Origin of the sequence: Streptomyces sp. NPDC048484 (assembly GCF_040651415.1) — a bacterium.
In the GTDB taxonomy this organism is placed as follows: domain Bacteria; phylum Actinomycetota; class Actinomycetes; order Streptomycetales; family Streptomycetaceae; genus Streptomyces.
Window position 1 is genome coordinate 224,413 of sequence record NZ_JBEZJY010000003.1, and the last position, 56,276, is coordinate 280,688.

General features: G+C 70.8%; 54 protein-coding genes (2 of these 54 only partly in view). 25 read left to right on the top strand and 29 right to left on the bottom strand.

The window, feature by feature from the left end:
- Positions 1 to 361, bottom strand: the 5' portion of a protein-coding gene (locus tag AB0D14_RS04340; RefSeq protein WP_362774437.1) for a hypothetical protein. The gene continues 107 nt to the left of window position 1, outside the view; 361 of the gene's 468 nt are visible here — the first part of the coding sequence; the start codon lies at positions 359 to 361; its stop codon lies off the left edge, out of view.
- A gap of 280 nt (positions 362 to 641) precedes the next feature.
- On the opposite strand from AB0D14_RS04340, the gene AB0D14_RS04345 reads away from it, so the two are divergent.
- The 7 genes from AB0D14_RS04345 (at position 642) to AB0D14_RS04375 (ending at position 7,229) form a co-directional block, all read left to right on the top strand.
- Positions 642 to 944: an urease subunit gamma gene (locus tag AB0D14_RS04345; protein WP_362774438.1), complete on the top strand. Its 303-nt coding sequence runs from the start codon at positions 642 to 644 to the stop codon at positions 942 to 944.
- Between the two features lie 16 nt (positions 945 to 960).
- Positions 961 to 1,272 (top strand): urease subunit beta, encoded by a 312-nt coding sequence (locus AB0D14_RS04350; protein ID WP_362774441.1) that lies wholly within the window; start codon positions 961 to 963, stop codon positions 1,270 to 1,272.
- On the top strand, positions 1,265 to 2,986 hold the full coding sequence (locus AB0D14_RS04355; protein WP_362774444.1) for an urease subunit alpha: 1,722 nt from the start codon (positions 1,265 to 1,267) through the stop codon (positions 2,984 to 2,986). The genes AB0D14_RS04350 and AB0D14_RS04355 overlap by 8 nt, the downstream gene beginning before the upstream one ends.
- An 82-nt stretch (positions 2,987 to 3,068) precedes the next feature.
- A complete protein-coding gene (locus tag AB0D14_RS04360) occupies positions 3,069 to 3,743 on the top strand; it encodes an urease accessory UreF family protein (RefSeq protein WP_362774447.1) in 675 nt (224 codons plus the stop codon).
- A 209-nt stretch (positions 3,744 to 3,952) separates the two neighbouring features.
- Positions 3,953 to 4,636: an urease accessory protein UreG gene (gene ureG, locus AB0D14_RS04365; protein ID WP_362774449.1), complete on the top strand. Its 684-nt coding sequence runs from the start codon at positions 3,953 to 3,955 to the stop codon at positions 4,634 to 4,636.
- Positions 4,633 to 5,448, top strand: coding sequence for an urease accessory protein UreD (locus AB0D14_RS04370; protein ID WP_362774676.1), 816 nt, complete (start codon positions 4,633 to 4,635; stop codon positions 5,446 to 5,448). Before ureG ends, AB0D14_RS04370 begins: the two co-directional genes overlap by 4 nt.
- A 203-nt stretch (positions 5,449 to 5,651) precedes the next feature.
- A complete protein-coding gene (locus tag AB0D14_RS04375) occupies positions 5,652 to 7,229 on the top strand; it encodes an alpha/beta hydrolase (RefSeq protein WP_362774452.1) in 1,578 nt (525 codons plus the stop codon).
- A 115-nt stretch (positions 7,230 to 7,344) separates the two neighbouring features.
- On the opposite strand, the gene AB0D14_RS04380 is transcribed toward AB0D14_RS04375, so the two are convergent.
- Together AB0D14_RS04380 and AB0D14_RS04385 are read right to left on the bottom strand one after the other, a co-directional pair.
- Complete coding sequence (locus tag AB0D14_RS04380) at positions 7,345 to 8,067, bottom strand: lysophospholipid acyltransferase family protein (protein ID WP_362774455.1); 723 nt, start codon at positions 8,065 to 8,067, stop codon at positions 7,345 to 7,347.
- 218 nt (positions 8,068 to 8,285) lie between these two features.
- Positions 8,286 to 9,407: an FUSC family protein gene (locus tag AB0D14_RS04385; RefSeq protein WP_362774458.1), complete on the bottom strand. Its 1,122-nt coding sequence runs from the start codon at positions 9,405 to 9,407 to the stop codon at positions 8,286 to 8,288.
- A gap of 321 nt (positions 9,408 to 9,728) precedes the next feature.
- On the opposite strand from AB0D14_RS04385, the gene AB0D14_RS04390 reads away from it, so the two are divergent.
- Positions 9,729 to 12,002: a catalase gene (locus tag AB0D14_RS04390; protein ID WP_362774461.1), complete on the top strand. Its 2,274-nt coding sequence runs from the start codon at positions 9,729 to 9,731 to the stop codon at positions 12,000 to 12,002.
- Between the two features lie 75 nt (positions 12,003 to 12,077).
- On the opposite strand, the gene AB0D14_RS04395 is transcribed toward AB0D14_RS04390, so the two are convergent.
- Positions 12,078 to 12,926: a helix-turn-helix transcriptional regulator gene (locus AB0D14_RS04395; RefSeq protein ID WP_362774464.1), complete on the bottom strand. Its 849-nt coding sequence runs from the start codon at positions 12,924 to 12,926 to the stop codon at positions 12,078 to 12,080.
- Positions 12,927 to 13,065: 139 nt separating this feature from the next.
- Here AB0D14_RS04395 and AB0D14_RS04400 point away from each other — a divergent pair, with 139 nt between their 5' ends.
- Together AB0D14_RS04400 and AB0D14_RS04405 are read left to right on the top strand one after the other, a co-directional pair.
- The gene (locus AB0D14_RS04400) at positions 13,066 to 13,350 is read left to right on the top strand and encodes an Atu4866 domain-containing protein (protein ID WP_362774467.1); all 285 of its coding nucleotides are present in this window, start codon (positions 13,066 to 13,068) and stop codon (positions 13,348 to 13,350) included.
- Positions 13,351 to 13,507: 157 nt separating this feature from the next.
- A complete protein-coding gene (locus AB0D14_RS04405; RefSeq protein WP_362774470.1) occupies positions 13,508 to 14,266 on the top strand; it encodes a glucose 1-dehydrogenase in 759 nt (252 codons plus the stop codon).
- A 116-nt stretch (positions 14,267 to 14,382) separates the two neighbouring features.
- Here the strand turns inward: AB0D14_RS04405 and rocD are convergent, their stop codons facing one another.
- The 3 genes from rocD to AB0D14_RS04420 all read right to left on the bottom strand — a co-directional run bounded on the left by rocD (position 14,383) and on the right by AB0D14_RS04420 (position 17,188).
- Entirely contained in the window at positions 14,383 to 15,618 is a 1,236-nt protein-coding gene (gene rocD / locus AB0D14_RS04410) for an ornithine--oxo-acid transaminase (RefSeq protein WP_362774473.1), read from the bottom strand.
- On the bottom strand, positions 15,615 to 16,436 hold the full coding sequence (ddaH, locus tag AB0D14_RS04415) for a dimethylargininase (RefSeq protein ID WP_362774476.1): 822 nt from the start codon (positions 16,434 to 16,436) through the stop codon (positions 15,615 to 15,617). Before ddaH ends, rocD begins: the two co-directional genes overlap by 4 nt.
- A gap of 263 nt (positions 16,437 to 16,699) precedes the next feature.
- A complete protein-coding gene (locus AB0D14_RS04420; protein ID WP_362774479.1) occupies positions 16,700 to 17,188 on the bottom strand; it encodes an Lrp/AsnC family transcriptional regulator in 489 nt (162 codons plus the stop codon).
- 77 nt (positions 17,189 to 17,265) lie between these two features.
- On the opposite strand from AB0D14_RS04420, the gene AB0D14_RS04425 reads away from it, so the two are divergent.
- From AB0D14_RS04425 to AB0D14_RS04440, 4 genes are all read left to right on the top strand, one after another.
- Complete coding sequence (locus tag AB0D14_RS04425; RefSeq protein ID WP_362774482.1) at positions 17,266 to 18,021, top strand: LytTR family DNA-binding domain-containing protein; 756 nt, start codon at positions 17,266 to 17,268, stop codon at positions 18,019 to 18,021.
- A gap of 11 nt (positions 18,022 to 18,032) precedes the next feature.
- Positions 18,033 to 18,389 carry a hypothetical protein gene (locus AB0D14_RS04430; protein WP_362774485.1) on the top strand — a complete coding sequence of 119 codons (357 nt, stop codon included), beginning with the start codon at positions 18,033 to 18,035 and terminating at the stop codon, positions 18,387 to 18,389.
- 91 nt (positions 18,390 to 18,480) lie between these two features.
- On the top strand, positions 18,481 to 20,208 hold the full coding sequence (locus AB0D14_RS04435; RefSeq protein WP_362774488.1) for a cation acetate symporter: 1,728 nt from the start codon (positions 18,481 to 18,483) through the stop codon (positions 20,206 to 20,208).
- Entirely contained in the window at positions 20,205 to 21,419 is a 1,215-nt protein-coding gene (locus AB0D14_RS04440; protein WP_362774491.1) for a histidine kinase, read from the top strand. Before AB0D14_RS04435 ends, AB0D14_RS04440 begins: the two co-directional genes overlap by 4 nt.
- 52 nt (positions 21,420 to 21,471) lie before the next feature.
- Here the strand turns inward: AB0D14_RS04440 and AB0D14_RS04445 are convergent, their stop codons facing one another.
- The 7 genes from AB0D14_RS04445 to AB0D14_RS04475 form a co-directional block, all read right to left on the bottom strand.
- Positions 21,472 to 21,630, bottom strand: coding sequence for a hypothetical protein (locus tag AB0D14_RS04445; protein WP_362774494.1), 159 nt, complete (start codon positions 21,628 to 21,630; stop codon positions 21,472 to 21,474).
- A 13-nt stretch (positions 21,631 to 21,643) separates the two neighbouring features.
- Complete coding sequence (locus AB0D14_RS04450) at positions 21,644 to 23,698, bottom strand: protein kinase (RefSeq protein WP_362774497.1); 2,055 nt, start codon at positions 23,696 to 23,698, stop codon at positions 21,644 to 21,646.
- A 33-nt stretch (positions 23,699 to 23,731) separates the two neighbouring features.
- Positions 23,732 to 25,039: a DUF6777 domain-containing protein gene (locus AB0D14_RS04455; RefSeq protein ID WP_362774500.1), complete on the bottom strand. Its 1,308-nt coding sequence runs from the start codon at positions 25,037 to 25,039 to the stop codon at positions 23,732 to 23,734.
- A gap of 180 nt (positions 25,040 to 25,219) precedes the next feature.
- A complete protein-coding gene (locus AB0D14_RS04460) occupies positions 25,220 to 26,170 on the bottom strand; it encodes a cytochrome c oxidase assembly protein (RefSeq protein WP_362774503.1) in 951 nt (316 codons plus the stop codon).
- Positions 26,171 to 26,346: 176 nt separating this feature from the next.
- Positions 26,347 to 27,372 (bottom strand): 6-phosphofructokinase, encoded by a 1,026-nt coding sequence (locus AB0D14_RS04465; RefSeq protein ID WP_362774506.1) that lies wholly within the window; start codon positions 27,370 to 27,372, stop codon positions 26,347 to 26,349.
- Between the two features lie 165 nt (positions 27,373 to 27,537).
- The gene (locus tag AB0D14_RS04470) at positions 27,538 to 28,266 is read right to left on the bottom strand and encodes a glutamine amidotransferase (protein ID WP_362774509.1); all 729 of its coding nucleotides are present in this window, start codon (positions 28,264 to 28,266) and stop codon (positions 27,538 to 27,540) included.
- A gap of 19 nt (positions 28,267 to 28,285) precedes the next feature.
- Positions 28,286 to 29,524 (bottom strand): MurT ligase domain-containing protein, encoded by a 1,239-nt coding sequence (locus AB0D14_RS04475; protein WP_362774512.1) that lies wholly within the window; start codon positions 29,522 to 29,524, stop codon positions 28,286 to 28,288.
- A 143-nt stretch (positions 29,525 to 29,667) separates the two neighbouring features.
- On the opposite strand from AB0D14_RS04475, the gene def reads away from it, so the two are divergent.
- Complete coding sequence (gene def, locus AB0D14_RS04480; protein ID WP_362774515.1) at positions 29,668 to 30,234, top strand: peptide deformylase; 567 nt, start codon at positions 29,668 to 29,670, stop codon at positions 30,232 to 30,234.
- A 182-nt stretch (positions 30,235 to 30,416) separates the two neighbouring features.
- Here def and AB0D14_RS04485 read toward each other — a convergent pair whose 3' ends face one another.
- Positions 30,417 to 31,061, bottom strand: a complete 645-nt coding sequence (locus AB0D14_RS04485; RefSeq protein ID WP_362774518.1) for a TetR family transcriptional regulator — start codon at positions 31,059 to 31,061, stop codon at positions 30,417 to 30,419.
- 169 nt (positions 31,062 to 31,230) lie between these two features.
- On the opposite strand from AB0D14_RS04485, the gene AB0D14_RS04490 reads away from it, so the two are divergent.
- A complete protein-coding gene (locus AB0D14_RS04490; protein ID WP_362774521.1) occupies positions 31,231 to 32,460 on the top strand; it encodes an acyl-CoA dehydrogenase family protein in 1,230 nt (409 codons plus the stop codon).
- 27 nt (positions 32,461 to 32,487) lie between these two features.
- On the opposite strand, the gene AB0D14_RS04495 is transcribed toward AB0D14_RS04490, so the two are convergent.
- From AB0D14_RS04495 to AB0D14_RS04530, 8 genes are all read right to left on the bottom strand, one after another.
- The gene (locus tag AB0D14_RS04495) at positions 32,488 to 33,018 is read right to left on the bottom strand and encodes a cupin domain-containing protein (RefSeq protein WP_362774524.1); all 531 of its coding nucleotides are present in this window, start codon (positions 33,016 to 33,018) and stop codon (positions 32,488 to 32,490) included.
- The gene (locus tag AB0D14_RS04500) at positions 33,015 to 34,223 is read right to left on the bottom strand and encodes a cytochrome P450 (RefSeq protein ID WP_362774679.1); all 1,209 of its coding nucleotides are present in this window, start codon (positions 34,221 to 34,223) and stop codon (positions 33,015 to 33,017) included. The genes AB0D14_RS04495 and AB0D14_RS04500 overlap by 4 nt, the downstream gene beginning before the upstream one ends.
- A 7-nt stretch (positions 34,224 to 34,230) precedes the next feature.
- Positions 34,231 to 35,511 (bottom strand): type III polyketide synthase, encoded by a 1,281-nt coding sequence (locus tag AB0D14_RS04505; RefSeq protein WP_362774527.1) that lies wholly within the window; start codon positions 35,509 to 35,511, stop codon positions 34,231 to 34,233.
- Entirely contained in the window at positions 35,489 to 35,731 is a 243-nt protein-coding gene (locus AB0D14_RS04510) for a DUF6213 family protein (RefSeq protein ID WP_362774530.1), read from the bottom strand. The genes AB0D14_RS04505 and AB0D14_RS04510 overlap by 23 nt, the downstream gene beginning before the upstream one ends.
- 25 nt (positions 35,732 to 35,756) lie before the next feature.
- Positions 35,757 to 37,142 (bottom strand): NADP-dependent succinic semialdehyde dehydrogenase, encoded by a 1,386-nt coding sequence (locus AB0D14_RS04515; RefSeq protein WP_362774532.1) that lies wholly within the window; start codon positions 37,140 to 37,142, stop codon positions 35,757 to 35,759.
- 54 nt (positions 37,143 to 37,196) lie between these two features.
- Positions 37,197 to 37,673: an NUDIX domain-containing protein gene (locus AB0D14_RS04520; protein ID WP_362774535.1), complete on the bottom strand. Its 477-nt coding sequence runs from the start codon at positions 37,671 to 37,673 to the stop codon at positions 37,197 to 37,199.
- Complete coding sequence (locus tag AB0D14_RS04525; RefSeq protein ID WP_362774537.1) at positions 37,670 to 39,226, bottom strand: ATP-dependent DNA ligase; 1,557 nt, start codon at positions 39,224 to 39,226, stop codon at positions 37,670 to 37,672. The genes AB0D14_RS04520 and AB0D14_RS04525 overlap by 4 nt, the downstream gene beginning before the upstream one ends.
- Positions 39,227 to 39,345: 119 nt before the next feature.
- Complete coding sequence (locus AB0D14_RS04530) at positions 39,346 to 40,281, bottom strand: NAD(P)/FAD-dependent oxidoreductase (RefSeq protein ID WP_362774540.1); 936 nt, start codon at positions 40,279 to 40,281, stop codon at positions 39,346 to 39,348.
- A gap of 77 nt (positions 40,282 to 40,358) precedes the next feature.
- Between AB0D14_RS04530 and AB0D14_RS04535 the strand changes: the two genes are divergently transcribed.
- From AB0D14_RS04535 to AB0D14_RS04560, 6 genes are all read left to right on the top strand, one after another.
- On the top strand, positions 40,359 to 41,006 hold the full coding sequence (locus tag AB0D14_RS04535) for an XRE family transcriptional regulator (RefSeq protein WP_362774543.1): 648 nt from the start codon (positions 40,359 to 40,361) through the stop codon (positions 41,004 to 41,006).
- Between the two features lie 102 nt (positions 41,007 to 41,108).
- A complete protein-coding gene (locus AB0D14_RS04540) occupies positions 41,109 to 42,122 on the top strand; it encodes an NADPH:quinone oxidoreductase family protein (RefSeq protein ID WP_362774545.1) in 1,014 nt (337 codons plus the stop codon).
- Entirely contained in the window at positions 42,119 to 43,351 is a 1,233-nt protein-coding gene (locus AB0D14_RS04545; protein WP_362774548.1) for an acyl-CoA dehydrogenase family protein, read from the top strand. The genes AB0D14_RS04540 and AB0D14_RS04545 overlap by 4 nt, the downstream gene beginning before the upstream one ends.
- Complete coding sequence (locus AB0D14_RS04550; protein ID WP_362774550.1) at positions 43,348 to 44,469, top strand: acyl-CoA dehydrogenase family protein; 1,122 nt, start codon at positions 43,348 to 43,350, stop codon at positions 44,467 to 44,469. The genes AB0D14_RS04545 and AB0D14_RS04550 overlap by 4 nt, the downstream gene beginning before the upstream one ends.
- Before the next feature lie 322 nt (positions 44,470 to 44,791).
- Entirely contained in the window at positions 44,792 to 45,673 is an 882-nt protein-coding gene (locus AB0D14_RS04555; RefSeq protein WP_362774553.1) for a phosphatidylinositol-specific phospholipase C/glycerophosphodiester phosphodiesterase family protein, read from the top strand.
- Positions 45,674 to 45,823: 150 nt separating this feature from the next.
- On the top strand, positions 45,824 to 46,018 hold the full coding sequence (locus AB0D14_RS04560) for a hypothetical protein (protein WP_362774556.1): 195 nt from the start codon (positions 45,824 to 45,826) through the stop codon (positions 46,016 to 46,018).
- Between the two features lie 83 nt (positions 46,019 to 46,101).
- Here AB0D14_RS04560 and AB0D14_RS04565 read toward each other — a convergent pair whose 3' ends face one another.
- The 6 genes from AB0D14_RS04565 to AB0D14_RS04590 all read right to left on the bottom strand — a co-directional run bounded on the left by AB0D14_RS04565 (position 46,102) and on the right by AB0D14_RS04590 (position 53,103).
- On the bottom strand, positions 46,102 to 47,331 hold the full coding sequence (locus AB0D14_RS04565; protein WP_362774558.1) for a phosphodiester glycosidase family protein: 1,230 nt from the start codon (positions 47,329 to 47,331) through the stop codon (positions 46,102 to 46,104).
- A 228-nt stretch (positions 47,332 to 47,559) separates the two neighbouring features.
- Entirely contained in the window at positions 47,560 to 48,609 is a 1,050-nt protein-coding gene (locus AB0D14_RS04570; RefSeq protein ID WP_362774561.1) for an ABC transporter ATP-binding protein, read from the bottom strand.
- Positions 48,602 to 49,615: an ABC transporter ATP-binding protein gene (locus AB0D14_RS04575; RefSeq protein WP_362774564.1), complete on the bottom strand. Its 1,014-nt coding sequence runs from the start codon at positions 49,613 to 49,615 to the stop codon at positions 48,602 to 48,604. Before AB0D14_RS04575 ends, AB0D14_RS04570 begins: the two co-directional genes overlap by 8 nt.
- The gene (locus AB0D14_RS04580) at positions 49,612 to 50,568 is read right to left on the bottom strand and encodes an ABC transporter permease (RefSeq protein ID WP_362774567.1); all 957 of its coding nucleotides are present in this window, start codon (positions 50,566 to 50,568) and stop codon (positions 49,612 to 49,614) included. Before AB0D14_RS04580 ends, AB0D14_RS04575 begins: the two co-directional genes overlap by 4 nt.
- 14 nt (positions 50,569 to 50,582) lie before the next feature.
- Entirely contained in the window at positions 50,583 to 51,512 is a 930-nt protein-coding gene (locus AB0D14_RS04585) for an ABC transporter permease (protein WP_362774569.1), read from the bottom strand.
- Between the two features lies 1 nt (position 51,513).
- Positions 51,514 to 53,103 carry an ABC transporter substrate-binding protein gene (locus AB0D14_RS04590; protein ID WP_362774572.1) on the bottom strand — a complete coding sequence of 530 codons (1,590 nt, stop codon included), beginning with the start codon at positions 53,101 to 53,103 and terminating at the stop codon, positions 51,514 to 51,516.
- 359 nt (positions 53,104 to 53,462) lie between these two features.
- Here AB0D14_RS04590 and AB0D14_RS04595 point away from each other — a divergent pair, with 359 nt between their 5' ends.
- The 3 genes from AB0D14_RS04595 to AB0D14_RS04605 all read left to right on the top strand — a co-directional run.
- The gene (locus tag AB0D14_RS04595; RefSeq protein WP_362774575.1) at positions 53,463 to 54,434 is read left to right on the top strand and encodes a 2-hydroxyacid dehydrogenase; all 972 of its coding nucleotides are present in this window, start codon (positions 53,463 to 53,465) and stop codon (positions 54,432 to 54,434) included.
- Between the two features lie 112 nt (positions 54,435 to 54,546).
- On the top strand, positions 54,547 to 55,821 hold the full coding sequence (locus AB0D14_RS04600; RefSeq protein WP_362774577.1) for a glucarate dehydratase family protein: 1,275 nt from the start codon (positions 54,547 to 54,549) through the stop codon (positions 55,819 to 55,821).
- 16 nt (positions 55,822 to 55,837) lie between these two features.
- Positions 55,838 to 56,276, top strand: partial view of a 2-hydroxyacid dehydrogenase gene (locus tag AB0D14_RS04605; RefSeq protein ID WP_362774580.1) — the beginning only. Its footprint extends 539 nt past the window's final position; only the first 439 of its 978 coding nucleotides appear in the window; its start codon is at positions 55,838 to 55,840; its stop codon lies beyond the right edge, outside the window.

Sequence of the window (56,276 nt, forward strand, 5' to 3'; positions counted from 1 at the left end):
CCTCGGCGGGGTCCAGGAGTTCGGCGACCACCACGCCTCCGCGAGCGACCGCCGTGCGCCCTCCCGCGCGACGACGAAAGAGCGTGAACGCGCCGAACTCCGCCGGGTGGGCCAGTTCCGGCTTCTCCGAGTCGGCCCGGTTCTCGTCCCTGGCGTCACTCGTCGGACAGGCAGTGGGGGCCCAGTGCTCCCAGAGGGCCAGCGTGGCGGCGGGCACCAGCACGGCGAGTTCCGCCTTTTCCCGCCCCTCCCACATGAACGTGACAGTGACGGGCTCGCCGACCGCCTCGGCCAGCCCGAGCACCCTCTCCATCTCATCGTTGACCGGGTAACCCGCCACCACATCTACCTGTATTCCCATGGCGCCTGAGGCTACTGGCCGCTTCTGACATACCGGGCCCACCGCCCGGGATCTCCGATGACGAGATCCGGCCGGATCACCGCGTGGCGGTTAACGTCCCTGAAACCCCGCGCAACTAGCCTGCACCACCACGTCACCAGGGGTTTTCGGGGCTCGGGGCACGCGCAGTCGCGCAGTTCCGGCCGCGTACCGCAGTCGCGTACTGCGTTCGGATCCGTCGTGGTGGCTGCGGCAACCGGACCCCGCACGGTCCGGAGTGACGACTGTGAGGTGGGACGCCGTGCAACTGACGCCGCACGAGCAGGAGAGGCTGCTCATTCATGTGGCCGCCGATGTGGCCGGGAAGCGCCGGGCCCGGGGACTGAAGCTGAACCACCCCGAGTCCGTCGCCCTGATCACCTCGCACATCCTCGAAGGAGCCAGGGACGGCCGCACGGTGGCCGAACTCATGGCCTCCGGACGTCAGGTCCTCACCCGCGAGGACGTCATGGAGGGCATCCCCGAGATGATCCACGACGTGCAGGTCGAGGCCACCTTTCCCGACGGCACCAAGCTCGTCACCGTCCACGACCCGATCGTCTGACGGGGGAGCGGCAGCCATGATTCCCGGAGAGATCCTGTTCGCCGAGGGGCCCGTCGCCTTCAACGAAGGCCTCGCCGTCACCCGGCTCACCGTCCTCAACGCCGCCGACCGGCCCGTCCAGGTCGGTTCGCACTACCATTTCGCCGAGGCCAACCCCGGTCTCGACTTCGACCGCGCAGCCGCCCACGGCAAGCGGCTCAACGTCGCCGCCGGCACCGCCGTGCGCTTCGAGCCCGGGATCCCCGTGGACGTCGAACTCGTTCCGATCACCGGCGCCCGTGTCGTGCCGGGCCTGCGCGGCGAGACCGGAGGAGCCCTCGATGCCTGAGATCTCGCGTGCCGCGTACGCCGACCTGTTCGGTCCCACCACCGGCGACCGTATCCGGCTCGCCGACACCGACCTCCTGATCGAGATCGAGGAGGATCGTTCCGGCGGCCCCGGACGCGCCGGTGACGAGGCCGTGTTCGGCGGCGGCAAGGTCATCCGCGAGTCCATGGGCCAGTCACGCGCCACGCGCGCCGACGGCACTCCGGACACGGTCGTGACAGGCGCGGTGATCGTCGACCACTGGGGAATCGTCAAGGCCGACGTGGGCATCCGCGACGGCCGGATCACCGGCATCGGCAAGGCCGGCAACCCCGACACCATGGACGGGGTGCACCCGGATCTGGTGATCGGCCCGGAGACCGAGATCATCGCGGGCAACGGACGGATCCTGACGGCCGGTGCCATCGACGCCCATGTGCATCTGATCTGCCCGCAGATCGCCGACGAGGCGCTCGCTTCGGGGATCACGACGCTCGTCGGCGGCGGCACCGGTCCGGCCGAGGGTTCCAAGGCGACCACGGTGACACCCGGCCCCTGGCACCTGGCCCGGATGCTGGAGGCGATGGAGGAGTACCCGCTCAACTTCGGGCTGCTCGGCAAGGGCAACACCGTCTCGCAGGAGGCGATGCTGTCGCAGTTGCGCGGCGGCGCGCTCGGCCTCAAGCTCCACGAGGACTGGGGCTCCACGCCCGCCGTCATCGACGCCGCGCTCACCGTCGCGGACCGGACCGGCGCACAGATCGCCATCCACACGGACACGCTCAACGAGGCCGGGTTCGTGGCCGACACGCTCGCCGCCATCGCGGGGCGCACGATCCACGCGTACCACACGGAGGGCGCGGGAGGCGGGCACGCGCCGGACATCATGACCGTCGTCTCCGAGGCGCACGTGCTGCCCAGTTCGACCAATCCGACCCGGCCCTACACCGTCAACACCGCCGAGGAACACCTCGACATGCTGATGGTCTGCCACCACCTGAACGCCGCCGTGCCCGAGGACCTCGCCTTCGCGGAGTCCCGGATCAGGCCCACCACCATCGGGGCCGAGGACATCCTGCACGACCTCGGCGCGATCTCGATCATCTCCTCCGACGCGCAGGCGATGGGGCGCGTCGGCGAGGTCATCATGCGGACCTGGCAGACCGCGCATGTCATGAAGCGGCGCCGGGGAGCGCTGCCGGGGGACGGACGCGCGGACAACCGCCGGGTACGTCGCTATGTCGCCAAATACACGATCAACCCCGCCGTCGCTCAGGGCCTCGCCCGGGAGATCGGCTCCGTCGAGACGGGCAAGCTCGCCGACCTGGTGCTGTGGGAGCCCGCGTTCTTCGGGGTCAAGCCGCATCTCGTCGTCAAGGGCGGGCAGATCGCGTACGCGCAGATGGGCGATGCCAACGCGTCCATTCCCACGCCGCAGCCGATCCTGCCGCGGCCCATGTTCGGGGCGATCGGCCGGGCCCCCGCGTCCAACTCCTTCAACTTCGTGGCACCGATCGCGATCGAGGACGGGCTGCCGGAGCGGCTCGGGCTCGGGAAGCGGTTCGTCCCGATCGAGTCGACGCGCGGGGTGACCAAGGCGGACATGCGGGAGAACGACGCGCGGCCGCTGGTGCGCGTCGATCCCGACAGCTTCGCCGTCACGATCGACGGGGAGCTGGTGGAGGCCACGCCTGCCGCTGAACTGCCCATGGCCCAGCGGTATTTCCTCTTCTGAGGCGTGACGCGTGGCGCCTGGCGCCAGGCGCCAGGCGCCTGACCATTGTCGTTCTGAGGGTTTTGAGGTTCTGAGGTCCACCATGTCGCGTGCTGCGTTGCTTGTGCTGGCCGACGGCCGGTTTCCCGCCGGAGGGCATGCCCACTCCGGCGGGGCCGAGGCGGCGGTCAAGGCCGGCCGGATCACCGGGGCGGCGGACCTGGGGGAGTTCTGCCGGGGCCGGTTGCACACGTCCGGGCTGGTGTCGGCCTCGCTCGCCGCGGCTGCCGCACTCGGTCTCGATCCGGTGGAACTGGACGGCGCCGCGGACGCCCGAACGCCGTCCCCCGCTCTGCGCGTCGCCGCCCGCAAGCTCGGGCGGCAGCTGATGCGGGCCGCTCGGGCGACCTGGCCCTCACTTGAACTCGACGCGCTGGCGGCGGAGTTTCCCAAGGGAGCCCATCAGCCGGTGGTGCTGGGGCTGACGGCCCGGGCCGCGGGTCTCGGGGCGGAGGATGCCGCGTACTGCGCTCTCTACGAGAGCGTGAGTGGGCCGGCGAGCGCGGCGGTGCGGTTGCTGAGCCTCGATCCGTTCGATGCCACCGGGGTACTGGCGCGGCTGGCTCCCGAGCTCGACCGGGTCGCGGAGCAGGCGGTCGGGGCCGCGCGGTGTGCGGTTGAGGGCGGGGTCGGCGCGTTGCCTGCGGCTTCCGCCCCGCTGCTGGAGATCGGGGCGGAGGCGCATGCTGCTTGGGCTGTACGGCTGTTTGCCTCGTAGGGGGGTTTCTTCACCCCCGCCGCCCCTTCCCGTCCCGTCGCTTCTGGGAGCTGCGCCCCCAGACCCCCTCTCCCCCTTTCTGGCTCTCTCCCTTTCCGGGGTTCCGGCTTATCGGCCTGGACGGCCTCGTCCTCGGACGCCGGACGGGCTGAAAAAGGCCGGCGAAGCCGAACTGATGGTGAAGCCGAACCGATATGGAGCACCTCCTGATGCACCTTGATCACAACCACACTCACGATGGCCCCCTGGCCGTCAGCGCCGACGCCCATCGGCCCGACGGGCGTCGCCGGGCCCTGCGTATCGGGCTCGGCGGGCCCGTCGGGTCCGGGAAGACCGCCACCGTGGCCGCGCTGTGCCGGGCGCTGCGCGACGAGTGGTCGCTCGCGGTCGTCACCAATGACATCTACACGCGCGAGGACGCCGAGTTCCTGCTGCGCGAGGCCGTGCTGCCGCCCGAGCGGATCACCGCTGTCGAGACCGGGGCCTGCCCGCACACGGCGATCCGCGACGACATCTCCGCGAACCTCGAAGCGGTCGAGGATCTGGAGGACGAGGTCGGGCCGCTGGATCTGATCCTTGTCGAGTCGGGGGGCGACAATCTGACGGCGACCTTCTCGAAGGGGCTCGTCGACGCGCAGATCTTCGTGATCGACGTGGCGGGCGGGGACGACATCCCCCGCAAGGGCGGGCCCGGGGTCACCACGGCCGACCTGCTCGTGGTCAACAAGACGGACCTGGCCCCTCATGTCGGCTCGGACCTCGGACGGATGGCCACCGACGCGAAGGCACAGCGGGCCGAACTGCCGGTGGTGTTCCAGTCGTTGCGAGCCGAGGACGGTGTCAGGGATGTCGCCGCCTGGGTGCGGGAGCAGCTCGCCGCGTGGGCGGCATGACGGCCGGGGCGGCTGGAGCAGTCGGAGCAGTCGGAGAGGCCGGGGCAGTCGGAGCAGCCGGGGCCGGGGTGCGGGCCACCGCGCGGATCGGTGCCCGTCCGGACGGGCGGGGCGGCACCGCGCTCCCCACCCTGGAGGGCGGGGGCCCGCTTGCCCTGCGCAGGACGCGAGCGAGCGGCGACGAGGCCAGGGTCATGCTGGTCGGTGCGATGAGCGGCCCCCTGGGCGGCGACCGTTTCACCGTTTCGGCCGACGTGGCCGAGGGGGCACGCCTGCACGTCGGATCGGCCGCGGCCACCATCGCGCTGCCCGGACAGGCCAAGGGGGAGGCGCGTTATGACGTACACCTGAAAGTCGGCGCGGACGCCGAGCTGTGCTGGCTGCCCGAGCAGCTGATCTCCGCGAACGGCAGCGAGCTGCACCTCACCACACGCGTCGACCTGGCGGCGGGCGCCCGGCTGACGCTGCGCGAGGAACAGGTCCTCGGGCGGACCGGCGAGGAGCCCGGGCGGCTCACGAGCCGGCTCACCGTCCTGTACGACGGACACCCTCTGCTCGACCAGGAGCTCTCCTCCGGCCCCGGGGCGCCGGGTGGGTGGGACGGGCCCGCCGTGCTCGCCGCGCATCGCGCGCTCGGCCAGCTTCTCGTCGTACGGCCCCAGTACGCGCGGCGGCCGGTCGAGCCGCGGCTGCTGGGGGAGTTCGCCTCGCTCACCCCGCTCGCGGGCCCCGGCGCCCTGGTGACGGTCCTCGCCCCCGACGCGCTCCACCTGCGCCGCACGCTCGACGAGGCCCTGCGCTCACTCGGCTGACGTACCGGCGAAGTACCGCTGACGGACCGGCGAAGTATCGGTGCCGTACGGGGAAACGAGCGTCACCGCTCAACGGGCAGAGGTGTTCCGGTTATCGGATTGGCAAAGAAGACACAGCACCCCTGTTCTCAGGTACCTCACAGCCGAAAGGATCCCCCCGTACTGACCACGACGACAGCAGGGGGAGAACTCTCTTGAGAGGTATGAGAAGGGTGACAGCTTTCGGCTCGGCCGGAGCGCTCGTCACCGCGACGCTCATAGCCGGTGCCGTCGCGGCCCCGGTGGCAAGCGCGGACATCCGCCACGGTCAGGACAGCCAGACACGCGGCGCCGAGATCGCCGCCGCTCGTGCGGCCGAGGCAGGCATCGACTGGAAGGACTGTCCGGCCGACTGGGCCATCGCGAAGCCCGTCCAGTGCGGCTGGGTCACGGTGCCGCTCGACTACGCGAAGCCCAACGGCAAGAAGATCAAGCTCGCCGTGGACCGCATCGGCAACACGGGCACGAAGGCGGAGCGCCAGGGCGCCCTCGTCTACAACCCCGGCGGCCCCGGCGGTTCCGGACTGCGCTTCCCGCTCCGGGTCACCACCAAGAACCCGCTCTGGGTGAACACGTCGAAGGCGTACGACTTCGTGGGCTTCGACCCGCGCGGTGTCGGCCACTCGGCGCCCATCTCCTGCGCCGATCCGCAGGAGTTCGTGAAGGCGCCCAAGATGGACCCGGTGCCGGACTCCGAGGCCGACAAGCGTGTCCAGCGCAAGCTCGCCGGCGAGTACGCGGACGGCTGCGGCGAGCGCAGCGGTGAGATGCTGCCGCAGATGACGACCCCGAACACCGTCCGCGACCTGGACGTGATCCGGGCCGCGCTCGGCGAGAAGAAGCTCAACTTCCTGGGCGTCTCGTACGGCACGTACATCGCCGCCGTCTACGGCACCATGTACCCGACCCACGTCCGCCGCATGATCGCGGACAGCGTCGTCAACCCGTCTCGCGAGAAGATCTGGTACGAGGCCAACCTCGACCAGGACGTCGCCTTCGAGACGCGCTGGAAGGACTGGCAGGACTGGGTCGCCAAGAACGACGCGTCCTTCCACCTGGGCGACACCCGGGCGAAGGTCCAGGACCAGTGGTTGAAGCTGCGCGCCACCGCCAAGAAGAACCCCATCGGTGGCGTCGTCGGTCCGGCCGAGCTCATCGGTTTCTTCCAGAGCGCGCCGTACTACGACTCGTCGTGGGTGCCGGTCGCGACCGTCTTCAGCAAGTACGTCGCCGGTGACACCCAGGCGCTCGTCGACGCGGCGGCGCCCGACCTCTCCGACACCGCGGGCAACATCGCCTCGGAGAACGGAAACGCGGTCTACACGGCCGTCGAGTGCACCGACGCCAAGTGGCCCACCAGCTGGAAGAAGTGGGACCGCGACAACAGCAAGTTGCACAAGAACTACCCGTTCATGACGTGGGCCAACGCCTGGCTGAACCTGCCGTGCGCGACCTGGCCGGCCAAGCAGCAGACCCCGCCGACCGTGAAGACCGGCAAGGGCCTGCCGCCCGTCCTGATCGTGCAGTCCACGCGTGACGCGGCGACGCCGTACGACGGCGCCGTCGAACTGCACAAGCGGTTCAAGGGCTCCCGCCTGATCACCGAGAAGGACGCGGGCTCGCACGGCGTGACCGGGCTGACCAACCCGTGCATCAACGAGCGGGTGGACACCTACCTGCTCACCGGCAAGGTCGGCGCGGCCGACGTGACGTGCGCGCCGCACGCCACGCCCAAGCCGTAGCCGTCACCGGCAGCTGAAAACAGGCACCTGAAAACAGAGGGGGGCGGCCGTCTCAAGGCCGCCCCCCTCTTCGTGTCTCATGCTCCGCGACTCAGGAGCCCCGTCCGGCAGAGCGTCAACGCTGCGGCAGGCGCGGGAACTTGCGCGCCTTCGCTTTCTCGGCGGCCTCCGCCGCCTTCACGTCGGCCGCGTACCGGTCCACGTACTCCTGCTCGGAGAGGGTGAGGATGGCGTACATGATCTCGTCAGTGATCGCGCGCAGGATCGCCTTCTCGTTCTCCATGCCGGCGTAGCGGGAGAAGTCGAGGGGCTCGCCGAAGCGGATCGCCACGGGGTGGACCTTCGGGATCTTCCGGCCCGGGGGCTGGGCCTCGAAGGTGCCGATCATCGCGCACGGGACGACGGGCACCTCGGCCCTCAGCGCCATCACCGCGACGCCGACCTTGCCCTTGTAGAGGCGGCCGTCGTGCGAGCGGGTGCCCTCCGGGTAGATGCCGAGCAACTCGTCCTTGCTCAGCACGCCGAGCCCCTCACGGATCGCCGCCTGGCCCGCCTCCTTGCCGGAGCGGTCCACCGGGATCTGCCCGATGCTGTGGAAGAAGGCCGCCGTCAGCCGGCCCTTGATGCCGGGCCCTGTGAAGTACTCGGCCTTGGCGAGGAACGTGATGCGCCGCTTGAGGATCGCGGGCATCAGGAAGTGGTCCGCGAATGACAGGTGATTGCCCGCGACGATGGCCGCTCCGGTGGCCGGTACGTGGTCCAGGCCCTCGATCCGGGGCCTGAAGACCAGCCGCAAGAGCGGTCCCAAAATCACGTACTTGAGAACGTAATAGAACAACGGGTCGCTCCTCGCTTCGCCGGATCGGCTCAACCGCCGTGTTCTAGCTGGTCAAGAGGTGTGCTGCGGGACGCCAGTGTATGTGCAGGCACCGCGCCCCGTAACCGCCTCTGTTCGGACTCATGCTGGCCCGATGCCATCGTGCGGCACCACCCACCCGCCGCGGCGGGTGGCTCGTTCCCGACGTCCTCCGACGGCCCCCGGAAAGGATCAGGCGCTTACCCGGGGCTCGACTGCCGGTCGCCCCGCGAGGCGTCACCGTCCCACGTGCCGACCACCGTGGACAGGTCGTCCAGCAGCCGCTGGGTGTCCGCCGTCAGGCCACCCAGTGCGGGCGCGGTCTCGCGACCGCTGTCCGCGAGTTCCGAGGCCAGCCGGTGATGGACGGTGGTCGCCGTTTCCATGGCACGGCGGCGTTCGCCGACCGCGTCGCCCCGGGAGGCGAGGATGTCACCGGCCGACCGCAGCAGCGGCGACAGGATGTCCGGTACGTGGTCCGGGAGCGAGACGGCCTCGTACAGCGAGCGGGTGATCGCCCTGATGTGCTCGGTGATCCGGTCCCAGGTGAAGTCCCAGTGGGTGGGCGGCGGTGTGCTCGCGGAACGGCGCAGGACGCGCCCCGGGTTGAAGCGGAAACTCTCGTCCGACCAGCGGCGCGCGGTCCGCAGCTCCGTCATCACGTCGGCCAGCCGCACCGCGCTGTCGTACCAGTCGCGGGCCCGCTCCTTGTCGTACGACGCCTCGATTCCGTCGGCGACCGTGTGCAGCAAGTCGGCGCAGTCCTGCGGCAGTCGGCTGCGCAGGTGGTGGACGTGACGGGAGTGGACCGGCGGGCGGACACCGGCGTTCACGGCGATTCCGATGGCCGCGCCGAGCAGGGTCTCCAGGATCCGGTGCAGGATGTCGAGGCCGCTGGACGAGCCGTAGGCGAGCACGAACAGCGCGGCCGTCGGCGCGTAGAAGCCCTGGGAGCCGAGCCGTGCGTAGTTGCCGAGCAGCGCGGTGAGAGGCAGGGCCAACGCCATCGCGGCCATCGTGTGGTGGGTCAGAGCGAGCGCGCCGGCGGCGAGCAGGGTGCCGGTGACGACCACCACGACCTGCTGCAGGGCGGACAGCAGCGAGCGGTAGACGGTGCTCTGCACCAGGAACAGCGCGGTCCACGGCGCGAGGAGCGCCATCGGCGCGGTCCACCACCAGCCGGCGATCGCCCAGGCCAGCAGTGCGGCGCCCGCTGCCTTGAGGGACTGGATCGCCGTGTCGCGCTCCGACCCGGACTCCGTGACGGACCTGCGAACCGAACGCCCGATGGCGGCGGCCTCCCAGGTGACGGCGTGCCACACGTGATGCTTCCTTTCCTTCGGCCTTCGCGGGCGACCACCAACCCCAGGTGTTCCAGGGACGGGGCGTCCGGCCCGAGTACCCGGAGCCCGAAGACGCACGCGACGGCCGTCGGGCCGGGCCTTCGCCGTCTCCCCGGCACTGCGGAAGGGATGCTTTCCCCGCGCGCGGAGTGTCGGAAACTGCGGAAAGGGGACTCGGGCGCCAAAAGCGGACCACGGTTGGCCGCTCCTTCGGCGGAGGGGGCCGCGATCGGCCCGGAAGCGACGGTTCACCCAGGGAGCCGGGGGTACTCAGCCGTCTCCCCGACGCTTGGAGGCGCGATGAAGGAGAAGAACCCGCTGAAGGCCGTGGCGGAAAAGGCCGCCGACGCCCTGCGCGGGGAGGGCCCCGAGGACGGGGTCCCCGGCAAGCCCGGAGCGAGCACGCCCCCGGTCGTCGAGCCGACCGAGCCGCACGCACCACTGCCGCCCAAGTCCGACCAGGGCGCACCCGGGAACGTCGGCCCCACCGGTCGGCCGACGGGCGCGGACCCGGACGTACGGGCCCAGGGGGACGCCTATCTGACCACGGCCCAGGGAAACCGGCTGTACGAGACCGACCACTCCCTGAAGGCCGGCGCCCGCGGCCCCGTCCTCCTCCAGGACCACCACCTGCGGGAGAAGATCACCCACTTCGACCACGAGCGCATCCCGGAGCGGGTCGTGCACGCCCGGGGCGCCGCCGCGCACGGCATCTTCCAGGGCTACGGCACCGCTGCGAAGGTCACCAAGGCCGCCTTCCTCGCTGACGGGGCCGAGACACCGGTGTTCGTGCGGTTCTCCACGGTGCTCGGCTCGCGCGGCTCGTCGGACACGGTGCGTGACACCCGGGGTTTCGCGACGAAGTTCTACACCGCCGAGGGCACCTTCGACCTGGTCGGCAACAACATCCCGGTCTTCTTCATCCAGGACGCCATCAAGTTCCCGGACATCATCCACGCCGGAAAGCCGCACCCCGACCGTGAGATCCCGCAGGCACAGAGCGCCCACGACACCTTCTGGGACTTCGTGACCCTGCACCCCGAGGCCACCCACCACACGCTCTGGAACATGTCCGACCGGGGCATTCCGCGCTCCTACCGCATGATGGAGGGCTTCGGCGTCCACACCTTCCGGCTGGTGAACGCCGAGGGCTCCACCACGCTCGTGAAGTTCCACTGGAAGCCGAAGCTCGGCGTGCACTCCCTGGTGTGGGAGGAGGCGCAGATCGCGGGCGGCATGGACCCGGACTTCCACCGGCGCGACCTCGCCGACGCCATCGAGGCCGGCGCGTACCCGCAGTGGGAGCTGGGTATCCAGACCTTCCCGGACAACGCCGAGCAGACCTTCGAGGGCATCGACCTGCTCGACCCGACGAACATCGTCCCCGAAGAGCTGGCCCCCGTGCAGCCGATCGGTCTGCTGACGCTCAACGCCAACCCGACCAACTACTTCGCCGAGACCGAGCAGGTCGCCTTCCACCCCGGCCACCTCGTGCCCGGCATCGACGTCACCGACGACCCGCTGCTCGCCGGCCGGCTCTTCTCCTATCTGGACACGCAGATCAGCCGGCTGGGCGGGCCGAACTTCGGGCAGATCCCGGTCAACCGCCCGCACGCCCCCGTCAACGACATGCTGCGGGACGGCATGCACCAGACGGCGGTGCACACCGGCACGGCGCCCTACCGGCCCAACTCGCTCGACGGAGGCTGCCCGTTCCTGGCGGGCGCCGGCACCCGCGCATACATCGAGACGCCGGTGGAGGTGGAGCGGGCGAACAAGGAACGCCAGGCCCCGGCGTCGTTCTCGGACCACTTCAGCCAGCCCCGGCTGTTCTGGCTCAGCATGACGCCGGTGGAGCGCGAACACATCGTCGCCGCGTACACCTTCGAGCTGAACAAGTGCTACGAGCAGGCGGTCAAGGAGCGCGCGCTCAAGGTCCTCGCCAACATCGACCCCGAGCTGTGCGAGCAGGTCGCCACCGGTCTCGGTCTGCCCGCGCCCCGGGCGACCGTGCCGCTCGTGGCGGCCGACCCCAGCCCCGCCCTCTCCCAGATCGGCGGGACCTGGCCGCTGGACGGGCGGATCATCGGCATCGTCACCGACGGGCAGGGCGACATCGACGGCGTCCGCACCGTGCGTGAGGCGGTCCTGGGCGCCGGCATGGTCCCGCTGGTGATCGCGCCCACCGGCGGGAAGCTCGATACGGAGGGCGAGCCCCTCCAGGTGCAGCGCACCTTCGCCACCGCCCGGTCGGTGGAGTTCGACGCCATCCTGGTGGCAGGCGTCCCCGGGCCGGGCAAGGACGCCTTCGGCGTGCGCGACGCCAAGGCGGGCGATGCGGCGGCGTCCGACGGAGTCGCGGATCCGCGGGTGTCGCTGATGCTGACGGAGGCCTTCCGGCACGGGAAGGCCATCGGCGGCTGGGCCGGCGCCGACGCGGTGCTGGCGGCCGCGGGGGTCCCTGCGGGGGCCGCGGGTGTGGTGACCGCGGACAGTGGCTCGGGCGCCCTGGAGCAGATCACCCGGTTCCTGGGTGAGCACCGGGTGTGGGACCGCTTCGGGACGGCGCTCTGACCCGGACCCGGACCTGGTCCCGGACCCGGTCGCGGCCTCGGCCTGGAGGGGCACTCTCCGTGTTCCGTCGGCTGATCAGCGGTGGGATTGAGGGGCGGGCCGGCGGCGGGTGGCGTGGATGGAACCGAGCAGATTGAGGGACTGGGCACTGGGACTGCCTGGTTCGGCGTGGTAGATGACGAGCTGCTGGCCGGGGGCGTCGCGTACGTCGAAAGCCTGGTAGGTGAGGGTGAGGGGGCCGACGTCCGGGTGGAGGAGGTGTTTGGCGTCCCGGGTCTTGCCACGCACGGTGTGGGCGTTCCAGAGCCGGTCGAAGTCCGCGTTGTCCTTGGTGAGGGTGCGGACGAGCTCGCGCAGCCGTGGGTTGTCCGGGTCGAATCCGGTTGCCTCGCGGAGGTTGGCGACGGTGGCCTGTGCTGCCCGGTCCCAGTCCATGTAGAAGTTGCGGCCTGCGGGGTCGAGGAAGGTCATGCGGGCCAGGTTGTCCGCCGGATCGAACGGGGCGTAGAGGGCATCGGCCTGGGCGTTGGCGGCGAGGAGGTCCAGGGTCCGGTTCATGACGAACGCTGGAGTGTTCGGGTAGCCGTCCATCAGCTGTCGCAGCGCTGGGCTCACCCGCTCGGTGGCCTGGGCGGAGGGCCGGTCGTTCGGCGTGGCCCCGGCCAGCCGGTACAAGTGCGCGCGGGCGTCCGTGTCGAGGTGCAGTGCGCGGCTGAGTGCGTCGATCACCTGAGGTGAGGGGTTGCGCTCGCGGCCTTGTTCCAGGCGGGTGTAGTAGTCGGCGTTGACTCCGGCCAGGACGGCGACCTCCTCGCGGCGCAGTCCGGCGACTCTGCGGGGCCCGTGACTCGCCATGCCGACGTCCTCCGGCCGCAGGTCGTCGCGGTGTGCGCGCAGAAAGTCTCCCAGGTGGTTGTCGTCCATGTGTTCAGGCTAGGCGAGGGCTCGGTGCGCTGCCTGGGTGTGCCATGCCCAGGCAGCACGCGTCCTGGTTGATGGCCGGTGACCTGCCCAGACTCGGTGGAGCGGAAAGGACCACATCGTTCGAGGAGAGGAGTCCGCCATGGCCGGGACCGTTGAGGGCGACCACGTCGACCACGTTGACCAGGTCGACGTGGTCGGGGTGTGGGTGACCGCGAATGGTCACATCCGCCAGGAGCTGCTGCCGGACGGCCGGTACGACGAAGCCCGCGGTGAGCGCGCCAGCGCGTACACCGGCCGGTACACGGTGGCCGGCAACCACCTGGACTACGTCGACGACACCGGCTTCACCGCCACGGGCGACATCCGGGACGGAGTGCTCTATCACGAGCACCTCGTGCTCTACCGGGAGCAGAAGCAGCCGTAGAGAGGCCGTAGAGAGGGCCGGGCCCGTGACCGCCCTGGTGTCGGGGGGGGCGACTCCGCCGTCGGCGGACCAGGAAGGCCCGACACAACAGTCACCCGACACAACAGTCACCCGACACAACAGTCAGTCGACAGCAACGAGAATCAGGACCACATCCATGACAGGACAACGACTTGACGGCAAGGTCGCGCTGATCACGGGCGCGACCGGCGGCCTCGGCGCAGCGACCGCCGAGCTCTTCGCCGGCGAAGGCGCCCGGCTGGTGATCACCGATATCGCCGAAGGCCCCCTGCGGGAGCTGTCCCACCGGATCGAGGCACGCGGCGCGGAGGTCGTCGCTGCCCGCCTCGATGTCTCCTCCGCACGGGAGTGGGACGAAGTGATCACCGTCGTACGCGAGCGGTTCGGAACGCTGGACGTGCTCGTGAACGTCGCCGGCATCCTGGACTGGCCGGGTATCGAGGACACGCGGGAAGAGGCGTGGGACCGCGTCATCGACGTGAACCAGAAGGGCACATGGCTCGGCATGAAGGCGGCGATGCCGCTCCTGCGTGCGAGCGGCAACGCGTCGGTGATCAATACGTCGTCAGTACTCGGCCTGGTGGGAAGCGGTGCGGCTGCGGCCTACCAGGCGTCCAAGGGGGCCGTGCGCCTGTTGAGCAAGACCGCCGCGGTCGAGTACGCCCGGCAGGGAGTACGGATCAACTCGGTGCATCCCGGGGTGATCGCCACGCCGATGATCCAGGACCTCCTGGACGACCAGGGCGACCAGCAGCCGGACATCCAGCGCACCCCCATGCTCCGAGCCGGCCGCGCCGACGAGGTCGCCCCCGCGATCCTCTTCCTGGCCTGCGACGACTCCTCGTTCGTCACCGGCTCGGAGCTGGTGGTCGACGGCGGGCTCACCGCGCACTGAACAACCCGGCCGTACGACGTCCACGTGGGCCTGCCGTGAATGCGTCAACGGCGCGGCCCACCCGGTCCGCGCACGTGGAAGCCCGGGGGCGCCCCCGGGGCCGGCCGGTCGATCCCTCAGGACGCCCCTGTCCTCAGGACTGTCTCCAGGGCGCCGAGAGCTGTTCGTAGTTCCTCGTCCGTGATCGTGAGGGGCGGGGCGAGCCGGATCGTCGACCCGTGCGTGTCCTTCACGAGGATCCCCTCGCGCATCAGGGCCTCGCTGATCTCGCGGCCCGTACCGACGGCGGGGTCGATGTCGACGCCCGCCCACAGCCCGCGTGCGCGAAAGGCCTGCACGCCCTTGCCGAGGAGAGCCGTCAGCCCCTTCCGCAGCACCACGCCCGACTCCTCGGCCCTGCGCTGGAACTCACCGGTCTCCAGCAGCTCCACCACGGCCGAACCGACCGCAGCGGCCAGCGGGTTGCCGCCGAACGTCGAGCCGTGCTCGCCCGGCCGCAGCACCTGGAGGACCTCGCGCCGCGCGACCACCGCGGAGACCGGCACGATGCCCCCGCCGAGTGCCTTGCCGAGCAGCAGCACGTCCGGGACCACCTCCTCGTGTTCGACGGCCAGAGTGCGGCCCGTGCGCCCGAGGCCCGACTGGATCTCGTCGGCGATGAAGAGACACCCGGTCCGCCGGGTCAGCTCGCTCACGCCCCGCAGATAGCCGTCGTCCGGGATGACGACCCCGGCCTCGCCCTGGATCGGCTCGATCAGCACGGCCGCGGTCGTCTCGTCGACGGCCGCTTCGAGCGCGGCGAGATCGTTGTACGGGACCACGCGGAAACCCGGCGTGAAGGGCCCGAACCCCGCGCGGGCCGTCTCGTCGGTGGAGAAGCTGACGATGGTCGTCGTACGGCCGTGGAAGTTGTCCGCGGCCACCACGATGGTCGCCCGGTCCGGTGCGACGCCCTTCACGTCGTACGCCCACTTGCGGGCCACCTTGATGGCGCTCTCCACGGCCTCGGCGCCCGTGTTCATCGGCAGCACCATGTCCAGGCCGGTCAACGCGGCCAGGGACTCGGCGAACCCGGCCAGCCGGTCGTTGTGGAAGGCGCGCGAGGTCAGCGTCAGCTGGTCGAGCTGGCGGTGTGCAGCCTCGATCAGGGCCGGATGGCGGTGCCCGAAGTTGAGGGCCGAGTAACCGGCCAGCATGTCGAGGTAACGGCGGCCCTCGACATCCTCGACCCAGGTGCCCTCGGCGCGTGCGACGACCACGGGCAGCGGGTGGTAGTTGTGCGCGAGGACGGGCTCCTCGGCGCGGATCAGATCGGCGGACGAGCGCAGGGAACGGCTGGGCGCGACAGTCATGAGCGGATCTCCTGGGTGCAGCACTTGATGCCGCCGCCGGCCTTCTGGAACTCCGACAGGTCGACGGGGACGGGAACATAGCCGTGGCGGACGAGTTCGCCCGCGAGGGCCTCGGCGCGCGGCGCGATGAAGACGTGGCGGCCGTCCGAGACGGAGTTCAGCCCGAACACCATCGCGTCCTCGTGGGTGGCGATCACCGCGTCCGGGAAGAGCCGGCGGAGCACCTCGCGGCTGCCCGGGGAGAAGGCGTCCGGGTAGTACGCGATGTTCGCCTCGGGTCCGTCGTCGAGCACGAACAGCGCGGTGTCGAGGTGGTAGAAGCGCGGGTCCACCAACTGGAGGCTGACCGTCGGGACGCCGAAGAACTCCTGCACCTCGTGATGAGCGGCCCGTTCCGTACGGAATCCGGTGCCGGCCAGGAGATGGCGTCCGACGAGGACCAGGTCCCCCTCGCCCTCGCACACCGACTCGGGGCGGTAGACGTCGAAGCCCGCGTTCTTGAACCACGTCTCGTAGGCGGTCGACTCCGGGCGGCGCTGCGGTGCGTGGAAGAGCGAGCCGAAGACCCGGCCGGCCACGACCAGCGCCGAGTTCGCGGCGAAGACCATGTCCGGCAGACCGGCGACCGGTTCCACGCTGTCGACGGTGTGGCCGTGGGCGCGATAGGCGCGGATCAGCTCCGCCCATTGGCCCCGGGCCAGATCGACGTCGACCTGTGTGTCCTCATGCATCCAGGGATTGATGGCGTACTGCACGGCGAAGTGTCTGGGTTCGCAGACCAGAAATCGTCTGGGGCGCGGCACACGGCTCACGGGCACAGAGGGGTTCCTCCGCTTTCCTGCGGTGTCGAGTGGAATGCCTCAACGGTAGGAAGCGGGGGAGTGCTGCGACAAGAATCAGGGATTGCGTACGGCCGCAGAAACACTGCGTGTTGGGGCAGTTCGACGCACGTTTGTTGCGTGGTTGGTCCGAATGGGTGGAAGAAGCCCCGGACTCACCGCTCCGGAGTGAGATCCGGCGTCCTCACGCCTCCGGAACGGGATCCGGCGTCCTCACGCCTCCGGAACGGGATCCGACGTCCTCACGCCTCCGGAGCGGGCAGGTTCGCTCCCGCCTCCGGGCTCTCCGGCAGCAGATGCGACAGCACCATGAAGCTGACCGTCTTGCGGATGAACGGCTCCACCCTGATCCGTTCGAGCACCTCCTCGAAGTGCTCCACGTCGCGGGCCCGCACATGCAGCAGCGCGTCCGCGCCACCGGTCACCGTCATCGCGGCCGTGATCTCCGGATGGTTGCGCACCACCTCGGCGAGCCGCCGGGGCGGTGCCGCGCCCTCGCAGTACACCTCCACGTACGCCTCCGTACGCCAGCCCAGCGCGGCCGGTTTCACCGTCGCCGTGAACCCGGTGATCACGCCCGTCTCGCGCAGCCGGTCGGCCCGGCGCTTGACGGCCGTGGCGGACAGTCCGATCGCCGTGCCGATCTCGGCGAAGCTCGTGCGGGCGTTCGCCATCAGAGCCGTCACGATCTTCCGGTCGAGATCGTCGAAGGGCGCGGACGTGGGTCTCATGCGGGCACTGTATCCAGCGCCGACGACCTTGCCCGCCGCATGTGCAGGCGTACGGATTGCTCCTACACTGCGGGTTCATGCTGCGCGCCCTTGCCGTCGACGACGAACCACCCTCCCTCGCGGAGCTGCTCTATCTGCTGGACGCCGATCCACGGGTGAGCAGTATCGAGGGCGCGAGCGACGCCACAGCGGCGCTGCGCCGGATCAACCGTGCCCTGGACAGCGGCCCCGGTGGCGACGAGGGCATCGACGTCGTGTTCCTCGACATCCAGATGCCCGGTCTCGACGGTCTCGACATGGCGCGGCTGCTCGCCGGGTTCGCCAAGCCGCCGCTCGTCGTGTTCGTCACCGCCCACGAGGGGTTCGCGGTCCAGGCCTTCGACCTCAAGGCCGTCGACTACGTCCTGAAGCCGGTACGCAGGGAACGGCTGGCCGAGGCCGTCCGCCGGGCCGTCGAGCAGATGGACGCCGCCCCGCTGATACCCGTGCACGAACCCGACCCGGACCACATATCCGTCGAGCTCGGCGGGGTCACCCGCTTCGTCGCCGTCGAGGACATCACCCACGTCGAGGCCCACGGCGACTACGCGCGGCTGCACACCGCCCAGGGCAGCCACCTCGTGCGCATCCCCCTCTCCACCCTCGAAGAGCGCTGGCGCTCGCGCGGTTTCGTCCGCATCCACCGCCGCCATCTCGTCGCTCTCGGTCACATCAGCGAGCTCCGTCTGGACGCGGGTACGGTGAGCGTCCTGGTCGACTCGGTCGAACTACAGGTCAGCCGCCGTCACGCACGCGAACTGCGGGACCTGCTGATGCGCCGGACCGCGAGCTGAGGAGGCCGGAGTTGCCCCACGACCCCACCGACCGCCGGGTCGTCGTCACCGGGCCGCCGCGCCGAACGCGCCCGCTGAGCCGCTACCGGCCGCGGACCGAGATCGACGAGCAGACCACGCTCGGCCACACCTACGTCCGCTCCCTGATGCGCAGCCAACTGCGGGCCGCGCTCACTGTCTTCGCCGTACTCATCCTCCTCGTGGGTCCGCTGCCCCTGGTGTTCACGGTGATGGGCGACAGTTCGAGCCTCGAATGGATCGTGCTCGGCTTCTGCGTCTACCCGCCGCTGGTGCTGCTCGCCCGCTGGTACGTGCGCCGCGCCGACCGCAACGAGAAGGACTTCGTCCGGCTCGTCGAGGACCGCTGAGCCGTGACCAAGTCCGTGATCGAGTCCGTGACCGAGATCGTGACTGACTCCGAGACCGAGACCGAGACCGAGACCGAGGACCACTGAGCCCGTGAACGAGAACTACGCCGTTCCGGCGGTCGCGCTCGTGGTCGTCGCGACGGTCTTCGTCGGCGCCTTCGGCCTGCGCATCTCACGCACCACCTCCGACTTCTACGTGGCCTCACGCACGGTCGGCCCCCGGCTGAACGCGGCCGCCATCAGCGGCGAGTACCTCTCCGCCGCCTCCTTCCTCGGCATCGCGGGCCTCGTCCTCGTCCAGGGCCCGGACATGCTCTGGTACCCCGTCGGCTACACCGCCGGCTATCTCGTCCTGCTGATCTTCGTCGCGGCCCCGCTGCGCCGCTCCGGCGCGTACACCCTGCCCGACTTCGCCGAGGCACGGCTCGCCTCGCAGGGCATGCGCCGGCTGGCCGGTGTCTTCGTCGTCGGCATCGGCTGGCTGTACCTCCTGCCCCAGCTCCAGGGCGCGGGACTGACGCTGAACGTGCTGACCGGGGCGTCCAAGTCCCTCGGCGGCGTCATCGTCGCGGTCGTCGTGGTGGCGACCGTCGCCGCGGGCGGCATGCGCAGCATCACGTTCGTCCAGGCCTTCCAGTACTGGCTCAAGCTCACCGCCCTGCTTGTCCCCGCGCTCTTCCTCGTCCTCGCCTGGCAGGACGACGGCGCCCCGCGCCACGCCTTCGACGAACCCGCCATGTTCCGCGAGCACCGGGTCGTACGGATCGACACCGGACTCGACCTGAAACTCGACGGGCCGCTGACCGTCACCGCGGACGGCACGGTCGACGGCATCCGGTACGAGGACGAGCGAGTCGAACTGCCCGCGGGCGTCCACCGCATCGAGCGGGGCACCCGGCTGGCCTTCACCAAGGGCGACCCCGTGCCCGCGGCCGACCGCGGCGGCAACGGCGGCATGTCCACCTCGCTCGCCGCCGGCCGCGAGGAACGCCCGCTGTACGCCACGTACGGACTGATCCTCGCCACCTTCCTCGGCACCATGGGGCTGCCGCACGTCGTCGTCCGCTTCTACACCAGCCCGCACGGCGTGGCCGCGCGCCGCACCACCGTCGCCGTGCTCGGCCTGATCGGCGCGTTCTACCTGCTGCCGCCGGTCTACGGCGCGCTGGGCCGCCTGTACGCCCCCGAACTCACCCTGACCGGGGACGCCGACGCCGCCGTGCTGCTGCTGCCCGACCGGGTCATCGGCGGACTGGGCGGCGACGTGCTCGGCGCGCTGGTGGCCGGCGGGGCCTTCGCCGCGTTCCTGTCCACGGCCTCGGGCCTGACCATGGCGGTGGCGGGCGTGCTCACCCAGGACGTCCTGCCCACCCGCGGCGTACGGCACTTCCGCCTCGGCACGGTCCTCTCGATGATCGTGCCGCTCGCGGCGAGCATGCTCGTGGGCGGACTGCCGGTCGCGGACGCCGTGGGGCTCGCCTTCGCGGTGTCCGCCTCGTCGTTCTGCCCGCTGCTCGTCCTCGGCATCTGGTGGCACCGGCTCACTCCGCCGGGCGCGGCCGCCGGGATGCTCGTCGGCGGCGGCTCGGCGCTCCTCGCGGTCGCGGCGACCATGGCCGGCTTCCCGGGCACGGGCTCGCTGCACGCGCTCCTCGCCTGGCCCGCGCTGTGGTCGGTGCCCCTGGGCTTCCTCACGATGGTGCTGGTCTCGCTGGCGACACCCGGGCGGGTACCGGCCGGGACGGCCGCGATCCTCGCCCGGTTCCATCTGCCGGAGGAACTGGCCGGCGGACAGGTACGTACGGAGGCCAAGGCATGATCGGTTTTCTGGCGGGACTCTGTGTGGCGGTTCTCCCGCTGCTGGCGGCCGGCTTCTGGTTCGGCCGGCGCACCGCGCACTCACCGAGCCCCGGCGACCTCGGCACCCCCGTCGAGCACGCCACCTTCGAGACCCTGCACACCGCGTCGCTCGCCGCGCCCCCGCTGCGGGCGGGCCTGACCGGGGAGACGGCCCGCAAGTCCGCGCGACGGCTGCGCACCCTGCTCGGCACCGACGCCCTCTGCCTCACCGACCAGGACACCGTGCTGGCCTGGGAAGGTGTCGGCGAGCACCACCGGGACGAGATCATGGAGCGGATCGGCGGCCCCCTGGAGACCGGCCGCGGGGAGGCCTTCCGCCTCGTCTGCGACGAGCTGTACTGCCCGCTGCGCTGGGCTGTCGTCGCACCGCTCACCGTCGACGACCGGGTGCACGGGGCGCTCGTCGCCTGCGCGCCCCGCGAGTCCGCCGTACTCGTGAGGGCCACCGGAGAGGTCGCCCGCTGGGTCTCGGTCCAGCTGGAACTCGCCGATCTCGACCAGTCCCGCACGCGGCTGATCGAGGCCGAGATCAAGGCGCTGCGGGCCCAGATATCCCCGCACTTCATCTTCAACTCGCTCGCGGTGATCGCCTCGTTCGTGCGCACCGACCCCGAGCGGGCCCGCGAACTCCTGCTGGAGTTCGCCGACTTCACGCGCTACTCGTTCCGCAGGCACGGCGACTTCACCACCCTCGCCGACGAACTGCACGCCATCGACCACTACTTGGCGCTGGTGCGGGCCCGCTTCGGCGACCGCCTCTCGGTCACCCTGCAGATCGCCCCCGAGGTGCTGCCGGTGACCCTGCCCTTCCTCTGCCTGCAGCCGCTCGTCGAGAACGCCGTGAAACACGGACTGGAAGGCGGCTCGGGCAAGGTCGACAAGAGCCGTATCAGCATCACCGCGCAGGACGCGGGGGCCGAGGCGCTCGTCGTCATCGAGGACGACGGCCCGGGCATGGACCCCGGCCGGCTGCGCCGCATCCTGGCCGGCGAGGCCAGCTCCTCGGACGGCATCGGGCTGTCGAACGTCGACGACCGCCTGCGGCAGGTGTACGGCGACGACTACGGCCTCGTCATCGAGACCGCACTGGGCGCGGGCATGAAAATCACCGCCCGGTTGCCGAAATACCAGCCGGGCGTGCACTCGGCAGGACCGCTGCCCCGCGAATGAGTCCCCCGGAAAAGGCCGCGGGGCCTTGCGGGGGACTCGTTCGCGGGGTGCGTCAGGTGGGGCGTGACGCCACCATTGCCAGCGTGATCAGGCCGAGCACCACCCAGCCGAACCACAGCCAGCCGCTGCTGCCGAGCGCCACCGTATAGCCCGTGACCATCACCAGGCTGCCGACGGTGAGCACTCCCATGGTCTTCGTGGAACCGGGCATCGCAACACCCTCCTCATGGTTTGTTCTCATCCATGGTGCCCCCGTCTTGGCGAATTGCAGTGCAGACCACGAGATGTGTGCCGGAGTCCCAGGCGCTCTTGCCCACCCAGGCGGCAGATTCGTACGTGTTCGGATCATGGCCGTAGTTGTTCGGCGGCATGTTGCTCTGACAGGCCTCGGGCGCCTGGTCCTTTGCCTCCTTCAGGTCCGTGTCCCGGCTCATCTGCAGAAAGTCGAGCACGATCTGCTGGTGAGGACCGTTGCACGAGACCAGCTTGGCCCTGTTGTTGGTGACCCTGTCGAGACAGTCGTGCTTCTGCATGGTGGCCGTGTCCTTGAACAGGGTCCCCATCGTGCGGTGGTTACCGAGCGGGCCGAAAAGCGCACCTTCGTCGTTCGAGTCCAGCAGGAGACAGGCGACGCGGTGCTCGGCGGCACCGAGGCCGTTCGTGGTCGGGAGTACGGCGTAGGACTTCACGGCCGCGAGGCTCTCGCGGGTTGTTTCGGTGCGCTGCGCGCACTCGGCAGCTCCACGGGAGCGGGCCTCGTCCGCCGACGACACCTTGAAAACCGCCATCACCTGGCCCTCGGTGCTGTTGCTGCGGCATTCCTCCAGGACCTCAAGCCCCGGCTGCTGGCCGCTGAAGGGGGGTGAGCTCCGCCAGTCGGCCGTGACACAGTCGCCGTCTTTGAGGGGCCGGGAGAGCCCGATGGTGTCTCCGTACGGCTTTCTGCCGCTGTCACCATCACTGGTGTGTCCATCCAGCAGGTTCGCCATGGCGTACCAGCCCCCTCCGCCCGCGAGAGCCAGTCCGAGCGCGGTCCCCAGTACGACAGGCAGGACGCGGTTGCGCTTGCGGCGGCGTCTGCCGGGGGCCGGAGGAATTGAGGGAGGGCCGTAGCCCTGCCCGGTGGACCACGACGGGGCCGGGGCCTGCCCGGAAGGCCGGGCGACGGGGACCCCCTGCGAGGGAGGCCAGGCGGCAGGGCTCTCCTGGCGAGCCGAAACCGGGGACGACTCCTGCCCCGCGGACGGCCCGTACCACTGCGGCGAGCCGCCCCCGTGGCTCTGCGGGGTGCCGGGAGCCGGTGGTGGCGTGCCAGGTGTGCTCGGCGGAGTGCGACGAGAGGCCGTATGGGTGCTCTCGCCCGCCCACGGCGGTTGCGAACCCGGGTCGAGCTGGGTCCGGGGATGCGGCTGGGGCGTCAGGATCGCGGACAGCGTGGCCTCGGTCGCCTCGGCGGTGATCCGGTGGACCGGGTCCTTGGTGAGCATGGCCGACAGGAGCGGTTCCAGCGCTCCCGCGCGCAGCATGGGGCGTGGCTCCTCCAGGACGACGGCGGTGAGGGACGCGAGCCCCGACTCCCGGTCGAAGGGGCCGTATCCCTCGACGGCGTAGTAGAGCGTGCAGCCCAGCGAGAACAGGTCGGCGGCCGCGGTGGGCGGCCCGCCCTGGGCCCGCTCGGGCGCCAGATAGCCGGCGGTGCCCACCAGGGCGGAGGTCAGCGTCCACCGGGTCTCGTCGCCGTCGGGCTGCACGGAGATGCCGTAGTCGGTGAGCAGGACACGGGCGTACGGCGACCCCGCGCGGTCCGGGGCGAGGAGGATGTTGGCGGGCTTCACGTCCCGGTGCATGACGCCGCGCTCGTGACCGGCGGTCAGCGCGTCCAGCACGGCGAGTCCGACGCGGGCGCACTCGGCGGGGGCCACGGACCCGCGCAGGGCGACCAGCGCGCTGAGATCCAGCGCCCCGGCCACGTACTCCATCACGATCCAGGGCAGGCCCTCGTGCTCCAGGACGTCGTGCACGGTCACCACGTGCGGGTGGCCGCGCAGGCCCGCGGCGTGCCGGGCCTCCGCGCGGGCCCGGGCGACCCGGGCCGGGCGGTCGTCGTCCGCCCCGTCCGGGTCGCGGAACACGATCTCCTTGAGCGTGACCTCGCAGGCCAGCCGCTGGTCGTAGGCGAGCCAGACGTGGCCCATACCGCCACTGCCCAGCTGGTTCAGCAGAAGGTACCGGCCGGCGATGACCCGGCCGACGCCCGACTGCGGTGTTCCTGATGCCATCCGGTCACTCCCGGGGTTCCGCTCCGTGTAGGCCTATGCCGGGCTCGTGGCCGCTCCGCCGGTGCCCGAGCCGCCAGTGCTTGATCCGCCGGTGCCCGACTCGCCGGGCGGGGCGGGCCCGCTCGACACCGGCTCGCTGGATACCGGTCCGCTGCTCGTGGGCTCCACCGGAGTGGGGGCGGCGGACGTGGGAGCGGCAGATGTGGGGCCGACGGATGTGGGACCGACCGTGGGCGGCGTACTCGGCACGGTCTGGGCCGGCGGGTCGTCCGGCGTGGGCACCTTCGTGGTGGGCTGGCCTGTCGTCGGGGTGTCCGAAGGCCCACTGGAGCTCGGGGTCTCTGCGGTGGACGTGCCCGATGACGGCTCGCCGGTGGTCGGGTCCTCCGTGGGTGACCCCGTCTCCTCGCCGTCGTCTCCGGCCATGCTCAGCGCCACCGACGCCCCGAACTGCAACGGCGTCCCCTGTTCCGGATCGGAGCCCGTCACCTGTGCGTCAGGCGACGGGAGCTCCTCCGGATACGCCACCGCCAGTCCATGCTCGGACAGCTCCGTGCTCGCCTCGGCGAAGGTCTTCCCCACCACGGGCGGCACATTCTGCTCCTCCGTCGTGTCGAACGTGGCGTCGTCGTCGCCCGTGCTGCCGACCGGACGGTTGATGCCGACGCCGGGATCGTCCACGTCCCGCAGGGCGATCCGCTCCAGCGGTTGGGGCGACGGCTTGACGGTCACCACGTCGGACTTCTCGTAGCCGGACCACTTCTTGTTGCCGTTTTCGAACTTGACCGAGATCTTCTCGGGATCGGGATCCTTGTCGAAGGCCTTCAGCGGATTTCCGCACGAGCACTTCACGGCGGGAAGTCCCTGAGCGTTCACCAGAACCGCGATCCCCGCCTCCAGCAGCGAGTTGTAGGGGACCGCCTTGCCCTTCTTGTAGTCGTGGTTCTTCACGAGGGTGTCGTGACGCAACAGGACCGGTGTGAGGTCGTCGATGTATCCATCGATCCGATCAGGCGTAATGCCCACGATCCGCGCCCATTCCCGGGCTTTCTGCCGGTTCTTGGGATCCGTGAGGAAATCCTTGAGCCGCTCGACGTCACAGACCTTCTGGTCCTGCGTGCCCCCGTACAGACCAGGAGTGTTGCCCTGTTGCAGGCCGCTCTGCGGTTGCTCCGGCTTGACGTCCTTGCGGTCTCTGCCCAGCGATCCGTCCTCTTCGAAAAAAGGTGCGAGTGACGGTATTCCGGCTGCGACGGCCCTCACCGCGACCAGGCGCTGTTGTGGGTTGCATCCACTGAGGATCAACGCCGCGGCCAGTAGAACGGCAAGCCTTCGGACCACGGTTTTTCCGGTCCTCAGTATGCATGCATGAATTGTCATGACCCGCTCCCCCCGGCGGCGGTTCCCCCGACTCCCGCAGAACGGAAGCAGGGCGTCACGCATCATGCTACTGAATAGAAAAGCCTTTCAGTCAAGGGGAATTATCAAAGTGTGCGGAGTGACCAAAAGGAGAAAAGAGGCTCAGCGACCGCGTGCGTTCAGAGTGGCCAGATAGGCGTTGTACGCCTCAAGCTCCTTGTCGCCGTCACGGTCGGCGGCGCGGTCCGAACGCCGTGCCTGTCGCTCCTCGGAGCGGTGCCACTGGAAGAGCAGCGCGAGCAGCACGAGCACGGACGGGATCTCGCTGAAGGCCCAGGCGATGCCGCCCGCCGCGGTCTGGTCGGCGAGGGCGTCGATGCCCAGCGAGGCGGCCGGGTTCTTGTACGTCTCGACCATCGGCTCGGATCCCATCATCAACGCGATGCCGAAGAACGCGTGGAACGGCATCCCGGCGAACAGCTCCAGCATCCGCATCAGATAGCCGGGGCGGTGCGGGCCGGGGTCGACGCCCATGATCGGCCAGAAGAACACCAGGCCGACGGCGAGGAAGTGGCACATCATCGCGATGTGGCCCGCCCTGGAGTCCATCAGGAAGTCGAAGATCGGGGAGAAGTACAGCGCGTACAGGCTGGCGATGAACAGCGGGATGGTGAACGCCGGATGCGTGACGACCCGCATGAGCCTGCTGTGCAGGAACATCAGAAGCAGCTCGCGCGGCCCCTTGCGGTCGCGCCCGGCGGTCGGCAGCGCACGCAGCGCGAGGGTGATCGGCGCGCCGAGCAGGATCAGGATCGGCGACAGCATGCTGATGACCATGTGCTGCACCATGTGCACGCTGAACATGACCATGCCGTAGTCGTTCAGCCCGGTGCAGAGCACCAGCATGACGCTCAGGACGCCGACGACGAATGACACGGTCCGCCCGACCGGCCACGCGTCACCGCGCCGCACCAGCCGCACCACACCCCACCCGTACAGCGCGAGCCCCACCAGGCAGGCGACGAGGAAGAACGGGTCCGGGGACCATTCGAGCCCCCGCCCCAGCGTGAACGGCGGCAGATCCATGGTCGTGCCGTGCCCGCTGTGATCCATCCGCCGGCTCCTGTTTCGTACTGTTTGAGCGCTGTCTGTCCCACCCAGACTAGAACCGCCCCCGGCAGGCCTCGCGGCCGGGGGCAGGTTCTTTCAGGGGCGCGGGGAACTGCGCGATCAGCCACACACGACCCGCGGTCGGCGTCCACCCGCAGGACCGAGCTCTCACCCGTACGTCACAGAACGCACTCCGCCTCGGCGTACCGCTCCTGCGGAACGGTCTTCAGCGTCTCCACGGCCTCCGCCAGGGACACCATCTCGATGTCGGTCCCCCGCAGCGCGGTCATCTTGCCGAACTCACCCCGATGTACCGCCTCCACCGCGTGCCACCCGAACCGGGTCGCGAGAACACGGTCGTACGCGGTCGGCGTCCCTCCGCGCTGGACGTGCCCGAGAATCACCGGACGGGCCTCCTTGCCGAGGCGCTCCTCCAGCTCGATGGAGAGCTGCCGGGCGATGCCCGCGAAGCGCTCGTGGCCGTACATGTCCTTGCGGCCCTCGTCGTAACTCATCGTGCCCTCGCGGGGCTTCGCGCCCTCCGCGACGACGACGATGGCGAACCTCTTGCCCGCGGAGAAGCGTGTCCCGACCTTGGCGGCCAACTCCGCGATGTCGAAAGGCCGTTCCGGTACGACGATCGCGTGGGCGCCCGCGGCCATACCGGAGTGCAGCGCGATCCAGCCGGTGTTGCGGCCCATGACCTCGACGATCAGGACGCGCTGGTGGGACTCGGCGGTGGTCTTCAGCCGGTCGAGGGCCTCGGTGGCGACACCCACGGCCGTGTCGAAGCCGAAGGTGACATCCGTGACCGCGATGTCGTTGTCGATGGTCTTCGGCACGCCGACGATCGGCAGACCGCTGTCCGACAGGAGACGGGCCGCCTTGAGCGTGCCCTCGCCGCCGATCGGGATGATCGCGTCGAGCCCGAGTTCCTCAAGATGGCCCCTGGCCCGCTCCACACCGTCCCGCAGATGCGCGGGCTGGACCCGGGAGGAACCGAGCATCGTGCCGCCGCGAGCCAGGATGCCGCTCACCGCGTCGAGGTCGAGCTTGAGGTAGTCGCCTTCCAGAAGGCCTTTCCAGCCGTCCCGGAAGCCGATGACCTCGTCGCCGTGGTCGACGACGGCGCGGTGTACGACGGACCGGATGACGGCGTTCAGACCGGGGCAGTCGCCGCCGGACGTGAGGACACCAATGCGCATAGCCCGAAATACCTTCTCAACGTGGGCCGGGAACCGGACCACGCTGTCCGGCTGGACGCCGCCACCCTACCGGCGGCAGGGGGCGGCTCCGCAGGGTGCGTCCGCCTGCTGGACGTGCCCGCACAAGTGAGCGGACACGCCGCCGGATGGGCTGTCCCGGTGGGGTCAGGCCGGCTGCTGAGCGGCCGCGATGCGCTCGGAGCGGAGCGCCTCGTACCACCGGTCGTCGATCGGCGGCAGCGCGTTGACGTCGAGTGCCAGCTTGAGCAGCAGATCCGCGATCAGCGGGTTCCGGGCGAGCACCGGCCCGTGCATGTACGTACCGAAGACCGTGTCGTTGTACGCGCCCTCCGTGCCGTCGCCCGTTCCGTTGCCCTTGCCGAGGCGCACGTTCGCGAACGGGCGGGAGCCGGGGCCGAGGTGCGTGACGCCCTGGTGGTTCTCGAAGCCGGTCAGCGGAGGCAGACCGAGGCGTGCGTCGATCTCGCCGAACACGTCACCGACGCACCGCTCGCCCTCGCCGCGCGTGGAGGTCACGTCGAGCAGCCCGAGGCCCGGCTCCCGCTGCCCCAGGTCGTTGATGAACTCGTGGCCGAGGATCTGGTAGCCGGCGCACACCGAGAAGACGATCGCGCCGTTGCCGACCGCGCGCTCCAGGCCGCCGTCGCGGCGCAGCCGCTCGGCCGCCAGCCGCTGCGGCCGGTCCTCGCCCCCGCCGATGAGGTAGATGTCGCCGGAGGTGGGGATCGGCTGGTCGCTGCGTACGTCGAGACGGGCCACGTCCAGACCGCGCTGGCGGGCCCGGCGCTCGACGACGAGCGCGTTGCCCTGGTCGCCGTACGTGCTCAGCAGGTCCGGATAGATCCACACCAGCCGCAGGCTGTTGTCACTCATTCTCTTCGTCCTCCGGGGTTCAGTTGCCGACACGACGCCGCAGGTCCTGGAAAGCGGTGTAGTTCGCGATGACCTCGATCCGGCCGGGCGGTGCGAACTGCACCGCCTGGTCGAGGTTCTCGCACACCTGGAACGACTGGTTCGCGACCTCCAGACGCACGGCCAGGTCGAGCTTCCGGTCGCCGAGCACGAAGATCGGGTGGCCGGTGAGCCGGGTGTAGTCGACGTCCCACAGCCAGGAGGTGTCGGTGCCGTCGGCGCCGCGCGCGTTCACCGACAGGATCACCGGGGTCGGCGCCGGATCGATCAGGGAGAACGTCTCCAGCCAGCCCGCCGGGTTCTTGGCGAGCAGCAGACGCAGGTCGCGCTGCAGGAACTGCACCACGTCGTAGCGTCCGGCCACGGCCTGTACCTGGTACATGCGTTCCAGGGCGACCTGCGGCGGTACGCCGAAGACGGCGGCCACGGCGGCCGACGAGGCGGCGTTGGCCTTGTTGGCGCGGCCCGGCAGCTGGAGGTGGATCGGCCAGGCCGAACCGTGCGGGTCGAGGACGTGGTCCCCGGAGAGCGCCCAGCTCGGCGTGGGGCGGCGGAAACCGCACTCGCCGCAGAACCAGTCGTCGCCGGGGCGCTGCATCACACCGCCGCAGGACGGGCAGGACCAGGCGTCGTCCTTCCACATCTGGCCGGCGGCCACCCACACCACGTTCGGTGAGGAGGACGCGGCCCAGACGACCAGCGGATCGTCGGCGTTGGCCACCACGACGGCCTTGGACCCGGCCAGGCCCTCGCGCCAGTGCTCGGCCATCATGCGGGTCTCGGCGGCGCGGTCGAGCTGGTCGCGCGAGAGGTTGAGCAGGGCGATGCACTTGGGATCCGTGTCCCGCGCCACCCCGGAAAGGTACTTCTCGTCGACCTCGATGACGGCGAACCGTGATTCCGAGCCGCCGGCCAGCGCCGAGGTGATGCCGGCGGGCATGTTGGCGCCCAGCGCGTTCGACACGACGGGCCCCGCGGCCTGCAGCGCCTCGGCGATCAGCCGTGTGGTGGTGGTCTTGCCGTTCGTGGCCGACACCAGGATGACATCCAGGTGCTGGGCGAGCCTGGCCAGCAGATCGGGGTCGAGTTTGAGCGCCACCCGGCCGCCGATCACCGACCCGCTGCCGCGGCCCGCGGCACGTGACGCCGCCGCGACCGCTTTGCCCGCTGTCACGGCGAGCTTGGCCCGCGGTGACAGCGGGTCCGAGTTGCCTGCCATCAGTTCCCGATCCTCCTTGCGTACGGCGCCGCGCACTGCCCCCGGCAACGTGTGACCCTCAGCCTACCGAGATCCACTCGCAGGCCCGAACCGCGGCACCACTCCGGCGCCCGCGCGACATGGAGGACCGTACCCTTGCGGCCATGCGACACGGCTCGATCCCAGGCGCCCGAGGGCGCGTCCTTCCCCTGTCCCTGCTCGGCGACCCCGTGTTGCACGCAGGGTGTGAAGAAGTCACGGAGTTCGGTCCTCAACTGGCGGGACTGGTCGAGAACATGTTCGCGACGATGTACGCGGCGGAGGGGGTCGGCCTGGCCGCGAACCAGGTCGGTGAGTCGCTGCGGGTCTTCGTATACGACTGCCCCGATGACGACGACCGGCGGCATGTGGGGCACGTGGTGAACCCGCGGCTGGTCGAGGTGGACGGGGTGGTGCTGCGCGGGCCCGAGGGGTGTCTGTCGCTGCCGGGTCTTGAGGCGGGCACCGAGCGGTACGACCATGCCGTGGTGGAGGGGGTCACCGTGGACGGGGGGCCTGTGCGGGTGCACGGCAGCGGGTGGTTCGCCCGGTGCCTGCAGCATGAGTGCGATCACCTTGACGGTGGGTTGTACGTGGATCGGGTTCGGGGGTGGCGGCGACGGCGCGTCATGTGGCAGGCGGGACGCGCGCCTTGGGGGAGCGGGGCGAGGGACGGCGGGCTGACGGGGTGAGGGGCGCGGTCGGTGGTCGCCCGCGGGTTCGCTGTGGCCGGTCGTGCCCCGCGGCGGAGCCGCATATGTCGATGCGGAGCCGTATGGATCGCTACGGCCCCGCGTCCCCGAGGACACGTGCCCCCGAAGGCGAGAGGTCGAGATTGCGCCGTTCCCCGCGCCCCGAGGTTCCGCACGGTGGGTCAGAAGCCGGGGCCGCCCGCCTTGTCGCCCGCCGCTGCCAGGCGGCCCCAGAGGAGGTCGGCCAGCGCGCGGACCAATTCGGCACGGCCGCAGGGGCGTTCGCCCAGCCACCAGTCGCCGGCGGCGTGCATCATGCCGACGATGCCGTGTCCCCAGACGCGGGCCAACTGCTGGCTGTTCGGGCCGAGATCGACGCGCTCCTCTATGACATCGGCGAGTTCCTCGCCCATGCGGCGCAGCAGCGGGAAGGAGTACGCCCCCACGCCGAAGCCCTGGTCGCTCTGCGGGCCGCCCTCCGACGGATGCATCAGGAAGCGGTACACCTGCGGGCGGGCCTCGATCGCCGCGAGGTAGGTGTCGAGTGTGGCCTCCACGCGTTCCCGGCGCTCGGCGGGCGCGTCCAGCGCGGCGCGCAGTGCTCCGAGGAGGGCGTCGGTGTGGCGCTTGGCGAGGGCGGCGTAGAGTCCGCTCTTGTCGCCGAAGTGGCGGTAGAGGATCGGCTTGGTGATGCCCGCCTCCGCCGCGATGGCGTTCATCGAAGCGCCCGGGCCGTCGCGGAGCACCACCCGGTCGGCGGCCTCCAGCAGCTCGCGCCGTCGGCGGTCGGCGGACCTCTGCTGATCGGTCCGCTGCGTGGTGTCCATGTGCTCTCCCCACCCGTGCTGATTCGGTAACGCCTGCGCAACGTAACACCATGCGCCGGTGGTGCCTCGAACGGGCTGCCGACCTTGAACAGGGAGTTGACTTTTACTACCGACGAGTAACAGGCTACCGTTACCGCAAGTAACACGTGAGTGCAGCGCTGGAGGGGACATGGCCGAGTTCACCATGGAGCTCAACGACGATCAGAAGGAGGTCCGGGACTGGATCCACGGCTTCGCCGCCGACGTCATCCGCCCCGCGGCCGCCGAATGGGACGAGCGGGAAGAGACTCCCTGGCCGGTCATCCAGGAGGCCGCGAAGGTCGGCATCTACTCCCTGGACTTCTACGCCCAGCAGTACTTCGACCCCACCGGCCTGGGCATCCCCATGGCCATGGAGGAGCTGTTCTGGGGCGACGCGGGCATCGCCCTGTCCATCGTCGGCACCGGCCTCGCCGCCGTGGGCGTCCTCGCCAACGGCACCGAGGAGCAGATCGGTACCTGGATCCCCCAGATGTACGGCGACGCCAACGACGTCAAGGTCGCCGCCTTCTGCTCCTCCGAGCCCGACGCCGGCTCCGACGTCGCCTCGATGCGTACACGTGCGGTGTACGACGAGGCCAAGGACGAGTGGGTCCTCGACGGTACGAAGACGTGGGCGACCAACGGCGGTATAGCCAACGTGCACGTCGTGGTCGCGGTCGTGGACTCCGAGCTGGGCTCCAAGGGCCACGCGTCCTTCATCGTCCCGCGGGGTACGCCCGGTCTGTCGCAGGGGCAGAAGTTCAAGAAGCACGGCATCCGTGCCTCGCACACCGCCGAAGTGGTCCTGGAGAACGTCCGGATCCCCGGCTCCTGCCTCCTCGGCGGCAAGGAGAAGCTCGACGAACGGCTCGCGCGCGCCCGTGAGCGGGCCAAGGAGGGCAACGGCGAGCGGTTCAAGAACGCGGCCATGGCCACGTTCGAGGCGTCCCGCCCGGCCGTCGGCGCCATGGCGGTCGGCACCGCGCGGGCCGCGTACGAGGTGGCCCTCGACTACGCGAGGACGCGTGAGCAGTTCGGGCGGCCGATCATCGACAACCAGGGCGTGGCCTTCCAGCTCGCCGACATGCGTACGTCGATCGACGCGGCCCGGCTGCTGGTGTGGCGCGCCTCCTGGATGGCGGTGAGCGGCAAGCAGTTCACCTCCGCCGAGGGCTCCATGTCGAAGCTGTTCGCCAGCGAGACCGCCAAGAAGGTCACCGGGCAGGCGATCCAGATCCTGGGCGGGAACGGGTACACGCGGGAGTACCCGGTGGAGCGGATGCACCGGGACGCCGCCATCTACACCATTTTCGAGGGTACGAGTGAGATCCAGCGGCTGGTGATCGCCCGGACCCTGTCGGGGATGCCGATCCGGTAGGGGAACCTTCGACGGGGGCGGCCCCCGTCAGAGGGTTTTCAGGGGCGTGAGCTGCTCGATGTCGTACCGTGCCCGCAGCTCCTCGATCGCCTCGTCGTCCGGTGGACCCCCCGAGTCCAGGATCTTCAGCAACTCCTCGAAATAGCGTTCGTGGTCGGGCGGCGGGGACGCCTGGAAGAACATCCTGGCCGGGTCGCCCGTGGGGTTGGCGAAGGCGTGCGGGCAGCCGGGCGGTACGAGGATCACCGTGCCCGGTGTCGCCCGGATCACCCGGTTGCCCGAACTCGACTGCCAGCGCTGCCAGTTGTCGGGCGTCCGGACGAGGGGCTCGAAGGCGAGCATGTCCAACTCGCCTTCGAGGACGTAGAACAGTTCCTCGCTGCGCGTGTGGACGTGCGCGCCGACGTCGAAGCCGGGCGGCACGACCACCTCGAAACTGGACGACGCCCGGGAGTGCGCGCCCGTCACCTTGAAGGTCACGTGCTGGGCCGCGGCCCGGACCGTACGGCCGTGCCCCGGTGGCACCACCAGACCCTCGGACGGCGTGAGCGCGGTCACCAGGTGACGGGCAGGGCCTCGGGCCCGCGGATCAGCGCGCCGCGCCGCCACGGCACCTCGTCCGCCGAGACCGACAGGCGCAGTGTCGGGATCCGGTCGAGCAGCGTGTTCACCATCAGCTCCGACTCCAGACGGGCGAGCATGCTGCCCACGCAGTAGTGCGGACCGTGCCCGAACGCCACATGCGGGTTGGGGGCGCGCTCGAAGTCGATCCGGTCGGGGTCGGGGAAGACGTCCGGGTCCCGGTTGGCGGCCAGGTAGGACACGTAGATCGGGTCGCCCTTCCTGATCCGTACCCCTCTGAGGACGACGTCCTGCATGGCGATCCGGGACAGACCGACGGCGTTGCGGTGCGGGATGTACCGCAGCAGTTCGTCGAGGGCCCGGGGGCGCAGCTCCGGCTCGGCGCGCAGCCGGTCGAACAGCGCGGGCCTGGTCAGGAGGATGTAGAGCATCTGCCCGGTGTTGTTGGTGACGGCCTCGCCGCCGATCTGGATCGGACCCGCGAGCGCCATCGCCTCCTCCTCGGTGATGTCACCCCGGCCCACCGCCGCGCCGAGCAGCGAGGTCACGTCCTCGCCCGTGGCGCCGTGCCGCTCCGCGATCAGCTTGGCGAAGTACACCTCCATGTCCCGCTTGGCCCGTTCACTGGCCTCGGCGCCCTGCGAGGAGGAGAGGATCGCCTGCGTCCAGGTGTGCAGGGTGTGCCGGTCGTCGGCGGGGACACCCATCAGTTCGCAGATGACGGCCATCGGGAAGGGACACAGGACCCGGTCGATCAGATCGGCCGGCGGGCCGTCCCGGAGCATCCCGTCGACCAGCGCGTCGAGGGTCCGCTGGGCGTTCGCGCGCAGCCGCTCGACGCCTCGCGTGCTGAACGCGGCGTTCACCGCCCTGCGCAGCCGGGCGTGGTCGGGCTTGTCGACGAAGCTCATCGCACCCGGCGCCGGGATGAAGTGCGGCGCCAGCCGGGTGACCTGGCGGCCGAGCACCGCCGCGCGGCTGAACCGGAGGTCGTTCGTCACCAGCCGTACGTCCTCGTAGCGCGTGACCAGCCAGGCCCAGCCCTCGCCGTTGGGCAGCTGGATCCGGTTGATGGGGCCCTCGCGCATCAGCTCGGACAGGACGGGGTCGAAGTCGACCCCCGTCAGGTCCAGGGCCGGCCAGTGCCGTACCGGGGGTGCTGCCATCGTCTCTTCGTTCATGGTCATGTCAGAGGTCATGTCGCGCCGTCTCCTCGCTCGTACGGTGCCAGCGGCCCAGCGCCATCTCGGCTGTTATCCCCGGCCCGAAGCCGGCGAGCAGTCCGCGCGCCCTGTGATGTGAGCCCCCCTCGTCGAACAGCCGGCGCAACGCGTCCAGGACGACGGCGCTGGCGATGTTCCCGTACTCGGTGAGCGTCGCCCGGCTGAACCGGAAGGCCTCCGGTGCCACTTGGAGGAACTCGCCGAGGTCGTCGAGGATCCGCGGACCCCCGGCGTGGACGATGTAGAAGTCCAGGTCGGAGGCGTCCCAGCCGTGCAGGCCCGCGAGGGTCTGGAGGGCGGGAGCGAGCGGTTTCATGGTGGCCGGCACCCGCTTGTCCAGCAGGAAGTGGAAGCCGGTTGCCCGTACGTCGTACATGATCCAGTCCTCGGTCTTGGGGATCAGGTACGAGCCGTTGCGCTCCAGGCGGATGCCCTCGCCGCCCTCTCCGCGGACCACCGCCGCGGCGATCCCGTCGCCGAACAGGCCGTTGCACAGCAGCGAGCCGACACCGAGGTCGGTCGGCTGGTAGCACAGCGAGCAGAACTCGCAGGCCACTATGAGTGCGTTGGCCCCGGGGTAGGCCGTGCAGAAGTCGTGCGCCCGGTTGATCGCGGCGCCCCCGGCGGCGCAGCCGAGCTGCGCTATGGGTATCTGGCGGGTGTCGCTGGAGAACCCCATCGAGTTGATCAGCCAGGCCGTCAGCGAGGGCATCATGAAGCCCGTGCACGAGACATAGATGATCACGTCGATGTCGGTGGTCAGGACCTCCGCGTCGTCGAGCGCCCGCTGGACGACGGCCGGGACGCGGGCTTTCGCCTCGATCTCGTACACCTTGTTGCGTTCCGCGAAGCCCGGGTGCTTCAGCGTCTCCTCGATGGGCTGCACGATGTGCCGGGTGCGTACGCCGGTGTTCTCGATCAGTCTCAGCGCGAGCGGCAGCTGGGGGTGGTCGGGGTGGCGGGCGCGCGCCAGCGCGAGCGTCTGCTCCATCGTGATCACGTATTCCGGGACGGAGACCGCGGGTCTGCACAAAGTCGCCATGTGCCGTCGCCTTACTCTCGCCCGCCGGGAACGCCCTCTTCCCGGCGGAAGGGTGGTCCCACCACGATCACCCGGCGGAGCCCGGATATCGCGCCGGATTACGCCAGACCGGGGACACGGCCCGGCCTCCAGATGCGGCCAGAACCCGCCGGCGCCCTCTGGAACTCTGTGGTACGGCTCCTCAGCCGCCGGAGGCGCTCCCACTGCTGTGCGCGATGCACGCCACGTCGATGCGGTCGGCGAGCTTGGCCAGCTCGATGGTGAGCGCGGCGACGGTGTCCTCGTCGAGCGCTTCCTCCCCGGCTTCCACCAGATGCAGCCAACGGCCGCCCATCGTGCGCAGCAGCTTGCTCACATCGGCGGCAGCCACCTGCAGGGTCCCGCGGTCGTCGACGATCAGAGGCAGGGTCACTTCGCGGTTCACAGAGGGGATCGTAGCCGCGGAACACTCACGCTCCGTGCCATACCGTGGTGATGTTGCAGAACTCTCGGATTCCGTGCCCCGACAGCTCACGCCCGTAGCCGGACCGCTTGACCCCGCCGAACGGGAACGCCGGGTGGGACGCCGTCATCCCGTTGACGTAGACACCGCCGGCCTCCAGATCCCGTATGAAACGGTCGACCTCGGCCTCGTCGCGGGTCCAGACGTTGGAACTCAGCCCGAACGGCGTGTCGTTGGCGATGGCCACCGCCTCGTCGAGGTCGGCGGCCCGGTAGAGCGTGGCGACGGGCCCGAACGCCTCCTCGTGGTGGATACGCATCTCGGGGGTGAGGTCGGCGAGGACGGTGGGCGGGTAGTACCAGCCGGCCCCCTCCGGACGCTCACCGCCGCACAGCACGGTCGCACCGCTCTCGACGGCGTCGTCGACCAGCTCCGTCAGATCGTCGCGGCCCTGCTCGCTGGCGAGCGGACCGACGTCCGTGTCCTCCTCCAGCGGGTCGCCCATCGTGAGAGCCTTCATGCCCTCGGTGAAGCGCTCGGCGAAGGCGTCGAAGACGTCCGTGTGCACGATGAACCGCTTGGCGGCGATACAGGACTGCCCGTTGTTCTGCACCCGGGCCGTCACCGCGGTCTTCGCCGCCCGGTCGATGTCCGCCGACGGCATCACCACATACGGGTCGCTGCCGCCCAGCTCCAGGACGGTCTTCTTGACCTCGTCCCCCGCGACCGAGGCGACCGCGCGCCCCGCGGGTTCGCTGCCGGTCAGCGTGGCCGCCTTGACCCGCGGGTCGCGCAGGATGTCCTCGATCGCGCCCGAGCCGACGAGCAGCGTCTGGAAACAGCCCTCCGGGTAGCCGGCCCGGCGGAACAGATCCTCCAGGTAGAGGGCGGTCTGCGGGACGTTCGAGGCATGCTTGAGCAGACCGACGTTGCCCGCCATCAGCGCGGGCGCGGCGAAGCGGATCACCTGCCAGAGCGGGAAGTTCCACGGCATGACGGCGAGGACCGGCCCGAGCGGGCGGTAGCGCACGAGGACGCGGGAGGCGCCGGAGTCCTCGGCGTCGGCCGTCCCGCCCTCCTCGTCGGCGAGGAGCTCCCCGGCGTGGTCGGCGTACCAGCGCATCGTCTTCGCGCACTTCGCGGCCTCGGCGCGGGCCTGCTTGACCGGCTTGCCCATCTCGGTGGTCATCACCCGGCCGATGTCCTGCTGGTCCGCCTCCAGCAGGTCGGCGGCGCGACGCATGAGCCGGGCGCGCTCCGCGTACGACGTCGTGCGGTGGGTGCGGAACGCGGCCTCGGCGGTCGCGAGCCGGTGCTCGATCTCCTCGGCGCCCAGAGCGTCGTAGGTCTTGAGCGTCTCGCCGTTCGCCGGGTTCACCGTCGCGATGGGCATGCCTGGACTCCTTCTTCAGCGGTTCGGTTCGCTTCCAGGGCTGGCCCCTTCGGCTCACTCACCGGTCGAGTGCTCCACAAGCCGGTCGAGAAACTCCGCCTGCGCCTTGACGATCACGATCCTCGACCGGTCCAGGTCCAGCCACTCCACGCGGTCCAGTTCGGGGAACTCCCGGACGCGGCCCGAGCCCCGTGGCCACTCCATCGTGAAGGTGCCGGGGACCATGGCCGACGGGTCGAGATCCGCCTCGACGGCCCAGGCCGTGACGACCTTGCCGTTCGTCTGGGTGACCTCGCCCAGGGGGACGGCCTCGCCGTCGGGCGGCGGCAGACCCAGCTCCTCCTCGAACTCACGGCGGGCGGCGTCCCAGGCCGCCTCACCGGGCTCGTACTCGCCCTTCGGTACGGTCCACGCTCCGGCGTCGCGCCTGGCGAAGAACGGGCCGCCCATGTGGCCGAGCAGCACCTCGACGCCGCGCTCGGAGCGGCGGAACAGCAGCAGGCCCGCGCTGCGTCTCGCGGCGCCGGTCACGGCGCGACCCCCGGGTGCGCGGCGAGCAGCGTCTCGACGGTGTCGGCCTCCGCCGGGGTCTTGTCCTCGCGGTAGCGCACGACACGGGCGAAGCGCAGCGTGACGCCCAGCGGATAGCGCGTGGAGCGCTGCAGACCGTCGTACGCGATCTCCACGACCAGCTCGGGACGGACGGTCACCACGAGGCCGCTCTTCTCGCCGTTGTCGACGGCGAGTTCCTGGAGCCGCTCGGTCTGCCAGGCCAGCATCACGTCCGTCAGGCCCTTGAAGGTCTTGCCCAGCATGGCGAACGAACCGTCCGGCCGGCGCGCGCCCAGATGCAGGTTGGAGAGCTTGCCGGTGCGCCGCCCGCTGCCCCACTCGGCGGCCAGCACGACCAGGTCGAGCGTGTGTACGGGCTTGACCTTCAGCCAGGAGGCTCCACGCCGGCCCGCGCTGTAGGGGGCGTCGAGGGCCTTGCAGACGACACCCTCGTGGCCGCGCGCGAGCGTCTCGGCGCTGAACCGTCCGGCGGCGGCCCGTGCCGTCTCGTCCGCGGGATCCGGCACGAGGACGCGTCGTACCCGCATCGGCTCGGGGACCAGCCGGGCGAGCTCCGCGTGCCGGTCGGCGAAGGGCAGGTCGAGCAGGTCCTGGCCGTCCACGGACAAGGCGTCGAAGAAGACGGGGGAGACGGGCACGGCCTCGGCGGCGGTCGCGACGTCCACGCGGGAGCCCACGCGGCCCGCGGTCTCCTGGAAGGGCCGGGGCCGCCCGTTCTCGTCGAGCGCGATCACCTCCCCGTCCAAAATGAAGTGATCGCCCTTCAACTCCCGGGCCGCGTAGGTGAGTTCGGGCAGCCGGTCGGTGATGTCGTCCAGGGTGCGGGTGTAGACACGTACGTCGTCGCCGTCGCGGTGGACCTGGACGCGAATGCCGTCGAGCTTTTCCTCGACCACACAGGCGCCGAGCTTGTCGACCGCCTCGGCGACGGACGGGGCGCTGTGCGCCAGCATCGGCAGCACGGGCCGGCCGACGGTGAGCCGGAACGCCGCCAGGGCCTGGGGGCCGTCGGCCAGCAGCCGCTCGGCCACGCTCTGCAGCGAACCCGCCAGCATCATCGCCCTGCGTACGTCGGCGGAGGGCGCGCCGGTCGCCAGGGCGAGGCCCTCGACCGCGACGGCGTCGAGGGCCCCCTGCCGCACCTCACCGCCGATCAGCGCGAGCAGGAACCTCTGCTCGGGCTCGGTGGCCGCACCCAGCAACTCCCCGACCAGTCGTGCCCGCTGCGCCTGCGAACCGGTGCCTGACACCGCGCCGAGTTCGGTGAGGCGGGTGTCCACCTCGCGCACGGTCAGGGTGGGCTCCTCGGCGGGCGGAACGGGCGAGCGGAGGATCTTCCAGCCGACACCGAGCCGCCCCTGGGGCAGGCGGCCCGCCAGATAGGGAATGACGATCGGCACGTCGTCCGCCTCCGCGTCCCGGAACAACTCCGCGAGCAGGGCGACCTTCCGGGACCGCGCCGAGGTGGCGGCGACCTCCTGGGACACACGGGCGAGCCGGGTCAGCAGCATGCAGCCATGGTGCTACGGAGACGTCCGGACTACACCTGGGCGTCGCGCTCCCAGGCCTGGGCGGTCACGTTTCCTGGACCCGGGCGGTCGCGTCTCCTGGACCCGGATGGTCGCGTCTCCTAGACCCGGACGGTCGCGTCGAGGTCCGCGAAGATCAGTTCTCCGTTGATCGTCGCCCCCGCCCGGTAGCCGCCGCTCGCCGCGTTCACGACCTGCTCGCCGAACCCCGTCGCGTTGCCCGCCGCCCAGACGCCGGGCACGCTGGTCAGACCCGTCGCGTCGACCACGGCGTACGAGCCGAACGGTGTCTCCTGGAGTTCGGCGCCCAGCCGCTCCAGCAGGCCGGTGCGCGGGACGGGCCGGGGCGCCACGAACAGCACCGAGCGCTCGTGCGCCGTGCCGTCCGCGAGACGGACCCCGGTCAGCCGGTCGTCGACGACGTCCAGTCCCGCGACCTCACCCGGCACCACGGCGACCCCGGCGGCGGCGAGCCTGCGCAGGTCCTCGTCCGCGAGGTCCTCCTCGGCCACCGTGTGCAGGAACAGGGTCACGTCCTTCGACCACTGGGAGACCATCAGGGCCTGGTGCACGGCCATCGGGGTCGAGGCGAGCACGCCGAAGGCCTGGTCCCGGACCTCCCAGCCGTGGCAGTAGGGGCAGTGCAGCACGTCCCGGCCGAAGCGCTCGGCGACCCCGGGCACCTTCGGCAGTTCGTCCGCGAGGCCGGTGGCGACGAACAGCCGGCGCCCGTGCACCGCGCGCCCTCCTTCGAGGGTCACGTCGAACTCTCCGCCCGCGTCCCGCGCCACGTCCACCGCCCGGTCCCGGACGAGCTCGACGCCGTACCGGGCGATCTCCTCGCGTCCCACGGAGAGGAACTCGGCCGGTGACATTCCGTCCCGGGTCAGATATCCCTGCATGTGCGCGGCGGGCGCGTTGCGCGGCTCGCCCGCGTCGATCACGAGCACGCTCCGGCGTGCGCGCCCCAGGATGAGCGCTGCGGACAGTCCGGCCGCGCCGCCGCCGACGACAACCACCTCGTATGAATCGGTCACGGTGACCACCTCCACCCAGAAGGTCACCCCTCAGCCCCCATATTGACAAATGTCTTTGCCGAAACTGCAATATAAGAATGAGCGAGCAGCAGGACCACACGGACCACGAAGATCACGAAGGGCACGCCGCCGAAGGCGCCGACACGGAGAACGTCCTCGCGGAGGTCGGCCCCCGGCTGCGCCGCGTCCGCAAGGAGCGCGGCGCCACCCTCGCGGGCCTGTCCGCCGCCACCGGCATCTCCGTGAGCACCCTCTCCCGCCTGGAGTCCGGCCTGCGCAAACCCAGCCTGGAACTGCTGCTGCCCATCGCCCGGGCCCACCAGGTGCCCCTCGACGAACTCGTCGGAGCGCCGCAGGTGGGCGACCCGCGCATCCGCGCGGCGAAGCCGATCGTCATGCACGGCCGTACGCACTGGCCGCTCACCCGCCAGCCCGGCGGCCTCCAGGCCTACAAGGTGCTCGAACCCCGGCGGAAGGAGGAGCCGGAGCCGCGTACCCACGAGGGCTACGAGTGGCTGTACGTGCTCTCCGGGCGACTGCGCCTCGTGCTCGGCGACCATGACGTCGTGCTCGGCGCCGGGGAGGCGGCCGAGTTCGACACGCGGGTGCCCCACTGGTTCGGGTCGACGGGGGAGGGGCCCGTGGAGTTCCTGAGCCTCTTCGGGCGGCAGGGGGAGCGGATGCATGTACGGGCGCGCCCGAAGCGCGGTGGCCAGGCCGACTGACACCGTCCGGCGCCGACTGTTCCCTGATCGGCAAGCGACCGCTTAGTATGCGATTGACCCCGAGGCGCGAACAGAACAGACACAGTCCCGTGGAGGCCCCGCATGCAGGCATGGCAAGTGCACGAGAACGGCGAGCCCGGCGCGGTGATGCGGCTCGCGGAGGTGGAGCGGCCCACGCCCGGCGACGGCCAGCTCCTCCTCAAGGTGCGCGCGGCGAACATCAACTTCCCGGACGCCCTGATGTGCCGCGGGCAGTACCAGGTCAGGCCGCCGCTGCCGTTCACACCCGGCGTGGAGATCTGCGGCGAGACCGAGGACGGCCGACGGGTCATCGCCAACCCCACCCTGCCGTACGGCGGCTTCGCCGAGTACGCCGTCGCGGACGCCGCCGCCCTGCTGCCCGCTCCCGATGCACTGGACGACGCCGAGGCGGCCGCGCTGCACATCGGCTACCAGACGGGCTGGTTCGGCCTGCACCGGCGGGCCCGGCTGGAGGCCGGTGAGACGCTGCTCGTGCACGCTGCGGCGGGAGGGGTCGGCAGTGCGGCGGTGCAGCTCGGCAAGGCGGCGGGAGCGACCGTCATCGGCGTCGTGGGCGGCGCGGGCAAGGCCGCGGTGGCCCGGGAGCTGGGCTGCGACGTCGTCGTGGACCGGCGCGCCGAGGACGTCGTCGCCGCCGTCAAGGAGGCCACGGGCGGCCGGGGCGCCGACGTGATCTACGAGCCCGTCGGCGGGGACGCCTACACCCAGTCCGCCAAGGTCGTGGCCTTCGAGGGCCGCATCGTGGTCGTCGGCTTCGCGAGTGGCACGATCCCCAGCCCGGGGCTCAACCACGCCTTGGTGAAGAACTACTCGATCATGGGCCTGCACTGGGGCCTCTACAACACCAAGAACCCGAAGCTGGTCCTGCACTGCCACGAGCAGCTGACCGAGCTGGCCGCCCGAGGCGCGATCAAGCCGCTCGTCAGCGAGCGCGTGCCGCTGACCGGTGCGGGCGCCGCCGTCCAGCGTGTCGCCGACGGTGTCACCACGGGCCGTGTCGCCGTGGTGCCCTCACTTGAGACCCCACCTGAGACCTCACCTGGGACCTCGCTCGGGAACGGAGCAGTCGCATGAACGACGCCGCGAGCAGGGGCGGGACCGCCGTCGACGCCGCCGAACTGCGCCGCCGCACCCAGGAGTTGCTGGCCGCCAACCCGGTCGGCGGCACCGACCGCGTGGACTTCCTCAAGGCCCGCTTCGACGCCGGTCTCGCATGGGTGCACTACCCCGTGGGGCTCGGCGGCCTCGACGCTCCGCGTGCCCTCCAGGCCGTCGTGGACGCCGAGCTGGAGGCCGCGGGCGCTCCCGACAACGACCCGCGGCGCATCGGTATCGGCCTCGGCATGGCCGCCCCGACGATCCTCGGCTTCGGCACCGAGGAGCAGAAGCGCCGCTTCCTCAGGCCCCTGTGGGTCGGCGAAGAGGTGTGGTGCCAGCTGTTCAGCGAGCCGGGTGCGGGCTCCGACCTGGCCGCCCTCGGCACCCGCGCCGTGCGGGGTGAGGGGAGCGATGGGGGTGATGGAGGAGACTGGGTGGTCAACGGCCAGAAGGTGTGGACGTCCAGCGCCCACCTCGCCCGCTGGGCCATCCTCATCGCCCGCACCGACCCGGACGTGCCCAAGCACCGCGGCATCACGTACTTCGTCTGCGACATGACCGACCCCGGTGTCGAGGTGCGGCCGCTGCGCCAGATCACCGGCGAGGCCGAGTTCAACGAGGTCTTCCTCACCGACGTCCGCATCCCCGACGCGCACCGCCTCGGCGAGGTCGGCGACGGCTGGCGGGTCGCGCAGACCACGCTCATGAACGAGCGGGTCTCCATCGGCGGTATGCGCATCCCGCGCGAGGGCGGCATGATCGGCCCCGTCTCGAAGACCTGGCGCGAGCGCCCCGACCTGCGCACCCACGATCTGCACCAGCGGCTGCTGAAGCTGTGGGCCGAGGCCGAGGTGGCCAGGCTCACCGGCGAACGCCTGCGCCAGCAGCTGGTCGCGGGGCAGCCGGGTCCCGAGGGCTCCGGCATGAAGCTCACGTTCGCGCGCCTCAACCAGGAGATCAGCGGCCTGGAGGTCGAACTCCTCGGCGAGGAGGGCCTGTTGTACGAGGACTGGACGATGAGCCGCCCCGAGTTCGTCGACTTCACCGGCCGTGACGCCGGATACCGCTATCTCCGCTCCAAGGGCAACAGCATCGAGGGAGGAACCAGCGAGGTCCTGCTGAACATCGTCGCCGAACGCGTGCTGGGCCTGCCCTCCGAGCCGCGCACCGACAAGGACGTCGCCTGGAAGGACCTCGCCCGATGACAACGCCGACAACGCCGACAACGCCGACAACACAGCGCGCACAGCCCGACCTGCTGTACTCGGAGGAGGAAGAGGCCCTCCGCGCCGCCGTCCGTGACCTGCTCGCCGACCACTGCGACCCGGCCGCTGTGATCGCCCGCACCGAGTCCGGTGCGCCGTACGACCGTGAGGCATGGAAGGCGCTCGCCGAAGGCATGGGCCTCGCGGGACTGCTGGTGCCCGAGGCGCGCGGTGGCCAGGGTGCCACCCACCGGGAAGCTGCAGTCGTCCTGGAGGAGTTGGGCCGCTCGGTCGCGCCCGTGCCGTATCTGACGAGCGCGGTCGTCGCCACCGAGGCACTGCTCGCGTGCGACGCCGACGACCTGCTCTCCGAGCTGGCGTCCGGCCGGCGTATCGGCGCCCTCGCCGTCGCCCTGAACGTCGCTCCGGGCGGCGCCTACAGGACCGTACGGGTCGCAGGCGGCTCCCTGCACGGGGAGTTGACCGGTATCGCTGACGCGGCCGCCGCCGATGTGCTGCTCGTTCCCGCCGAGGACGGCGGGCTGTACGCGGTCGACGCGGGGGCCGTGACCGTCACCGCGCAGGTGTCCCTGGACCTGACCCGGCCGGTGGCGAAGGTCGTCCTCGACGCAGCGGCCGGCCGTCGGATCGGCGACGCCGCGCCGGCCGTACGCCGGGCCCTGCGCGCCGGAGCCGGACTGCTCGCCTCCGAGCAACTCGGCCTCGCCGAATGGTCCTTGACGGAGACGGTCCGCTATCTGAAGGAGCGCAAGCAGTTCAACCGCCCGGTCGGCGGCTTCCAGTCGCTGAAGCACCGGCTGGCCCAGCTGTGGGTGGAGACCGTCAGCACGCGCGCCGCGGCGCGCAACGCGGCCGACGCGCTCGCCACCGGGAGCGCGGACGCGGACGTGGCGGTCGCTCTCGCCCAGTCGTACGCGGCGCCGGTCGCCGTCCACGCCGCGGAGGAGGCGCTTCAGCTGCACGCCAGCATCGGTATGACCTGGGAACATCCGGCGCACCTCTATCTGAAGCGCGCCAAGGCCGACTCGATCGCGTACGGCACGGCGGGCACCCACCGGGAGGCGCTGGCCGCGTTGGTGGACCTCCAGGCCCCCTGACCCACACGGCACCCTGACCCACACGGCCCCTGCGGCCTCACACGCCCGAAACACCCGGCACGCCCGGTACGCCGGCAACAGCACGGCTCGCACGGCACGAAGGCCCGCTCCCGTCCCCGGAACCCGCCGGACGGGAGCGGGCCTTCGCCCTGCCCGCCCCGCTCCGGACACCGGGGTGCACGTGAACGCACAGCGGCAGTCCGGCCAACTCCCCGCACGACTCTGCTCCTCGGGCATGTCGGCGCCTCATACTCTCCCCAGTCCCGACTGCGCTCGACCGGGACGCCCCGTGACCCCGTACGGCACTCCCAGGGAGGCAGACATGGCCCTCACCACTCGTCGCAGAGCCCTCACCACCCTCGCCGCCGGCCTGGCGGGCAGTATCGCCCTGCCCGCCTACGCACAGGCGGGCGAGGACCGGCACCGCCCGCGCCCGCTGTGGCGTGCCCACGCGCACAACGACTACCTCCATCCCCGGCCCCTCCTCGACGCGCTCGACCACCGCTTCGGCAGCGTCGAGGCCGACATCTACCTGGTCGAGGGCCAACTCCTCGTCGCCCACGACCCGGTTGAGCTCGACCCGGCCCGCACCCTGGAATCCCTCTACCTGAACCCCCTCGCCGCCCGGGTGAAGGCCAACCGGGGTTCGGTGTACCGGGGGTACCGCAGGCCCGTCCAACTGCTGATCGACATCAAGACCGAGGGCTCGTCCACGTACCTCGAACTCGACCGCCGACTGCGCCCCTACCGGCACCTGTTCACCACGTACGCCCATGGCCGGGTCCTCCCCGGCGCGGTGACGGCCGTGATCTCCGGTGACCGCGCCGCCCGGGTGCCCATGGAGGCCCAGACCGTGCGGCGCGCGTTCTACGACGGCCGTCTCCTCGACCTGCTGGCTCCCGTCCCGGCTCCGGCCTCCTTCATCCCGCTGATCAGCGACAACTGGACGCTCAACTTCACCTGGCAGGGCGTGGGCGCGTTCCCCGAGGCCGAGCGGCAGAAGCTGCGCGGCATCATCTCGGCTGCGCACTCCCGTGGACAGAGGATCCGCTTCTGGGCCACCCCGGACCTGGCGGGCCCCGCCCGTGACGCGGTCTGGGGCGAACTCCTCGCAGCGGACGCCGACCACCTCAACACCGACGACCTCGCGGGCCTCGAAGCCTTCCTTGACGCCAACCGCCAACCGGCGGGTGCAGGGCGGTAGGTGCTGGGCGTGCGGCGCAGGGCGTAGCCCAGCACTTTCACGCGGAGTCAACACACGTTCGGCGGACACGTCGGCCGCCCGGACGAACCCTCCGTTACGCCAAACTTGCGGCCGAAAGCCGCGGTGTGGGCGTGGCGGAGGAGGTTGACGGTGGCCATTTCCATCTCTGTGGTGCTGCTGCTCGTGGTTCTGACGGTGATCTTCCTGCGCAACGGCGCGCTGAAGCTCTCGCACGCCGTGGTCTGTGTCCTGCTCGGCTTCTATCTCGCGAGCACGAGCATGGCGCCGACCATCCACAACGGGCTCACGGCGACCGCCGACATCGTCAGCGCTCTCAGACCGTGAGCCCGCAGGGGGACTTGTGCGCGCCGGGCTTGTGCGCGCCGGGCCTGCCCGCCTCAGGCCGGCGCCCGTCAGACCCGTGCGCGTCAAGCCGCTGAGAACACGCCGATACCGTTGGGCACCGGTCGTTCGGCCCCGCCGCTGGGATGGTTGCGCACGGTCGCGGTGGCCGACCCCGGCTCCCGGGCGGCCAGCGTGGTGGAGCCGCCGCCGTCCAGACTGAACGCGTCCCGCGAACCCAACTTCTTCATGGCGGCGGCGACTTCCGCGATGGTGAGACCGGCGCGGAACTCGGGAGCCCCGTCCAGGGCCAGAAGCAGCAGCCGGGTGCCGCCGTCCGAGACGCCCGCCGCGGTCCGTACCGCCGCCGTCACGTTGTCGAGGCCCGCGAGCGGCTGACCGCCCCGCAGGACCGGGTAGCCGCCGATCGCGAAGTGGTACGGGGTCTTCGACGTGGCCGCCACCAGACGGTGCCGCACCACGACCCGCTCGCCCACGGACAGCTTCCGCAGCTGCTGGGCTCCCGCCTCCCTGCCGACCAGAACCGTGGTGTCCGAAGCGATGGTTCCGCTGCCGGGAGTGTCGGCCGATGACACGACCTCGCCGTCCTGGACCGTCACCTCGTGGGTGTCCGTACTGCAGGGCGCGGCCCGGTCGGTGTCCGTCCCGCACGTGGCCCGCACCCGCGAGGCCCGGCCCCAGTCCGAGGTGAACATTCCGACAGAGCCCACGGGCAGGGCGTACTGATTGAGGCCGCCCAGCGGAAGCCGCGTCCCGTCGGTCTCGACCGAGCCGTCGAGGGACAGGCTGTCGAGGCGGGCCCTGTGGTCCGTACCCACGCCGAGCACGTCCTCGGTGCTCGTGCCGGGCGGCAGGGCGGGGCCGAAGCGCTGGCCGTCCGGCACCGCCGCCTTGAGCGTCTGTCCGTCCGCGACGGCCGGGCCGACGGACGCGCCGGTCGCCTCGACGCCGGGGTGCTGACTCTCGGTGATGTTGAAGAAGTCGCCGTTGACGCCCGCGACGGCACCCTGGGCGTCGGTCAGCCCCGAGACCGTGGACCGGGCCGCGACCGCGCCGGGGTGGAGCAGGTCGACGCTCACCCGGGGATCGCGGAGATCGACGCTGATCACATGTGCGTGCGCCACACCCTTGGCGGCCGGGATGTCGAACTCTGTGTAGCTCACGCCCGGCGCGAGCCGACTGAAGCCGGGCGCGGCGCCGGCCGGTGCCGCCCCGACGAGGGCGGCCCCGGCCAGCGCGCTCCACGCGGCGAAGACCGTCAGTGCGGTTCTGAGTGGTCCGGTGCGTCGTGTCACGGTGCCCCTGCTCTCTCCGCTGTCTCCTCAAATGGCCCAGGACACAGGGGAGTTCACCACAGAGTGGGTACCTTGACGATGACTACGCGCCGACGAGGCGCGAACGGGTCAGGAAACGTACCCCTTCGGGTGCCTCCAGGGACTGATGGAACATCAGCGGACCGTGTACGGTCCGCAGTCTGCGCAGCCGTCAGCGCGGCCAGGCTCATCAGCGAGCCGGCGCCCCGCTCATGCCGACGCGGAATCTGCCTCCAGCGGGAAGTGGCACAGCGCCGTGTGGGAGTCGGCCTCGCCCTGCGTGCCCCGCACGACCAGCGGCGGCGACTTGGTGGCGCACAGGTCCTCGGCATGCCGGCACCGGGTGCGGAAGCGGCAGCCGGAGGGGATGTCGAAGGGCGAGGGGATCTCTCCCTGGAGCAGGATCTCCCGGTCGCCGGAGGCGTGGGAGGCGTCCAGGACCGGCGCGGCCGACATCAGGGCCGCGGTGTAGGGGTGCTGGGGGCGGTCGAAGACGTCCTCGGTCTCGCCGTTCTCGACGACCTTGCCCAGGTACATCACGGTCACCCGGTCGGCGATGTACCGCACCACGGACAGGTCGTGGGAGATGAACACGTAGGCGACGTCGAGGCGTTCGCGCAGTTCCGACAGGACGTTGAGGACCTGGGCCTGTACCGACAGGTCCAGGGCGGAGACCGGCTCGTCGCAGACGATGAGGTCGGGGTCCAGGGCCAGCGCGCGGGCGATGCCGATGCGCTGGCGCTGGCCGCCGGAGAACTCGTTGGGGTAGCGGTGGGCGTCGCTGTCGCGCAGTCCGACCAGGGACAGCAGTTCGCGGACGCGTTTCTCCCGGGCCTTCGCGTCGGGTACGACGTCCCGGTGGGTGCGCCAGGGCTCGCCGATCAGGTCGGCGGCCGACATGCGTGCGTTGAGCGAGGCGAAGGGGTCCTGGAAGACCATCTGGACGCGACGGCGCCAGGCCAGCAGGTCCCTGCCGCGCAGGGCGAAGGGGTCGGTGCCGTCGAACCGCACCGTGCCCGCGTCCGGGCGTTCCAGACCGAGCAGCACCCTGGCGAGGGTGGACTTGCCGCAGCCCGACTCGCCGACGAGTCCGAGGGTCTCGCCCCGGCCGAGCCGTATGTCCACCCCGTCCAAAGCGGTCAGCCGGCGGCGGCCGTGGCCGAAGGTCTTGGTGACGCCGCTGACCTCCAGCAGGGGCCGGGACTCCTCCGGTCCGTCCGCGCGGGGTCCGTCGGTGGCGGTGGCGCTGGTCTCAGGCACGAACAAGCTCCTCGGAGAAGTGGCAGGCGGCCGAGCGTCCGTCGCCCGAGGGACGCAGCGACGGCCGTTCCTCGACGCAGCGCTCGCGCACCAGCGGGCAGCGGTCCTGGAAGACGCAGCCGGACGGCACCGCGCTCAGCTCGGGCGGGCTGCCGGGCACGGCGGGCAACGGGCGCCCGCGCACGGCGTGTTCCGGAACCGAGTCGAGCAGTCCCCGGGTGTAGGGGTGGCGGGGGCCGCCGAAGACGTCGCGTACCGGCCCCTCCTCGACGACGGTGCCCGCGTACATCACGACCACGTCGTCCGCGCGCTGGGCGACCACCGCCAGGTCGTGCGTGATCAGGACGAGGGCCATGTCCCGCTCGTCCTGGAGGTCCCGCAGCAGCCGCATGATCTGCGCCTGCACGGTGACGTCCAGCGCGGTGGTGGGTTCGTCGGCGATGAGCACGTCGGGGTCGAGGGCGACGGCCATCGCGATCAGCAGCCGCTGCCGCATGCCGCCGGAGAACTGGTGCGGGTAGGAGCGGGCCCGCTGCCGCGGCTCGGGGATGCCCACGCGGGTCATCAGCTCGATCGCCTTCTCCGCGGCCTGGCGCCGGGAGAGCCCGCGGTGGATACGGAACGGCTCGCCGATCTGCCGGCCGACCGGCTGTACCGGGTTGAGGGCGGTCAGGGCGTCCTGGAAGACGATCGACAGCACGGGGCCGGCGAGTTTGCGGCGCTCCGCCGGGCTCATCCGCAGTGTGTCGCTGCCCCTGAGCCGGACGGCGCCGCCGGTCACCTCGGCCGCGGGGTCCAGCAGTCCCACGACCGACAGCGCGGTCATCGACTTGCCGCAGCCCGACTCGCCGAGGAGGGCGAGAGTGCGTCCGCGGCGGACGCTGAAGCTGACGCCGTCGACGGCGCGTACCCGTCCGGAGGGTGTGTCCAGGTCGACGCAGAGCCCTTCGACGTCGAGGGCGGGCGTGTCGGCGGAGGGCGGTGCGGGGAGGGCGGTGGTCGTCACGGGATCATCTCCGGGGGTACGGCGGCGGAGGCACCGCGGCGCTTCGTGGGCAGCGTCAGTCGCCAGCGCTGGGCGGGGTCGGTGGCGATGCGGGCCCAGGCGGCGAGGACCGTGGCGGACACCGTCGTGAGCACGATGGCGAGCCCCGGGAGCACGGTGATCCACCAGGCGGTCTGGAGGTACTGCCGTCCCTGGGCGACCATCAGACCCCAGCTGACGTCCGGGGGCTGGATGCCGATGCCGAGGAAACTGAGCGAGGACTCGGTGAGCATGACGAAGCAGAAGTCGAGAGTGGCCACCGTCAGGAGCGTCGGCAGGGCGATCGGCAGGATGTGCCGGTAGATGATGTTCCGGCTGGGTGTGCCGAAGGTGCGGGCCGCGTCGACGAACAGACGGCTGCGCAGTTCGGCGGCCTCGGCCCGTGCGGTGCGCAGATACACCGGGATACGGGCTACGGCGAGGATCAGTACGATATTCAGCGCGCTCGGCGAGAACACGTACAGCACGACCACCGCGATCAGCAGCGAGGGGAAGCTGAGGATCACGTCGGCGACGCGCATGGCAATGCTCTCGCGGCGGCCCCCGTGGTAGCCGGCCCACAGGCCGAGGGCCGAGCCGATCAACAGCGAGCACAGCACGGCCGGAACGGCCACGGACAGGGTCGTCGTGGCGGCGTCGACCAGCCGGGCCAGCACGCTGCGTCCGAGGACGTCGGTGCCGAGCAGTCCGTACACCCCGTCGCCCAGGGACGGTGGCCGCAGGGAGGCGTCCAGGTCCTGCTGCTGCGCGCGGTCGCCGATGACGAGGCGGCCGAAGAGCGCCACCAGGGCGACCACGCTGAGGATGACGGCCCCGACGGCCGCCGCGCGGTCACGGCCCAGCATCCGCCACCAGCTTGCGCGGTGGGGCGCGGACGAGATGTCGTCCGCGGTGGTGGGCTCTTTACGGGTCATGCTGCTTCCTTCGCTCACGCCGGCACCGCCTGTCGCACACGGGGGTCGGTCAGCGCGTGACAGACGTCGACCAGGATGTTGAGCGCGAAGATCGTCACCGCGGTCAGGAGCACGGCCGCCTGGAGGACCGCGAAGTCGCGCTGGAGGATGGAGTCGATCATGAGTTTGCCGATGCCGGGCCAGCCGAAGATCGTCTCGACGATCACCGCACCGTTGACCAGGCCCACCGCCAGGTCGCCGGCCACGGTCAGCACGGGCGTCACCGCGTTGCGCAGGGCGTGGCCGAAGATCACCCGCTGGGGCGTGGCGCCCTTGCTGCGGGCGATCTTGACGTAGGGGGCGGAGAGCGCGGAGACCATGCTGCCGCGCACCACCTGGACCAGCACGCCGAAGGGGCGGATCAGCAGGGTGGCGATGGGCAGCACCCAGATCTCGGGTCCGCCGAGGGTGCCGGAGGTCGGCAGCCATCCGAGGCTCACACCGAAGACGAGCACGCCCATGATGGCGAACCAGAAGTCGGGGATGCTGGCGGCCGTCATCGACAGCAGACTGGCGATCCGGTCGACCAGGGAGTTGGGACGGTAGGCGGCCAGGCTGCCGACCAGTATCGCGCCGGTGATCGCGAGCAGCATGGTCACGCCGGCGAGCTGCAGAGTGACCGGGAAGGCGTCGAGCACCATCTCGGTCGCCGACTGCCCGGTCCGCAGCGAGGTGCCGAAGTCCAGGTGCGCGGCGTCGACGAGGTAGTTCCACAGCTGCGCCGGGACCGACAGGTCGAAGCCCTGGGCGGCGGAGAAGTCCGCGCGCTGTTCGGCGGTGGCGCTCAGCGGGAGGTAGAGGTCGACCGGATTGCCGGTCATGCGGGCGAGGAAGAAGACGCCCAGCACCACGCAGAGCAGTGGGATGGCGCTGGAGACTATGCGTTTGCGCAGGAAGGGGAACATGTCAGGGCTTCGCCGCCTTCGCCGGGCTGACCTCGGCCAGCCGCATTTCGTCCCCGGTGGCGGAGTTCGGTTTGTACCGGATCGACGGTGACAGGCCGAGCAGTCCGCTCATGTGGGCGATGTGGGTGTACTGGACGACGTCCTCGTTCTGGCGGGTGAGCACGTCGGCGAAGGCCTTCTGGCGCTTCTCGCCGGACAGCAGGCCCGCGTCGGCGACGCGCCGGTCGAGGTCCTTGGTGCCGAAGGCGGACTGCGGGCCGTCGCTGAGCAGGTACTGACTGGTGGTGAAGGCCGCGTCACCGGCCTGGTTGCCGTGCATGATCAGCAGGGCGATGGGTCCGACGTTCTTCGGCAGCGGCCGTAGCTGGTACTGGAGTTGCGTGGCGGTGTCGGCCATGCGTACCCGTACGCTCAGTCCGATCTGCTCCATCTGGTACTGGAGGGCCTCCGCGGTCTCCGACACTCCGGAGAACATGCCGTTGCGGGCGACCAGGGTGATGGTGCGGCCGGTGGGTACGCCGTCGGCCTTCGCCTCCTTCACCAGGGCCCGGGCCTTGTCCACGTTCTGCCGGGTCGGCTCGATCTCCTCGCTGTGTCCGACCACTCCGGGCGGGACGAGCTGACCGGCCGGTTCGGCCAGTCCGCCGAGCAGGGCGTCGATGATGCCCTGGCGGTCGACGGCCATGTCGATGGCGCGCCGCACCCGCAGGTCGTCGAGCGGTGCCTCGCGGCCGTCCAGCCGCAGTGCGGTCGTCTCGTTGTTGGGGAAGGCGGCGGTCGTGTCCTTCTCCGCCTCCATCGAGTCGAGCGCGACGGCGATCTCCGCCTCGTCCTTGTCGATCATGGCGGCCCGGACACTGGCGTCACTGCGCCAGACGTAGCGGGCCCGCGGGAAGTCGGGAGCCTTGCCCCAGTAGTCGTCGTACCGGTTGAGGGAGATCGCGGTTCCGGCCTGCCAGGAGCGCACCGCGTACGGGCCGGTACCGATCGGGATGCGCACCTTGGCCTTGGTGTCGGTGGTGCGCGGCACGATCTCCACGAAGCTCAGGCGCAGCGGAAGAATGGGGTCGGGCTCGGGGGTGGTGACGGTCAGCCGGTTGTCGTCGACCGCCTTCACCTTCAGGTCGTCGTCGCCGAAGACGTAGCCCTCGACGTTGCAGGCGAGGTCGGAGTTGACCGCCCGGTCGATGGAGAAGGCGGCGTCCTCGGCGGTGAACGGCTTGCCGTTCTGGAAGGTCACCCCGCTGCGGGTGTCGAAGCTCCAGGTGCGGGGCCCGGTCTGTTTCCAGCCGGTCGCGAGCAGGGGGTGCAGGTCGCCGGAGACGGGATCGCGCTCGACCAGGGGCTCGGTGATGTTGGACCGGACGACGACGCCGGTGCCGGTCAGTGAGGCTTCGCAGGGTTCCAGCGTCGGTGGTTCCTGGGTGAGCACCACGCGCAGGGTGCGGCCGTCGGCCCGGCCGGCGTCGCCGCCGGAGCTGTTGGCCACGGCGCAGCCACTGGACACCAGCACCGTGCCCGCCAGCAGCAGGGCGGTCGTCGTGCGGGGCCGCCGTCGTCCGGGCGGAGTGGAAGAAACGGAGGACTTCATCGTCGGCGTATCTCCGGGGGGAGTGCTGAGGTGTCACGTTCCGAGTACGGGATAGCCTCCAGTCGCTGTCTACAATTGCGTACTCGGTCCGCATCTGTGAACGCCGAAGTTAAACCGGCGCAGTGGCAGCGTCAAGAGATGGGCGACGACGGATCTTCTCGGGTCTGTCGCCGTCACGGCTCCCGGACCTCTCGGGAGTGCGCCCGGTCCGGCTCCGCGGCGGCGGCGCGTCACCGGCTGTCGCCGCGCGGCCACCGGCCCGGTCCACCCCGGAAGTCACCGAGCGCGCAGGTCACCGAACCCTCCACCCGCAACACCCGCAACACCCCAACACCCCCAACAACGACGGGAGTACCACCGTGTTCCACTCCACCGCCCCCGCTGATCCGGCCGCCCCCGGCACCGTCCTCCAGGTGTCTCCGCTGCTCCCCGCCTTGGAGAAGACGCTGGCCGAGCGCCACCGCACCGTACGTCTGCACGAACTGCCCGACCCCGCCGCCTACCTGCGGGAGGAGGCCGGCGATGTGGTGGCCGCGGTGACCAGCGCGCGGTTCGGCGTCGCGAACTCCCTGATGGACGCGCTGCCGCGACTGAGGGCGATCGTCCACTTCGGCGTCGGTTACGAGACCACGGACGTGGCCCATGCCCGGGCGCGGAACATCGACGTCAGCAACACCCCCGACGTGCTCACCGACTGCGTGGCGGACCTCGCCGTCGGCGGTCTGATCGACGTCATGCGCGAGCTGTCGGCCGCCGACCGGTACGTGCGGGCCGGCCGGTGGAGTGCGGCGCCCTACCCGCTGACCTCCAGGGTGAGCGGGAAGCGGGTGGGCATCCTCGGGCTGGGCCGTATCGGCCGGGCCGTCGCACGCCGGCTCGAAGGATTCGGCATGGACATCGTGTACTGCTCGCGGGTTCCGGTGGCCGACGTCCCCTACCGCCACCTGTCCACCGCGCGTGAACTGGCCGCCGAGTGCGACGCGGTCGTCGTCACGGTCGCGGGCGGGGCGGACACCCGGGGGCTGGTCTCGGCGGAGGTGCTGGAGGCGCTCGGCCCCCGGGGTTACCTGGTCAACGTCGCGCGCGGCAGCGTCGTCGACGAGCCGGCCCTGGTCGCGGCGGTGCGGGAGGGGCGGATCGCGGGGGCGGCGCTCGACGTCTTCGCCGACGAACCGAACGTGCCGCTGCCGCTGCTGGAATCCGACCGCGTGCTCCTGCTGCCCCACGTGGCCAGCGGGACGCACGAGACGCGGCAGGCGATGGGCGACCTGGTGCTGGGCAATCTCCAGCGGTTCCTGACGGAGGGGATTTTGCTCACTCCGGTTCCGTAGGCCCCAGGAACTGGACGGGCGGTGTCCCGCTCTCGGGCGGGACACCGCCATTGACAGTTGCGCGACCGACTGTCTACAAATGAGAACGCCGACTACATATGAGGATGGCCGCATGGCAGGGAACGCAGCACGCATCGCCGACGTCACCGTGACTCCCGTGGCCTTCCGTGACTACCCACTGCTCAACACGGTCGGGGTGCACGAGCCCTACGCGCTGCGCACGATCGTCGAGATGACCACGGAGTCCGGCGTCACCGGCATCGGCGAGACCTACGGCGGCACGGTCCACCTGGAACGGCTGCGCCGCGCCGCCGAGGAGCTCACCGGCCTGGACGTCTGGAACCTCAACGACCTGGTCGCCCGCACCACACGCGCGCTGGGCCCGGACACCTCCGGCGGCGACGGCATGTCCGGGATGGTCACCGGCAGCAGCGCCGTGGACCGGGTCATGTCGCCGTTCGACGTCGCCTGCCTGGACATCCAGGGCAAGCTGATCGGCAGGCCGGTCAGCGACCTGCTGGGCGGAGCCGTCCGCCCCTCGGTCCCCTACAGCGCCTACCTCTTCTACAAGTGGGCCGCACACCCCGGGCAGGAGGACGACGACTGGGGCGCCGCCCTCGACCCGGCGGGCCTGGTCGACCAGGCCCGCCGCATGATCGGCACGTACGGCTTCTCCGCCATCAAGCTCAAGGGCGGTGTCTTCCCGCCGGACGAGGAGATCGCGGCGGTCAGGGCCCTGCGGAAGGCATTCCCCGACCTGCCGCTGCGCCTCGACCCCAACGCCGCCTGGAGCACGGAGACGTCGCTGCGTGTCGCCCGCGAGCTGGCCGGAGACCTGCAGTACCTGGAGGACCCGACCGAGGGCCTCGACGGCATGGCGGCCGTGGCCGCGGGGACACCGACACCCCTGGCGACCAACATGTGTGTCGTCTCCTTCGACGACCTCGCCCCGGCCGTGGCTCGCGGCTCCGTGGGCATCGTCCTGTCCGACCACCACTTCTGGGGCGGTCTGCGGCGCGGCCTCCAGCTCTCCGCGATCTGCGACACCTTCGGCCTCGGCCTGTCCATGCACTCCAACTCCCACCTGGGCATCAGCCTCGCGGCGATGACCCATCTGGCGGCGGCCACCCCGCACCTCACGTACGCCTGTGACACGCACACGCCCTGGAAGCAGCCGGACGAGGACGTCGTCGACACCGAGGTGCTGCGGTTCAGCGAGGGCCGCGTCACCGTCCCGACGGCTCCCGGCCTGGGTGTCGAGCTGGACCGGGACGCGCTCGCCCGGCTCCACCGGCAGTACCTCGACTGCGGACTGCGCGACCGCGACGACACCGGTTACATGCGCCGCGTCGACCCCTCCTTCTCGACCACGACCCCCCGGTGGTGACCCGACCGTGCGCATCATGCTCAACCACCGCATCCTGAGCCGCTTCCACGAACCGCTCAGGGCCCGTATGCAGGGCCCGCACACCTGGCTGGAGTCCAGCGACTGGACCGCCGAACGGATCTCCGAAGCCATCACCGACGCCGAGGTGTTCGTCGGTTCACAGCTGACCGCAGAGGACGCCCGGCGCGCCGGACGGCTCCGGCTCGTGCATGTCGTCGGCGCCGGCTACGACGGCATCCCGCTGGACGCGCTCGGCCCGGAGGTGTCCGTCACGACCACGCACCACCACGGCCGTTCCATCGCCGAGCACGTGCTCATGTCCGTCATGATGCTGTCCCGCGACGTCCTGGGCGCCGACCGCGCGCTACGGGCCGGACAGTGGCGCAACGTGGCCGTCGACCCGGAACTGCCGTTCGGGACGACGCTGGAGGGCCGCCGGGTGGGCGTCATCGGTT

Bases quoted from the DNA above. Each gene is read 5' to 3' on its own strand.
- AB0D14_RS04440 (WP_362774491.1), top strand. From the start codon at position 20,205: ATGATCGGTTTTCTGGCGGGACTCTGTGTGGCGGTTCTCCCGCTGCTG.
- AB0D14_RS04545 (WP_362774548.1), top strand. From the start codon at position 42,119: ATGAACGACGCCGCGAGCAGGGGCGGGACCGCCGTCGACGCCGCCGAA.
- AB0D14_RS04465 (WP_362774506.1), bottom strand. From the start codon at position 27,372: ATGCGCATTGGTGTCCTCACGTCCGGCGGCGACTGCCCCGGTCTGAAC.
- AB0D14_RS04360 (WP_362774447.1), top strand. From the start codon at position 3,069: ATGTCGCGTGCTGCGTTGCTTGTGCTGGCCGACGGCCGGTTTCCCGCC.
- AB0D14_RS04580 (WP_362774567.1), bottom strand. From the start codon at position 50,568: ATGACCCGTAAAGAGCCCACCACCGCGGACGACATCTCGTCCGCGCCC.
- AB0D14_RS04485 (WP_362774518.1), bottom strand. From the start codon at position 31,061: ATGGACACCACGCAGCGGACCGATCAGCAGAGGTCCGCCGACCGCCGA.
- AB0D14_RS04395 (WP_362774464.1), bottom strand. From the start codon at position 12,926: ATGGACGACAACCACCTGGGAGACTTTCTGCGCGCACACCGCGACGAC.
- AB0D14_RS04390 (WP_362774461.1), top strand. From the start codon at position 9,729: ATGAAGGAGAAGAACCCGCTGAAGGCCGTGGCGGAAAAGGCCGCCGAC.
- AB0D14_RS04405 (WP_362774470.1), top strand. From the start codon at position 13,508: ATGACAGGACAACGACTTGACGGCAAGGTCGCGCTGATCACGGGCGCG.
- AB0D14_RS04600 (WP_362774577.1), top strand. From the start codon at position 54,547: ATGGCAGGGAACGCAGCACGCATCGCCGACGTCACCGTGACTCCCGTG.
- def (WP_362774515.1), top strand. From the start codon at position 29,668: ATGCGACACGGCTCGATCCCAGGCGCCCGAGGGCGCGTCCTTCCCCTG.
- AB0D14_RS04540 (WP_362774545.1), top strand. From the start codon at position 41,109: ATGCAGGCATGGCAAGTGCACGAGAACGGCGAGCCCGGCGCGGTGATG.
- AB0D14_RS04375 (WP_362774452.1), top strand. From the start codon at position 5,652: ATGAGAAGGGTGACAGCTTTCGGCTCGGCCGGAGCGCTCGTCACCGCG.
- AB0D14_RS04460 (WP_362774503.1), bottom strand. From the start codon at position 26,170: ATGGATCACAGCGGGCACGGCACGACCATGGATCTGCCGCCGTTCACG.
- AB0D14_RS04475 (WP_362774512.1), bottom strand. From the start codon at position 29,524: ATGGCAGGCAACTCGGACCCGCTGTCACCGCGGGCCAAGCTCGCCGTG.
- AB0D14_RS04515 (WP_362774532.1), bottom strand. From the start codon at position 37,142: ATGCCCATCGCGACGGTGAACCCGGCGAACGGCGAGACGCTCAAGACC.
- AB0D14_RS04420 (WP_362774479.1), bottom strand. From the start codon at position 17,188: ATGAGACCCACGTCCGCGCCCTTCGACGATCTCGACCGGAAGATCGTG.
- AB0D14_RS04490 (WP_362774521.1), top strand. From the start codon at position 31,231: ATGGCCGAGTTCACCATGGAGCTCAACGACGATCAGAAGGAGGTCCGG.
- AB0D14_RS04590 (WP_362774572.1), bottom strand. From the start codon at position 53,103: ATGAAGTCCTCCGTTTCTTCCACTCCGCCCGGACGACGGCGGCCCCGC.
- AB0D14_RS04535 (WP_362774543.1), top strand. From the start codon at position 40,359: ATGAGCGAGCAGCAGGACCACACGGACCACGAAGATCACGAAGGGCAC.
- AB0D14_RS04525 (WP_362774537.1), bottom strand. From the start codon at position 39,226: ATGCTGCTGACCCGGCTCGCCCGTGTGTCCCAGGAGGTCGCCGCCACC.
- AB0D14_RS04470 (WP_362774509.1), bottom strand. From the start codon at position 28,266: ATGAGTGACAACAGCCTGCGGCTGGTGTGGATCTATCCGGACCTGCTG.
- AB0D14_RS04450 (WP_362774497.1), bottom strand. From the start codon at position 23,698: ATGGCATCAGGAACACCGCAGTCGGGCGTCGGCCGGGTCATCGCCGGC.
- ureG (WP_362774449.1), top strand. From the start codon at position 3,953: ATGCACCTTGATCACAACCACACTCACGATGGCCCCCTGGCCGTCAGC.
- AB0D14_RS04355 (WP_362774444.1), top strand. From the start codon at position 1,265: ATGCCTGAGATCTCGCGTGCCGCGTACGCCGACCTGTTCGGTCCCACC.
- AB0D14_RS04555 (WP_362774553.1), top strand. From the start codon at position 44,792: ATGGCCCTCACCACTCGTCGCAGAGCCCTCACCACCCTCGCCGCCGGC.
- AB0D14_RS04500 (WP_362774679.1), bottom strand. From the start codon at position 34,223: ATGAACGAAGAGACGATGGCAGCACCCCCGGTACGGCACTGGCCGGCC.
- rocD (WP_362774473.1), bottom strand. From the start codon at position 15,618: ATGACTGTCGCGCCCAGCCGTTCCCTGCGCTCGTCCGCCGATCTGATC.
- AB0D14_RS04425 (WP_362774482.1), top strand. From the start codon at position 17,266: ATGCTGCGCGCCCTTGCCGTCGACGACGAACCACCCTCCCTCGCGGAG.
- AB0D14_RS04370 (WP_362774676.1), top strand. From the start codon at position 4,633: ATGACGGCCGGGGCGGCTGGAGCAGTCGGAGCAGTCGGAGAGGCCGGG.
- AB0D14_RS04550 (WP_362774550.1), top strand. From the start codon at position 43,348: ATGACAACGCCGACAACGCCGACAACGCCGACAACACAGCGCGCACAG.
- AB0D14_RS04350 (WP_362774441.1), top strand. From the start codon at position 961: ATGATTCCCGGAGAGATCCTGTTCGCCGAGGGGCCCGTCGCCTTCAAC.
- AB0D14_RS04400 (WP_362774467.1), top strand. From the start codon at position 13,066: ATGGCCGGGACCGTTGAGGGCGACCACGTCGACCACGTTGACCAGGTC.
- AB0D14_RS04585 (WP_362774569.1), bottom strand. From the start codon at position 51,512: ATGTTCCCCTTCCTGCGCAAACGCATAGTCTCCAGCGCCATCCCACTG.
- AB0D14_RS04445 (WP_362774494.1), bottom strand. From the start codon at position 21,630: ATGCCCGGTTCCACGAAGACCATGGGAGTGCTCACCGTCGGCAGCCTG.